The sequence below is a fragment of the Flavobacterium niveum genome, assembly GCF_055231775.1.
This window is the reverse complement of the sequence record NZ_JBUYSX010000006.1, coordinates 57,672-115,342: the sequence shown is the minus strand read 5'-3', so window position 1 is coordinate 115,342 and position 57,671 is coordinate 57,672. Positions and strand designations below refer to the sequence as shown.

38 protein-coding genes (2 of these 38 cut by a window edge) are annotated in these 57,671 nt (G+C 42.9%); 21 read left to right on the top strand and 17 right to left on the bottom strand.

The window, feature by feature from the left end:
• From ACZIX4_RS15325 to ACZIX4_RS15305, 5 genes are all read right to left on the bottom strand, one after another.
• On the bottom strand, positions 1-1,292 hold the 5' portion of the coding sequence (locus ACZIX4_RS15325) for a DNA primase family protein (protein ID WP_463336516.1). Its footprint begins 370 nt before the window's first position; the window shows 1,292 of its 1,662 coding nt (coding positions 1-1,292); its start codon is at positions 1,290-1,292; the stop codon falls past the left edge of the window.
• Complete coding sequence (locus ACZIX4_RS15320; RefSeq protein ID WP_463336515.1) at positions 1,289-1,672, bottom strand: helix-turn-helix domain-containing protein; 384 nt, start codon at positions 1,670-1,672, stop codon at positions 1,289-1,291. The genes ACZIX4_RS15325 and ACZIX4_RS15320 overlap by 4 nt, the downstream gene beginning before the upstream one ends.
• A 798-nt stretch (positions 1,673-2,470) precedes the next feature.
• Positions 2,471-3,208: a hypothetical protein gene (locus ACZIX4_RS15315; RefSeq protein WP_463336514.1), complete on the bottom strand. Its 738-nt coding sequence runs from the start codon at positions 3,206-3,208 to the stop codon at positions 2,471-2,473.
• Position 3,209: 1 nt separating this feature from the next.
• Positions 3,210-3,686 carry a T9SS type A sorting domain-containing protein gene (locus tag ACZIX4_RS15310; RefSeq protein WP_463336513.1) on the bottom strand — a complete coding sequence of 159 codons (477 nt, stop codon included), beginning with the start codon at positions 3,684-3,686 and terminating at the stop codon, positions 3,210-3,212.
• Between the two features lie 372 nt (positions 3,687-4,058).
• The gene (locus ACZIX4_RS15305; RefSeq protein WP_463336512.1) at positions 4,059-4,238 is read right to left on the bottom strand and encodes a hypothetical protein; all 180 of its coding nucleotides are present in this window, start codon (positions 4,236-4,238) and stop codon (positions 4,059-4,061) included.
• 278 nt (positions 4,239-4,516) lie between these two features.
• On the opposite strand from ACZIX4_RS15305, the gene ACZIX4_RS15300 reads away from it, so the two are divergent.
• From ACZIX4_RS15300 to ACZIX4_RS15280, 5 genes are read left to right on the top strand one after another with little or no spacing between them, the layout of a single operon-like run.
• Positions 4,517-5,338, top strand: coding sequence for a thymidylate synthase (locus ACZIX4_RS15300; protein WP_463336511.1), 822 nt, complete (start codon positions 4,517-4,519; stop codon positions 5,336-5,338).
• A complete protein-coding gene (locus tag ACZIX4_RS15295) occupies positions 5,335-6,387 on the top strand; it encodes a DNA cytosine methyltransferase (protein WP_463336510.1) in 1,053 nt (350 codons plus the stop codon). Before ACZIX4_RS15300 ends, ACZIX4_RS15295 begins: the two co-directional genes overlap by 4 nt.
• Positions 6,384-7,457, top strand: coding sequence for an HD domain-containing protein (locus tag ACZIX4_RS15290; protein WP_463336509.1), 1,074 nt, complete (start codon positions 6,384-6,386; stop codon positions 7,455-7,457). The genes ACZIX4_RS15295 and ACZIX4_RS15290 overlap by 4 nt, the downstream gene beginning before the upstream one ends.
• The gene (locus tag ACZIX4_RS15285) at positions 7,438-9,249 is read left to right on the top strand and encodes an ORC-CDC6 family AAA ATPase (protein ID WP_463336508.1); all 1,812 of its coding nucleotides are present in this window, start codon (positions 7,438-7,440) and stop codon (positions 9,247-9,249) included. Before ACZIX4_RS15290 ends, ACZIX4_RS15285 begins: the two co-directional genes overlap by 20 nt.
• Positions 9,236-10,177 carry a hypothetical protein gene (locus tag ACZIX4_RS15280; RefSeq protein WP_463336507.1) on the top strand — a complete coding sequence of 314 codons (942 nt, stop codon included), beginning with the start codon at positions 9,236-9,238 and terminating at the stop codon, positions 10,175-10,177. The genes ACZIX4_RS15285 and ACZIX4_RS15280 overlap by 14 nt, the downstream gene beginning before the upstream one ends.
• 181 nt (positions 10,178-10,358) lie before the next feature.
• On the opposite strand, the gene ACZIX4_RS15275 is transcribed toward ACZIX4_RS15280, so the two are convergent.
• From ACZIX4_RS15275 to ACZIX4_RS15245, 7 genes are all read right to left on the bottom strand, one after another.
• A complete protein-coding gene (locus tag ACZIX4_RS15275; RefSeq protein WP_463336506.1) occupies positions 10,359-11,579 on the bottom strand; it encodes a tyrosine-type recombinase/integrase in 1,221 nt (406 codons plus the stop codon).
• Between the two features lie 277 nt (positions 11,580-11,856).
• Positions 11,857-12,420 carry a 5-formyltetrahydrofolate cyclo-ligase gene (locus tag ACZIX4_RS15270; protein WP_463336505.1) on the bottom strand — a complete coding sequence of 188 codons (564 nt, stop codon included), beginning with the start codon at positions 12,418-12,420 and terminating at the stop codon, positions 11,857-11,859.
• An 82-nt stretch (positions 12,421-12,502) separates the two neighbouring features.
• Positions 12,503-13,981: an amino acid permease gene (locus tag ACZIX4_RS15265; protein ID WP_463336504.1), complete on the bottom strand. Its 1,479-nt coding sequence runs from the start codon at positions 13,979-13,981 to the stop codon at positions 12,503-12,505.
• A 167-nt stretch (positions 13,982-14,148) separates the two neighbouring features.
• Positions 14,149-14,568: a hypothetical protein gene (locus tag ACZIX4_RS15260; RefSeq protein ID WP_463336503.1), complete on the bottom strand. Its 420-nt coding sequence runs from the start codon at positions 14,566-14,568 to the stop codon at positions 14,149-14,151.
• A gap of 332 nt (positions 14,569-14,900) precedes the next feature.
• Complete coding sequence (locus tag ACZIX4_RS15255) at positions 14,901-15,824, bottom strand: alpha/beta hydrolase (protein ID WP_463336502.1); 924 nt, start codon at positions 15,822-15,824, stop codon at positions 14,901-14,903.
• Between the two features lie 73 nt (positions 15,825-15,897).
• A complete protein-coding gene (locus ACZIX4_RS15250) occupies positions 15,898-16,629 on the bottom strand; it encodes a hypothetical protein (RefSeq protein WP_463336501.1) in 732 nt (243 codons plus the stop codon).
• Positions 16,630-16,660: 31 nt separating this feature from the next.
• Positions 16,661-17,791 (bottom strand): sensor histidine kinase, encoded by a 1,131-nt coding sequence (locus tag ACZIX4_RS15245; protein WP_463336500.1) that lies wholly within the window; start codon positions 17,789-17,791, stop codon positions 16,661-16,663.
• A 135-nt stretch (positions 17,792-17,926) separates the two neighbouring features.
• On the opposite strand from ACZIX4_RS15245, the gene ACZIX4_RS15240 reads away from it, so the two are divergent.
• Both ACZIX4_RS15240 and ACZIX4_RS15235 read left to right on the top strand, forming a co-directional pair.
• Positions 17,927-18,550 carry a 2'-5' RNA ligase family protein gene (locus ACZIX4_RS15240; protein WP_463336499.1) on the top strand — a complete coding sequence of 208 codons (624 nt, stop codon included), beginning with the start codon at positions 17,927-17,929 and terminating at the stop codon, positions 18,548-18,550.
• Between the two features lie 126 nt (positions 18,551-18,676).
• Entirely contained in the window at positions 18,677-19,438 is a 762-nt protein-coding gene (locus ACZIX4_RS15235; RefSeq protein ID WP_463336498.1) for an SDR family NAD(P)-dependent oxidoreductase, read from the top strand.
• Between the two features lie 85 nt (positions 19,439-19,523).
• On the opposite strand, the gene ACZIX4_RS15230 is transcribed toward ACZIX4_RS15235, so the two are convergent.
• A complete protein-coding gene (locus ACZIX4_RS15230) occupies positions 19,524-20,087 on the bottom strand; it encodes a 2'-5' RNA ligase family protein (RefSeq protein WP_463336497.1) in 564 nt (187 codons plus the stop codon).
• Positions 20,060-21,913 carry a hypothetical protein gene (locus ACZIX4_RS15225; protein WP_463336496.1) on the bottom strand — a complete coding sequence of 618 codons (1,854 nt, stop codon included), beginning with the start codon at positions 21,911-21,913 and terminating at the stop codon, positions 20,060-20,062. The genes ACZIX4_RS15230 and ACZIX4_RS15225 overlap by 28 nt, the downstream gene beginning before the upstream one ends.
• A gap of 138 nt (positions 21,914-22,051) precedes the next feature.
• Here ACZIX4_RS15225 and ACZIX4_RS15220 point away from each other — a divergent pair, with 138 nt between their 5' ends.
• Both ACZIX4_RS15220 and ACZIX4_RS15215 read left to right on the top strand, forming a co-directional pair.
• Positions 22,052-22,870, top strand: a complete 819-nt coding sequence (locus tag ACZIX4_RS15220; RefSeq protein WP_463336495.1) for a carboxypeptidase-like regulatory domain-containing protein — start codon at positions 22,052-22,054, stop codon at positions 22,868-22,870.
• Between the two features lie 651 nt (positions 22,871-23,521).
• Entirely contained in the window at positions 23,522-25,969 is a 2,448-nt protein-coding gene (locus ACZIX4_RS15215) for an AsmA family protein (protein WP_463336494.1), read from the top strand.
• A gap of 80 nt (positions 25,970-26,049) precedes the next feature.
• On the opposite strand, the gene ACZIX4_RS15210 is transcribed toward ACZIX4_RS15215, so the two are convergent.
• Both ACZIX4_RS15210 and ACZIX4_RS15205 read right to left on the bottom strand, forming a co-directional pair.
• Entirely contained in the window at positions 26,050-26,817 is a 768-nt protein-coding gene (locus tag ACZIX4_RS15210; protein ID WP_463336493.1) for a TIGR03915 family putative DNA repair protein, read from the bottom strand.
• Positions 26,818-26,819: 2 nt separating this feature from the next.
• Positions 26,820-28,082 (bottom strand): putative DNA modification/repair radical SAM protein, encoded by a 1,263-nt coding sequence (locus ACZIX4_RS15205; RefSeq protein WP_463336492.1) that lies wholly within the window; start codon positions 28,080-28,082, stop codon positions 26,820-26,822.
• Between the two features lie 425 nt (positions 28,083-28,507).
• Between ACZIX4_RS15205 and ACZIX4_RS15200 the strand changes: the two genes are divergently transcribed.
• Positions 28,508-37,654, top strand: a complete 9,147-nt coding sequence (locus tag ACZIX4_RS15200; protein WP_463336491.1) for a choice-of-anchor L domain-containing protein — start codon at positions 28,508-28,510, stop codon at positions 37,652-37,654.
• Positions 37,655-37,964: 310 nt separating this feature from the next.
• Here the strand turns inward: ACZIX4_RS15200 and ACZIX4_RS15195 are convergent, their stop codons facing one another.
• Positions 37,965-38,555 carry a riboflavin synthase gene (locus ACZIX4_RS15195; protein ID WP_463336490.1) on the bottom strand — a complete coding sequence of 197 codons (591 nt, stop codon included), beginning with the start codon at positions 38,553-38,555 and terminating at the stop codon, positions 37,965-37,967.
• A gap of 51 nt (positions 38,556-38,606) precedes the next feature.
• Between ACZIX4_RS15195 and pdxA the strand changes: the two genes are divergently transcribed.
• The 11 genes from pdxA to ACZIX4_RS15140 all read left to right on the top strand — a co-directional run.
• Positions 38,607-39,671 (top strand): 4-hydroxythreonine-4-phosphate dehydrogenase PdxA, encoded by a 1,065-nt coding sequence (gene pdxA, locus ACZIX4_RS15190; RefSeq protein ID WP_463336489.1) that lies wholly within the window; start codon positions 38,607-38,609, stop codon positions 39,669-39,671.
• Between the two features lie 117 nt (positions 39,672-39,788).
• Entirely contained in the window at positions 39,789-40,331 is a 543-nt protein-coding gene (locus ACZIX4_RS15185; RefSeq protein WP_463336488.1) for a YceD family protein, read from the top strand.
• Between the two features lie 9 nt (positions 40,332-40,340).
• Entirely contained in the window at positions 40,341-40,535 is a 195-nt protein-coding gene (gene rpmF / locus ACZIX4_RS15180; protein ID WP_463336487.1) for a 50S ribosomal protein L32, read from the top strand.
• A 176-nt stretch (positions 40,536-40,711) separates the two neighbouring features.
• Positions 40,712-41,710, top strand: coding sequence for a beta-ketoacyl-ACP synthase III (locus ACZIX4_RS15175; protein ID WP_463336486.1), 999 nt, complete (start codon positions 40,712-40,714; stop codon positions 41,708-41,710).
• 36 nt (positions 41,711-41,746) lie between these two features.
• A complete protein-coding gene (accB, locus tag ACZIX4_RS15170; RefSeq protein WP_463336485.1) occupies positions 41,747-42,235 on the top strand; it encodes an acetyl-CoA carboxylase biotin carboxyl carrier protein in 489 nt (162 codons plus the stop codon).
• An 86-nt stretch (positions 42,236-42,321) separates the two neighbouring features.
• Positions 42,322-43,674, top strand: a complete 1,353-nt coding sequence (gene accC / locus ACZIX4_RS15165) for an acetyl-CoA carboxylase biotin carboxylase subunit (protein ID WP_463336484.1) — start codon at positions 42,322-42,324, stop codon at positions 43,672-43,674.
• A gap of 270 nt (positions 43,675-43,944) precedes the next feature.
• Entirely contained in the window at positions 43,945-44,313 is a 369-nt protein-coding gene (locus ACZIX4_RS15160; RefSeq protein WP_463336483.1) for a hypothetical protein, read from the top strand.
• 194 nt (positions 44,314-44,507) lie between these two features.
• Complete coding sequence (locus tag ACZIX4_RS15155; RefSeq protein ID WP_463336482.1) at positions 44,508-51,116, top strand: T9SS sorting signal type C domain-containing protein; 6,609 nt, start codon at positions 44,508-44,510, stop codon at positions 51,114-51,116.
• A gap of 436 nt (positions 51,117-51,552) precedes the next feature.
• Positions 51,553-55,719, top strand: a complete 4,167-nt coding sequence (locus ACZIX4_RS15150; protein ID WP_463336481.1) for a fibronectin type III domain-containing protein — start codon at positions 51,553-51,555, stop codon at positions 55,717-55,719.
• 389 nt (positions 55,720-56,108) lie between these two features.
• Positions 56,109-57,122: a sensor histidine kinase gene (locus tag ACZIX4_RS15145; RefSeq protein ID WP_463336480.1), complete on the top strand. Its 1,014-nt coding sequence runs from the start codon at positions 56,109-56,111 to the stop codon at positions 57,120-57,122.
• Positions 57,119-57,671, top strand: partial view of a LytR/AlgR family response regulator transcription factor gene (locus tag ACZIX4_RS15140; protein WP_463336479.1) — the 5' portion only. Its footprint extends 206 nt past the window's final position; 553 of the gene's 759 nt are visible here — the first part of the coding sequence; the start codon lies at positions 57,119-57,121; its stop codon lies off the right edge, out of view. The genes ACZIX4_RS15145 and ACZIX4_RS15140 overlap by 4 nt, the downstream gene beginning before the upstream one ends.

The following is a 57,671-nucleotide window of genomic DNA, read 5'->3' as shown; positions in this document are numbered from 1 at the left end:
TTTAATATACCCGGTAACTCAGTTGCAATAATTTTTTGAGGCAGTTCAACATCTTTCTCCTCTTCGGTAATTTTTGCTGTAAATGGTATTATCAAAAATCTTCTGTAGAATGCATCGCTGTTTTCAATGTTTTTCGGCAAGACATTGCAGTTTAAGCAAAATCTGCAATAGTCTTCAATTATCATCGAATCTTTAAATAAATGTCGAGCTTCAATAGCTTCATTACTTGCAAGTGTCTTAAAAATATCAGCTTCAAACTTCCCAAAATTTGCCTCGCTGGAATAGTTTAAAAGTTTACCGTTAATCAAAGGCCTTGTATGGCTTTTAGGATCGCAAAGTGACTCTATAGTAAAAGTTGTGACATTTTGTTTCCCTAATACTTCTTTTATAATCTCATAGACGACACTTTTGCCATTACCTCCAGGCCCCAAAAGGATAAGCACTTTTTCGAGTTTCAAGTGTTTTGCAAAAACATATCCAAAGAACTCAAAGAGAATATTCTGCAACCTTTTATCTGGTAAAATACGTTCAAGAGTTTTTTGAAACATTGGGGCTTTAGCGTCTGGATCATAGTCAAATTGAAGTTGATATTTTAAGAAGTGCCGCATACTAAAATCAACAAATTCGACCGTCCCATTTTTAATTAAAAGTGTTCCATTCTTAAAAGGAATCCTTATTTCTGATTTAAGATTATTAAATTGTGGGATTTCTGCATCGCAGAAAAATTGTTTAGTAATATTCTCCTTTTGCTTAAACTGTTGTGCTTCTATAGGCCTCAAACCAGCCTTTATAGAAAATTCAGCCAAGAAATTTGTAATAGTTTCTATTGGCACACTTTCCCAGTATTTTCCATTGTATAAATAACATGTCATATTTGACACACCTATACCATAACCCAATTCTTCTGCGATTTGAATAAGGATTCTGATGATTATTACATTTTTTTCAAGCAGTTGTGGCTCATGTTTCTTAATGTTATTTTCGATACTGGTTTTGGTTTTTGAATCACGAGCATCATCTAACATGCTTCTCAAATGCAGCAAATTTTCTCCTCCCGCTTCTAATGCAAAGTCAATCGGATTGATATGATTAAGCAATACATTAAACACATCAATAGATGTAATATGTTTAAGCATTAAACTCTCATGAACAGGGATTTTATTTTCATTGAGAATTAGCTTTTTTTCATTTTGCACATCTTTTATTTTTTCAAAATTATCATCTTCGAAAATTGTTTCAAGGGCGATTTTATTGAAATTCGTGCCTTCAGGAATAAACAATAATTTACTCATTTTTTGTTTGTTTTAGATTTAGACTTGTTTCTTGCTGACTCGGATAAAGAGGCAATAGAGGCATTACTCTTATCAACAGAATTAATTTTGTACTCGTTAATCCATTTAAGAAGTTCATCTCGTTCAAACATTAATTGATTACCAAGTTTAGAAAAAGGAATTTCATTCTTAGAAGTGAGTTTGTAAAGTCTGCTCTTACTCATTTTAATCCCTAATTCTTTAAAAAAGAAAACAGTGTTTTCGCTGTTGAAACAATAAACCTTTGTAGTTTCACTTTCAAATTCTTTTCTAAGAAGTCTTTTGATTTCAACTACTTCTTCAGTTAGTTTTAAAACTGCTTCCGGCAGTTTTTCAAAACTTAAATTTGTACTATGTACCATGATTTTATGATAATGAATAGCTTGATTCTCTATTCGGGTTATATACATCAGGGGGAAAAGTCAAAAATTCGATTTATGGGAGATCTTGATTTTATGAGAATTACAAAATTCAAAGCTTCTCACTATTAATTTCAAGTATAGTTTTTTGTAAAATTGAATTCATTTATTTAATCAATTTTTGATATGACATGAAAAACAAAAACTTAAAATATTTGGTGTTTAGAATTTATGAAAGCTAATGGTGTCGCCGATTCATGAGATAAATCATTCTCATAAGCAAAAAACACTACCTTTTGAAGTGTTTTTTCAAATACCCATAAGGGGGAAAATTAATAATTCGTCGAGTTTAGAATTTATGAGATAACTTATTTTCATAAAGTTTATGAGATAATATAATTCTCATAATAAAAACACGTTCAAATTAAATGTGTTTTCTAGTACATATAAGGAATGAAAATGAATATTTTTTGTGTTTAGAAATTATGAGATGACCTATTTTCATAAAGTTTATGAAAATTATATTATCTCATAAAAAACACTTTTAATTTGGATGTGTGTTTCGAGTATATGTAAGAAAGAGAAATGAATAATTTTTTAAGTTTAGATTCTATGAGAATTGTTTATCTCATAGGATTCATAACATGAGGCAATTCTAATAAATAACAAAAATCTTAGCCTGGAGTATTTTCAAGATATTATAATACGAAAAGTCATTGATCATTTTGATAACGGTAATCTCACTGAAGTATGGGCAAAAAAAAGGCGTGCACGAAGCACACCTTAATTAAGTAAATATTATTAGGGAACAGTGATTGTTTTTGTATTCCCGTAAATGTATGTGTTATCACTTTTCTTTGCCCAACCGCGAATATAATATGTTGTATTTAGCAACATTCCATTGTTTTCTGAAAATTGTTCGCTACCCTCATCGGCATAATATACATTGTTATTTACATCCACATTTGGAGTTAAGCCAATAACATAACCTTCTTGGATAAAATTCTCATCATCACCAGGCGTAATATGAATATTAATATCCAAATACTTATATTCCACAATCTCACCATTATCTTCGAAGCCATTCCCATTAAGGTCGTCCCACATGCTTCCTGTTTTTTGAATTATGTTTACAGAAAAACTGCTACCAGACCTTTCAGCATATAAAGCATATGGAACACTCAAAAGCTGGGTACTCCCTAACGATGTAAATCCTGCTTCTGTATTTACTTCAATTTCTAAATGATAATTTCCTAATGACCAATTTATCTGATTGAATGCTCCTGTTACAGGAGTTCCTTGTCCGAAAACCAACTTGATTGCCCCTAAATCATCTGTTGTAGTATTATGCTGTTCTGTATAAACAGATTGACCATCGGCGGCTCCTTGATGCACCGTAAATCTGATTCCGGCATTTTGATTGATTAAAAGGTTTCCGGCCGAGTTCCTTATTGTAGCCTGATAATTTATCCCTTGTGGAGATTGAGCAGATGAAATTCCGAATATAATTAGAGACAGAATACATATTATTTTTTTCATGTTACTTTTTAATTAGTTTGTAAGTATTAATATTTGATTGGTCCGTTGAGTTGAATCTCACAATGTAAACCCCAGTCGACAAGTTCTCTAAGTTGATTTTAGCTTCAATACTATCTACAGATTGACTTAATACAGTTTGCCCCGATTGGTTAAAGATTGTTACAAAAAGATTTTGCATGGATTCTTGTCGAATCATTAAGTATGCTTCGGCCGGATTTGGATAAAGCAGTATTGATGCCTTTAAGTCAGGCGAAGTAACAGATAATGCCTCCAGATTCATTTGGACGTGATAACCATTGCTTAATTGAGTTCCAGAGCTAGTCATGAGACCCGTTACAGGCTCTCCTAAAGTCCAGGATGCTTTTATTTGAGAATTAGTCTGTGAATCGCCAGATGAGCTTATAGCGGATGATGATACTGTCTGTGCACCCGCCAATGAACACGTAAATGCGCATAGAAAAGTAATTCCATGTTTCATGATAAGTAAAAATTAATAAGTTGATTGAATTAGAATAAAAGGCAGTTGGTTTTTATATCATAATTATCGCAATATCCCCAGCCCCGAAGAATAATTAGTTAGATATAAAGAAGCGTGGGTACTGCTGACGAATTTATCTAACGGGCTCTGGTAAGACCTGGGACTAAATAAGCAACAGCCCACGCTAAAAGATATAGCGCGGAACAGTTCACTTATTCTCGTCCTAAAATTTACCAGATTTCGTTAGAGAGAAATAAGTTAAACACTTCCTATGTTTAATATGTCAGTCCACACCTTGTGCAGACAATACAAATATAAAAAGTTTACTGTTTTATAGGGCTGTTGCCGTTAATTTAATGATGAAGATATAAATTAATCTATATCCAATACGTTTTTATAGTTATTTGAGAATTCAAAATAAGCTACCGTTTCCTCAAATGTCAGGTCTTGTATATCTTCAAATTCCTGCTGTAACTTCTTCTGCTTTTCCTTTCTAATTTGCTTCTCAACTTTTTTCATTGAGACAATGTAATGGGCTACTAATCCTTTCATAATTTGTTGAATTTCATTTTATGATATATCCTATGGATTCAATAATTATAAGTTGATAATTAAAATCTTATACGCACCAGTGATTGAAGTGAAGCATTATTTATATTTAAGTCTAAATAAAGATATTAGTCTTAGTTATATTACTTAATAATAGATATTTAGTTCACTTAGTTCATTGCAAAATATTTTTATATTTTATATTGAATCGAAATATATTAGCTTATATTAATTATTTAACTTTGCAAATTGAAACAACCGATAATACAAATATTTTTATTATGTCATCGCAAATCCAAACCAGTGAATTTAATCAATACGAAACATTACTTCGATTTGTAAAAGAGAATGGTTTAAAAAAAACAGATAGGACAGGAACAGGTACGCTGAGTGTTTTTGGATATCAGATGAGATTTGACCTTCAAAAGGGTTTCCCATTAATTACAACAAAGAAACTTCATTTAAAGTCTATAATTCATGAGCTGCTTTGGTTTTTACAAGGCTCTAGCAATATTAAATATCTTAAGGACAATAATGTTACTATTTGGGACGAATGGGCAGATGAGAATGGGGAATTAGGTCCTGTATATGGTGTGCAGTGGAGAAATTGGCCGTCTCCTGACGGAAATCAAATTGATCAGATAAAAAAAGCTATTGAAGCAATTAAGAATAATCCAGATTCAAGGAGAATAATTGTTACTGCATGGAATCCAGCAGATGTTGATAAAATGGCACTGCCTCCATGCCACCTTTTATTTCAATTTTATGTATCGGAAGGTAAGCTGTCATGTCAGATGTATCAAAGAAGTGCAGATATGTTTTTAGGCGTCCCATTCAATATTGCTTCATATGCACTTTTAACTATGATGTTTGCGCATGTTTGTGGTTTACAGCCTGGTGAATTTATTCATACTCTCGGCGACACTCATATTTACCTTAATCATCTTGACCAGGTTGATTTGCAACTTAGTAGAACGCCACAACAATATCCGACAATAATATTAAATCCGGAAGTGAAGGATATATTTTCTTTCAAGTTTGAAGATTTTGAAATTCAAAATTATAATCCACATCCAGCAATTAAAGCTCCTGTGGCAGTATGATTGGTATAGAATTATTTTCGGGAGCTGGCGGCATGTCTTTAGGTGCTTCAATGTCCTCTATAAACATTAAGATGGCAGTTGAAATTAATAGATTCGCGGCCGAAACTTTTCAATATAATCACCCAGATGCATTAGTGCTGAATGATGATATAAGAAACATTCACTCAGTACCGATAAAGGCAAAGAAAAACGAGCAAAAAATCCTATTTGGGGGGCCACCTTGTCAAGGCTTTTCACGTAGTAATCACAAAACTAGAAATAGAGACAACATAGGTAATTGGTTGTTTGAAGAATTCTCAAGAATTACAAATATCTGGCAGCCTGATTGGATTGTTTTAGAAAATGTTGAAGGACTTGTAGGGACTGATAATGGTTTTTTTTTAGATTCTATAATTAAGAAGTTTAAGGAACTAGGTTATACTATAAATTACAAAATTTTAAATGCTGTAAACTTTGGGGTACCTCAGAAAAGGACTAGGCTGTTTATTGTAGGATCTCTACACGGAATTGACTTTCAATTTCCTGAATCGGATATGTCTGACAGTGTTAATGTCGGTTCAGCAATAAATGATTTACCTTCACTACTTAATGGTAATAAAGAAAATGAACTTGAATATAAGTCTTTAGCCGTTCATAATTATTCAAAAACTCTTCGTGGTGATTTAGTTAAATGTAAAAATCACTGTGTAAGCACTAATACAGAAAAGGTTTTAGAACGATACAAATATATACCTCAAGGCGGAAATTGGAAAAATGTTCCCACTGAATATATGGATACATATAAAGATGTAAGTAGATGTCATACTGGTATATATCATCGTTTGCATTTAGATAAACCGTCAGTTGTTATTGGAAATTACAGAAAAAATATGTTAATTCACCCCACAGAGGACAGAGGCTTATCTGTTCGTGAAGCTGCTAGGCTACAATCTTTCCCAGACTGGTTTGAATTTAAAGGCTCATTGAATGAACAACAACAACAAGTAGGTAATGCCGTACCACCATATTTAGCAAAAGCGATATTTGATAAAATTTTATTAAACCAATGAATTTAGGTCCTCATAAAACTATTGAAGAGTACTTTTTGTCAATTGACGAAAAACAACCACATTTATTTCCCAGCAATGATGAATATGTAACTAGATATAAATATATGTCTGGCCAATTAAACAAATGGGTTCATCCTTACGTTGAGAAGGGAGGAATGGTAGTTGATGGAGGTTATTTAAATGACCATGGTCCTGAACATATTAAAAAAGTTATTTTTAGGGCTACACAGCTTATAAAAGACTCTGACATTGAATTGTCTGAATACGAACTCTACCTTCTACTTATGGGTATACACATTCATGATGTGGGAAATATTCTAGGTCGAGAAAATCACGAAATCAACGGATTAGCGGTGATTGAGAAATATGGAGTAAAAGCGGGTAATGATAGAATTGAATGGGATTCTATTTTTGATATCGCTGAAGCTCATGGTGGCAATCCTAAAGATAAGATATCTGATTTAAACAATGAACAGATACTTGATATGGAAGTTAGAAAACCTTTATTAGCTGCTATTTTAAAATTTGCTGATGAATTGGCTGATGATAGAACTAGGGCAAGTCGTTTACAACTCTTATCTGAAGAAATACCTGAGGAAGCTCAAATTTATCATAAATTTTCTTATTGTCTACATTCTATTAAAATTGATATCCCAGCTTCTCAAATAAATTTATCTTTTGATTTAGAAGAAGAAGACCTTTGCAGAAAATATAAAAAGAAAGTTAAGATTAATGGCAATCTTGAGGAAAGAGAGGTATATTTAATAAATGAAATTTACGACAGAACTTATAAAACACATCTTGAGAGAATGTATTGCATGAGGTTTACTAGACCTTACCTAATTATCGACAAAATAAGAGTAGATATAGCAATTACAAGTAAGAAGAAGGATGACAGGAATAGACCTATTAAGTATCATATTATATATGATATAGGAGAAATAGGTTATCCTAGTGCTTCAGCAGAAGGGATATTATCGTTATGTCCTGGTCTAAGTGATTACTCAGGTGAAAATATTTGTCAAATGTCAATTGATCAAAAACTAAAGGATGTTACAGTCACATACTAAAAACCCGTTTCAGTATTTAACACCCGATCAAATTGAGGCTAATGAGGCTTTGAATCTATTTGTCGATGTGTTTAAAGATTATTATCAGGTGCTAAATCATGGTAATACATTTATTCATGGCCCTCGTGGGTCTGGAAAAAGCATGATGTTCCGGATAATGAAACCAGACTGTCAAATGCTTAAGTTCAAAAAAAAGATAAATGAAATTGATTTTTATTCAGTACATGTACCTATAAAGGAAACTTCGCTCAATCTGACTGAACTTCAAATTCTTGAGAAAAGTCATGGAGGAAATCTTCTTAACGAACACTATCTAGTTATTTATTTTTCTATCGTGATTTTTGATAGTCTTTCGAAAGAGGATTTTTCAAAGTGCGATATTAATATAGAATCGATTCAAAATTTTGTAGCGTTTTTCAATAAGTTATTAAAAAAGGCTGGCGCAACTGAAGAGATCGTTTTAGATGGAGTTTATTCAATTACGGATGTATTTAAAAGTATTAATTTAATATGCTCGGATATTCAGTCGGATTTTATAATCTCTTATATTACAAAATTGATATGCGGTAATGACAAATTACCATATATGGGGCCGCTTTGCTTATACCAAAACTTCTTATTGCCAATCTTAAAAGAATTAAAAAGTTTTGATTTTCTTCCAAATGCGCCATTATACTTATTAGTTGATGATGCTGATGAACTTAATCTGACACAAACAAAAATTCTAAATTCTTGGGTATCATTCCGGAGTACTTCTTATGTTTGTTTTAAAATATCAACTCAACTTAAGTATCAAACATATTTTACAACTAAAGGTTCGAAAATCGACTCACCTCATGATTATTTCGAAATCACTTTAAATCAAGTCTACACATCTGAGCAAAAAGGCAGATATAATAGTAATGTTAAAGAGATTGTCGAAAAGAGGTTGAATAATATCTCTTGTATTGAAGTATCAGCCAATGATTTTTTCCCTGAAGACTCTAAACAAGTCAAAGCAATTAAAGATTTATTTGAGGAATTAGAGAGACAAAAGCTAATTGAAACTAATGATAAGCAAAAAGCTTATGATTATGCTTATCGAAATGCAAGACCAGATTATATGGTCAAATTAAAAAATCAATATACTTATAGCTATGCCGGATTTGATCAATTAGTGCATCTTTCTTCCGGCATTATTAGAAGCTTTTTAGATTTGGCTGCTAAAATGTATACTTCTACATTAAACGCTCAACAGACACAAGCACCTATAAGTTATATACCGGTTAATATACAGAACACGGAGATTAACCAATATTCTTATGGAATGTTATCTAATGAGTTTGAAAAATTGTTAGATGATAAGCATTTAGATGAGGATAAATTGAATAAACATAAAAAACTGAGGAATCTCATAGATTCTTTAGGAAAAGCATTTAGGATAATTTTAGAATCGAATAGTACTGAGAGAAGGAAATTTGCTTTTTATTTTGATCATGAACTTGATGAAGAACTGCGTGAGGTTTTAAAACTTGGCGTTGTTTATGGTTATTTTCATACTGCAACATTGGCATCAAAGAGCGGCTTAGGACGGTCAAAATTATATATCTTGAATAGGATGCTAGCCCCATATTTTAAACTAGACCCAATGAGTTTCTCTGGTTATCTCTATCTAACCTCAACAATGATGAGTTTGGCAATTGCTAATCAAAAAAGTTTCCTCAAGAAAATCGAAAATAAGGAATATGACGCCAATACACCAAAAGATAATCAATTAGAATTATTTGAAGATTATGTCAATGAAGCCATATAAATTAGAAAATATTAAATCAAGTTTGCCAAAAATAGATTTATTTATTGGTGCTATTTCTTTTGAGGATAGGTGTTTTTCTTTTTTAAATTCTATTGATGTAAATTCTATTGAAAATGTCTGGTTTGCGGTAAATGAAAATGAACAAGAGTTTTTTTTAAACAATCTTGCAATTTCAAAAACGATTCCACATAGTGAAATAATAGAATTCAGTACAGATGATCCTCTTATTACGGCTAGAAGTTTATTAAATAAGTTTCAGGAAATTGATTATGTTGAAAACGCAGTGATTGATATTTCGACATTTACACATGAAGGTTTGCTCATTTTAATAAGATTTTTAAATATATATAAAGAGAAAATTAAAAATCTACATCTTGTATATGTAGGAGCAAAGGAATACTCTATAAATGAAGGTGAGGATAATGATAAATGGTTGTCTAAAGGAATTAAAACAATCCGATCAGTTTTAGGTTATCCGGGAATTATCAATCCATCTCAAAAAAATCATTTAGTAATTCTTTTTGGTTTTGAGTCTGAAAGAACTTCAAAATTGATAGATAACTTGGAATTTGAGAAGGTTAGTATAGGGATTGGGCCTTCAGATGATTCTATTTATTCCAATCATTACACTATTAATAGGAAGAGGCATATTGATTTGCTTGAAGTATATCCTTTTGCTGAAACTTTTGAATTTTCTCTAACGGATCCATTTTACACTAAAGAACAAATAAAACTCCAAATCGACAAGTACAAAAATTATAATATAGTTATAGCACCATTAAATAACAAAGTTTCTACTGTAGGCATTGCATTAGCAGCAATTGAAAATCCAAAAGTTCAAATCTGTTATGTTAGAGCTCACGAATACAATTACAAAGGATATTCAACTCCATCTGATGAATGCTATTTGTTTAAAATCTTTGATTAGTCGTAATAAGAAGCTCAAATTTGAAAGTTAATTGGAGAATCATACTACCAAATTTGTTACATGACGAATTTTATGGAAGACGAGTTAGTTCCTAATAATTTTTTTAGTCAAAGAAGAATTATAAGATGGAATCTCATAGTATGAGATTCCATCTTATAATATCATTGAAACATCTCTGAACCTAAAACTTCGTTAATAACCCAGCATTCTTAACCCTTTCCTCTTTTTCAAAACTTGCCAGGTAGCTCTCAGTAGTTTTAAGATCGTTGTGGCCCAAACTTTCACTAATGAAGGCAATGTTAGTGCCGCTGCGTTTTAAGACCGTAGCGAAGCTGTGTCGGGCTGCATAAGTGGTAATGTCTCCAATGCCCAACTCTGCTCCAATCAATTTCATACGTTTGTTAATTCGCTTCGTTAAATCTTTAGTTATCCTCTTACGCTTTTCAGCATCCTCTCTACCATCGATATATGGAAAGATATAGTTATCTGGTTGAGGTTTATTGCCCCAACGTTTAATGATTGCCTGCATCTCCTCTGTCATTATAGCACGTATCTCTTTCCTCGTCTTTGTTGTCTTTTCAGTTTTCTGGCGAATGAAACAAATTTCATTATCCCTAATATTTTTATATTTCAGTTTTACCAGGTCAGCGACATTTATCCCATTACATAGATAGATAAAAAACCATAAGTCTCTATATCTTTCGGTAATTTCGCTACCATCAGTAAATCGAACTACTTGACCAATCTGCTGTAGAGTCAAAGCCTTTTTAGTTCCCTCTGCTGTTTGAATTTCATATTTGTCTTTACCAAAAGGATATTGTGTGTCTTTTATTACTCCAGCCTTTTTTGCCTCGTTCATTATCGTGCGTATCTCACGCATATGCATACCTACAGTTGAATGACTCTTATCGATTAAAAGATGTTTATCAAATTTCTTAAGCCAGTCAACAGATATTGTTTCAAATTGCAAAGATGTTCCTCCGAACTTTTCAATGTTTTTTAGTACGGTTACACACATATCCATTGATCCTATACGCTCCTCTCTTTTAAGATTGGCTATTTTAGCCCGGAAGGCGCTGTTAACTGTGTCTCCAGTTGCTTTACTCAATCTTAAATTAAGCGTGTCAAAAGAGAAGCCCCCTTTTTCAGCAAGTGCTTCTACATTCTTTTTGACCAAGCCAAAACTATTCTCTACGCTTTCACGAATTTCTTTTAGCAATTTTGATTTACTGGAAGGTAATGCTTCCCACTGTTCAAGTGTTAAACTTAAACCAGTGGAGTAATACTGTCTATTCCTTTTGTATGTTACACGAATTTTGACCGGATATGTTCCTTTTTGGTTTACTTTTCGTTTGTCGAACATTGAGGCAACAGTAATTCCGTCTTTGGAGTAGCTAAACATAGTAATGAGATTTTATAAAGTGTTGCACACACAATTTGCACACAAAAATAGCAGAAAAAGGAAAATTGAAGAAACGAAGTGAAAAATAATTTCTACCTTAGCCCTTTGTTTCTAAGCTTTTAGAAGCTAAATGAAAAAGCGAGAAAATTAAAGAAAATAGATAGGTTGCGACTCATAATCAGGTGGTCCCTGGTTCGAGCCCAGGTGGGACCACAGATTTTACAGAAGCCTTCACAGCAATGTGGAGGCTTTTTTGTTCTGTGCCTTTCAGTGATTTTTAAAAAGAAACAACCCTATTCGGGGTTATGCAAAAATCAAGTGGTATGTCTGTGTCGTTATGCGGTATTTCAGTTGGTTCCACACCAAAAAAACTCAGTCCAACCTTAACCGCATCGGGCCTGCATGCTGCCAGGAAACGGTCATAAAAACCCTTGCCGTAGCCCACACGGTGGCCTTTGCCGTCAAAAGCCAACAGGGGCACAAAAACCACGTCTATTTTGGCGGGAAGTACTTCTATACCGTCTGCGGGTTCAGGAATGCCGTAGGGGCTTATTATTAGGCGTGTGCTTTCGGTAAGCAGGTAGTGTTGCAGGGTGCAGCTTTCAAAATCCGATTTAGACACCACAATATCTTTATCACGGCCCCATAGTATGTGCTGTATAAGGTCGGTATGCACCTCCCTTTGGTTTTCCATGGTAAGGAACAGGTGGAAATACGTTTTATCCCAAATATCAAGCTGTAGTGAATTATTGGCTATAGCCAGGCTTTTTGCCGCTACGTCTTCTAACGACAAGGCAGCACGCAGGGCTTTGTATTTTTGGCGCAGTTCACGTTTTTCCATACACAAATATAGCAATTGGCATCTAATAAAAAATCCTGCCGCAAGGGCAGGATTTTGACTGAAAAAATATGTGTTTGTTTGTTTAAGCAGAGGCATCTTCCTTGCCCAGTTTACTATGCTTTTTACTGTAGCCAAAATAGAATATAAAGCCCAGTGCCATCCAGCCGATAAGCCTTAGCCAGTTAGCCCATCCAAGGCCGTAGATCATGGCAAGGCACACTACTACGCCTAGTATAGGCACTACAGGCACCCACGGCGTTTTAAATTCGCGCACCATGTTTGGTTCCCTTTTACGGAGTACGATAACTGAGATACATACAAGGATGAATGCGAACAGCGTACCGATACTCGTCATATCACCCACTACATCGCCGGGAACAAACGCAGCGAATAAGCCTACGATAACAAGGATTACAAGGTTGGCTTTATAAGGAGTCTGGAATTTAGGGTGCAGGTCGCCAAAGTATTTTGGCAGCAGGCCGTCTTTACCCATAGCGTAGAATACACGGCTTTGGCCCAGAAGCATCACCAGGATAACCGATGAGAATCCGAAAAGTATAGCCACGGTTACAAACTGGCCAAGCCACTCATAGCCTATCATGTATTTGTTTATTGCAAATGCTACTGAGGCTTCTTTACCTGTAGTACGGAAATCTTCGATAGTTGCAACTCCTGTAAGTACGTGAGCAAAAAGAATATAAAGCACAGTACACACAGCAAGCGAACCAAGGATACCTATAGGCATATCGCGCTTAGGGTTTTTGGTTTCCTGTGCAGCGGTAGAAACGGCATCGAAGCCAATAAAGGCAAAGAACACCGTGCCGGCAGCACCAAGTATACCCATAATACCACCGAAGTTGTGCGGCAGCCCTGCTTCATCCATATACGTAGTAGCAGCAGGAATATAATTTTCGTGGTTAACCGGGTTGATAAAATGCCAGCCAAGTATAATGATAAGCACAACGATTGTAACTTTTACCAATACGATAAGGCCATTTACAAACGCCGACTCTTGCGTACCTTTTATAAGCAACAGGCTTATGGCAGCAACAATACCCAAAGCAGGCAGGTTGATAATACCGTGCAAATCACCTGATGACTGGAATGGTGAGTGGCACCATTCGTATGGAATCGGATTAGTATGGAGGACGTTGACCAGGAGGTTATTGAGGTATTCACTCCAGGCAATACCCACGGTAGCAGCACCTACGGCATACTCCAGGATAAGGTCCCAACCGATGATCCACGCAAGGAACTCGCCCATAGTGGCATAGGTATAGGTGTATGCACTACCCGAAATAGGAATAGATGAAGAAAGTTCGGCATAACAAAGCCCTGCAAGGGCACAGCCAATAGCCGCTATAATAAACCCGAATGTTACCGATGGGCCGGCGTTTTGGGCGGCAGCCGTAGCTGTACGCACGAAGAGTCCGGCACCTATAATAGCACCTATACCCAGCGCTACGAGCGACCATGCGGTTAACGTTCTTTTTAATCCCTTCTCTGATTCAGAAGCTTCTGCCAGTAACTGGGCCAGTGGTTTCCTTCTCCAAATAGACATATATCTTTGTTTAGTGTTGTTTAAGAATTTCCAAATATAGAGGTTTTGTTATTATTATAATAATTTTAACTTATTTATGTTTGGTGTTAAAAAATTATCTCTAAAAACAAAACATCCTTCCGTAAAAACGAAAGGATGCCTGAAAAGTAGTGTATAGTAGTTTAGTGTTAAGCTTTTTTGGTACGCCTTGACTTAGCTGCGGCAACAGGGGCTTCAGCGGGAGCTTCAGTTTCTGTAGCTTCGGCTTCAGTGGTTTCGGCAGTTGCTTCAGTATCGGCTTCTAAAATTTCTTTAGCAGCTTCTTCGGCAAGGAAAAGCGCTTCCGCTTCTTCAATAGCCGCATCGGTAAGCGTATCAAGCTCTGCTTCGCTCAGGAAACGGATGTTTTTGTAGCCAATTTCAACCAGCAGGCCGGTTTCGGCATCTTCCACAAGGCCGGTAAATTTCTTGGTGCCTTTGCCTGTAGTAGCCCATACATGGAAAAAGCCCAGTTTCCTTACTTCTTTCTTAGATGGTTTTTTACCCTTTTTTGTTTTACCTTTTTCGGTAACTACAAATTCTACAACTCTTAGTTCTTCTCGGCTCATAACACTTGGTGTATTTTATTTTACAATTAAGTAACGCAAAATTAACATTGTTGAAATAAATATACGGATTTCCAATGTTAAGTCTTTCATTTTCAGCAAAAACTTAACATTGGGGAGTCTAAACGATTGAAAATTAATGTCTTTTTTGCACCTGCTTTCTCAGAATGAGCAAGGTGATGACAATAAAATCAGCAATCAAAAGTGTGGTAATATCTTTACAGCTAATGCTTTTATGGCCTGAATTTACCCAATAATCATCTGTAAAAAAGAAAAGGGCAATAATATTTACCAATGCAATTACGGCTACAATTGCAATAACGAATAGTTTAGATTTACTCGCAAAAACCATAAGTGTCGCGCTGGCAGGTTTTCCCGGTGCTTATAATGGTATGTGCCTGCATTTTTTCGCCTGCAAGTACCGCCGTCATAAACGCTACGGTCTTTTCGGGCTGCTTGCTGAACAGTTCGTCGCTATACTCATGCCCGCCGTTGCAAAACGTATACAGGTGTGCGCTGCCGTTTAGGGCAATTATACGGTTATATACCGAATATGACCCGAAAAACATTAGCCAGCCGCTGCTGTTAGTAGGGCACAGGTGGTGGGCGGCAGTGGCATACGGCACCACATTATCGCAGCTGCCGTGGAACAGCATCATGGGAACCATATTTTGTTTAGTGATAAGGTTAAGGTCCATAATAGCACCCGAACCCGATATTACACCTGCATATTTAAACTCGTTTGGCAACTTAGCCGTATACAGGTTCATAAGGCTGCGGTCCCAGTAGGCGGCATGAAGCACAGTTTCTCCACCGGCACTGCTGCCCGAAATAAATATCTTACTGATGTCTATATTATACTCGTTATTGTGCTTTACAAAATATAACGTGGCCTGCCAAAGCTGGTTGGCCGCAATCTGGAATGCCTTTACTTTTTCGGTCAGGATGCCGTCGCAACTGAATTTCTTATCCTTCATGTACAGGCTGTAGCTTATGGTTGCTGCTGCGTAGCCGTTTTTGGCCGCCTCACGGCAAATGGCATACCCATACTCCCGCGATCCTGACGAAAACCCGCCGCCGTGCACGTGTATAAGCAACGGTGTTTTTTCTTTGCCCTTGGCTTTATTCGCTTTAGGCAAAAACAGGTCGAGCTGCAGCTTGGTGGTGTCGTTTACAAAATAGGTCAGGGTTTTCTTTTCCTGGGCATTGCTACTAATAAAACACAACAGGACAAAAAGCAGTAAGGTAATTTTTTTCATGAAGGTTAATGTAAAACGTTATAGCGTGCCGCAAGATACTAAATATAGCTATTTTAAAAAACCTTTTAATCCGCTATTCTTCACCATCATCAGGTATTGGAAGGGTATCGCGCCTTACTTCAAGCCCGGCTTTATTATAGGTAATCACGCTTTTGCGAATCCAGGCCGTATCGGTTTGTATTACAGCTTCATCTTTGTACAGCCAAAGCCTGTTTCTGTCAATAACATACTCGGTAGCCCAAATATTACTACCGCAACGCACTATGCTGTCGTGTATTTCGGCATTGCGCAGGTCTGGTTCTTCGTTATAAATAAGATTCTTTGTCTTCGGGTCATAAAACAGTAAAAAGCAATCATCGCCATACGACCCACCCGATGACACCGCATACAGCACATCGGTATAGCCATCTTTATTATAGTCGGCAAACTTCATAGGATCTATCATAAAAGCAATGGAAGGCGCATCCTTGAAAATACGCTTGTATTGCTTTCCATTGAACTTATAAAATGCCGTACCGGTGGTGTCGGTTATCACAGCAAACCGTTGCCCGTTCAGCTTAAAGATGCCCATATGCACCATCATGCTCACCGTTTTGTTCAGCGTATCGGTATCAGTATAGAGTTCCAATGATTCCTCCCACGGCACATCGCTGTAGGCTTTAAGCGAATCTGTAGGCCCATCGGATTCAAAATCGTAGATGTAATAATAAAACACAGGCTTTTGTGCCAATGCAGGTTGTCTGTGGCAGCTTATGCAAAATATAAAACAGGCCATTACCGAAAGGTAAATACAGTACGGTTTCATGGGGTGGTTACGGTTTGTCTTTTCAGGTTAACTAAAAAGCAGGCAATAATATTGTAAAGGTAGTCCCCATATCTGGCTTGCTTGCTACTGCAATGGTACCGCGGTGGTTTTCCACAATCTTTTTGCACAGTGCCAGGCCTATCCCCGTGCCGGGCTTATCGGTAAGGCGCTTAAATATTTTAAATACCTGTTCGGCATAATGCTGGTCAAAACCCACACCGTTGTCAGTAACATTAACTTTAATATAGCCGGGGGCCTTTGCGCCAAGCGAAGCCGTTTCCTTATCGGTAAGCGCAGTACTGCTTATGCTTATCCTCGGTACCTGTCCCGAAAATTTTATGGCATTGCTTATCAGGTTGGTAAACAGCTGCTGCATTTGCGTAGAATTTCCTTTTATACACGGCAGCGACAGTACCTCTATGGCCACATTTTTTTCACGTAGCAGCAGGTCGAGGTCTTCCTGTACCTCCAGCAAGGTGCTGTTAAGGTTTACACAGTCTGAGTATTCACTGTCGGCGCTCAGCTGGCTGTACTGTAATATCCCCTTAATAAGGTTCGACATACGGTTAGCCGACTGCGCTATCTTGCCACTGTACACCACGGCACTCTCGGGGTTGTGTATATTGCTTTGCAGCAGGTCGGCAAACAGTTGCAGCTTGCGCAGCGGTTCCTGTAAATCGTGCGATGCTATATAGGCAAACTCCTCCAGCTGGCGGTTGCGGTATTCTATATCGCGGGCATAGTCCCTTATCTGGTCTTCGGCCAGTTTGCGTTCGGTAAGGTCGCGCGTTACCTTACTGAATCCGGTAACAGCGCCGTCCTTATTATGCAACGCCGTAATAACCACTGAGCCCCAAAACGTAGAACCATCCTTCCGCACACGCCAACCTTCGTGCATGGCGCGGCCGGTCCTCCGTGCTTCGTCTATAAGTCTTTCCGGAAGTAATGTCTTACGGTCGCTGTCACGGTAAAACAACCTGAAGTTGCGCCCTATAATCTCATCTTCGTTATAGCCTTTAATATGTTGTGCACCGAGGTTCCAGTTTTGGATGTTACCTTCGGTATCCATAAGGATTATGGCGTAATCCTGCACTTCGGCTATCATCTTCTGGTAGCGTTCTTCGCTAAGCTGTAGTTTGGTTTTTTGGGGGGAATTATCCATAGCCGGTTCTCATTTTAACATATGCGCATTGTAAATATACTACATCAAATTTAAAATCGGATGTTACATATTATAGTTTTAACAGGTATTGTATGTTATAAAGTTAAGTAAGAACTTATTATTTTTGCAGCACTTATGGCAAAACGAAGCGCAAATACCACCCAGCTTACCCTGTTCCCGGAAACGCTGTATGAATACCACATACTGCTTTCGCCCAGCGATGCCGTTAAGGACGATGTAGACAGCCTGAAGCAACAGCTGCACGAACAGATAGGCATAACCGGGCGCGACCGCACCAGCATAGCGCACATAACCCTGCTGAAAACCGAGGCTTTTGAATCGTCCAATATGAGGGATTTGGTAAAGAAAGCACTGGCAGGCGAAAGTAAGTTTACCATAAAGCTAAACGGCTATGGGCATTTTCACCATGGTGCCGAATATACCCTGTACCTGAAACCGGAAAACCCAGAGCCGATAGACCGCTTGGCCGTAGCCATAAAGAACCCAACAAAAAAACGCGCACCCAAGCCAAAATACCGCCAAACGAGTATTGTAGACAAGCCCGAACGCAAGCAAAAGCTGTCGATGGTGCCACACATTACCATAGCGCGAAACATAAGCGATACCGATTTTGAGCGTATCGATTTCACCGCGTTTGAATACGAAAACGAATGGGTATGCGACCGCGTTATCATCCGCCGCCGCCTGGCCGGTACCGATAAGCTTTTTAGCCCCGCCGGGGAGGTGAAGCTGGGGTAGCCGTTTCTTTCAACACCTGAAATTTTAAGCCTGAAACTACTAAGGCTAAATACTGAAGAGTCCACCATTTTTTAGCGCTATCTGCTGCCTAACTTTGTCTTGTTAAATAACAAAATATACAACATTATGGCACAATCTAAAATTGCACTAATAACCGGCGGAAGCCGTGGCCTTGGCAAAAACATGGCAATAGCCATTGCCAAAAAAGGCCTTGACGTACTCATAACGTATAACAGCCAGAAGGCAGAAGCCGATGCAGTAGTTGCAGCGGTAGAATCGCTTGGGCAAAAGGCGGCTGCACTACAGCTAAACGTAGCCGATGCTAATGGCTTTGATGCGTTTTTTACTAATGTAACCACTACGCTTAAAGATGTTTTTGGTGCGGAGAAATTCGACTTCCTGGTGAACAATGCCGGTATAGGTATACACGCTTCGTTTGCGGAGACCACTACAGAACAGTTTGATACCCTTGTAGACATACAGTTTAAGGCACCGTTTTTCCTTTCGCAAAAGGCACTACCCATACTTAACGATGGTGGCGGTATCATCAATATCTCTACAGGTTTGGCACGTTTCAGCACACCGGGTTATGCGGCTTATGCCAGCATGAAAGGCGGTATGGAAACCCTGACCAAATACCAGGCTAAGGAGCTTGGCGCAAGGGGCATCCGTGTAAACATTGTAGCGCCGGGAGCTATAGAAACCGACTTCGGTGGGGGAGTAGTGCGCGATAACGACCAGGTGAACAGCTTCATTGCATCGCAAACTGCCCTGGGCAGGGTAGGGCTTCCGGATGATATAGGCGGCGTGGTTGCCTTCCTGTGCACTGACGATGCCCGATGGATTACAGCCCAACGTATAGAAGCTTCAGGCGGTATGTTCCTGTAGTTTTTTAAAAGATACTATAATATGTGTAAGCCCTGCCAACTGGTGGGGTTTTCTTTTTAAGCAGCTTAGCTACTGAGCCGCTTAGTTACTTAGCTTTTAGGTTAAAAACAGTAACAACCTCCCAGCGCTCCTCATTATGCTTTAACAACGAAAAATCACTTGCAACAAAACCTGCTTTATACCCCCGGCCTTTAAAAACTGTCCATGCTTTTTCAAATTCAGGATACTCTAAGTCACGGTATGCAATAGTAATGTGCGGGTGGAACTCCTCTTCATGGAAATGCACAGGTATGCCTGAAAATTGCCCTTTAAAAGCGGCTATGACCTGTTTTTGCAATACCGCCATTTCTTCAGAAGCTTCGGGTTTTACAAAGAGGACGGGATTCTTTGCATTGTCAAATGCCCCGAAACCATCCAGTTTTACATCAAATGGTACGGCGTCGGTTTTTATATTGGTAAACCACTTCAGCACGGTTTCGTCTTCGTTGCTGTTAACCGTAAAAGGCGCTTTCAGGGTAATGTGCGGCATCACCCTGAGCGCCTTTTTTGAGTTGTATGTATCGGCCACTTCCTGCTTAAAGGAGATTATCTCAGCAGAGATATCCCCCGGCAGTATTATGGCTATAAAGTAGAGGCTTGTGTTTGGCATTTGCAGGCAGCACATTGTTTACTGCAAATATACGCATCGGCAGGTTGTGCCGGTGCTTCAGCAAGCAGGTTTTCAACGCGTTGCCTGTAGGTGCTTAGTGCTGTGTTTATGGCTTCCCTTTCAGGCGCAAACCAGCTCTTGTTTTCTGCAAAGAGATTCACATAATAACGTATACCTTCCAGCAGGTTTTGCTTAAAGGTTTTCAGCTTTTTCAGTTGTTGGGCATTGCCTTCGGTTAGCAGGCCAACTTCCTTTTCCAGATGGTTTACGTATAAATCCAACTCCTTAATAAATATATGCGGGCGGTGCTGTACGGTAATTACATTATCGTTGCCATAAATGTGGCGCACCATACGGCCCAGCGAAACTTCCTCGGTAAAGTAGGCCATGTTCGGGCCGGGGCATACCACTACACCCTGCTGTTCGCCTTTTACGGGGATGCCTTTTTCCATTAATGCAGGCGATGAAAGCCCCACGCACAGGCACGATTTTTCCATCATGGCCTGTATGTCATTTTCGGTAAGCAGTTCGTTTAATTTCAGCTCCTGAAATTTACGCGATGCTGTGCAAACCAACCCATCTTCGCCGGGTGTAAGGGCCAGGTATTTCTTGGGGCAGGCGCTGCCGTAGCGGTTTTTGGCGGCACGTTCCTGTTTCAGTTGCTCGTTAGTGGTGCCGCGTACGGTATTAAAAGGCACACCCAGTGGCGACATGTTGCTCAGGTATAGGTCGTCTTCACCGGCATCGGCTAATAGTTTTCGGGTAGCATCGTCTACGGCAGTGGCTTCTGGTACCAACAGGAAAGGCGAACCCCAGCCTACAGAAGCTACCTTATAATGTTCTAATAAAAAATCGTGCTCCTCGGCGGTACCTACGCCACCCTGGACTGTGATAAACATTTCGGGTATATTAGCGGGTATGGTAAGCCCTTTTTGTTCCAAAGCTTTTACTATAAGCGTATACGCCGATGTTGCCAGTTCATTTTTCTTTTGGGCAAATTCTTCTAATATCGGACCCAAAAGCAAACCGTCGGTAGCAAAGGCGTGGCCGCCGCAGTTCAGCCCTGACTCTATACGGTATTCTGATACCCAAAGGCCTTTTTTTGCCAAAAATGCCCCCTGTATGGATGCCGAACGGAAGTCGCTTACCTTGAGTACGATCTTCTTTTTAAAGTTGCCGTTTTCATCGGGGTAAAAATCTTCAAAGTTTTCAAAGTAGCTGTACAGCCTCGGGTTCATCCCTGCCGAAAGCACTACCGATGAGGTAAGTCCGCTTTCCGCAAAACCACGCAGTGATGCATGGGCATCGTTATATTCCACCGGTAACAGGTTGTTTTTTTCGTCGCGGTTTTCCTTGTCCACTTTGGTCATGATGTTCACATCAATATTGCCCGGCGAAAAGTGCTGTTCCAGGTAGGCTTTAATGTTCTCTGCCATCTGGCTGCCTTCGGCCATTATCTGTTCCAGGCCTTCCTTAAGCGAACTCTTGTTGGGCAGCATTTCCAGAAATCTGTCCAGCGTGGGCTTGCTTTCAGCCAGTTCTGCCTTAAAATCCTCAAACTTCTGCTTTACTATGGTGTCCAACATGTTAAGGTACTGCTTTATGCGTTGCGCCCTGTGGTCAATCGCTTTGGCAGAAATGGCCTGGTACGGCAGGCTGAACTTTTTAGAAAAGTAGGCGGCCATCTTTTCGCAAAGGTCGTCGTCGGTTATGGAAATGCACGACGATATACCGAAGTGTGCCAGCCTTATGGGCGTATCTATAGTATACGCCAGCCCCATAACGGGGATGTGGAAGGTGTGTGCGGAGTTGTTGTAGTGTGTCATAAAGCAAGGCTGCATTTTACAGCATAGTTTGGGTAAGATAAAAGGCAAAGAAACAGTGTAACCTTCGGGCAAATTATGATAAATGTCATGCCTTTAATTTTTTGTTAAAATCTTATATTTGTTAAAACCAAAATCATCATGAAAAAAATCATTACGCTATTGGTGCTTGCTGCAGGGCTTGTGGTACATGCACAGCAGGCAAAAGGCATCCTTAAAGACGCCGCGACTAACGAAGGCGTGCCGTTTGTAAATATAGGTGTCGCCGGCAAAGGCATCGGTACCGTTTCGGGCGAAGACGGTAGTTTTAGTATTGTAATACCGCAAGGGTATGATAACGATACGCTGCGCATTTCATCTATTGGCTATGCTACGCAAAATTTTTTGGTGAAGGATTTCCTGAAAAAGCTTTCGGCAGATAATACGATACAGCTTTCTACAGAATCCATAAACCTGGAGGAGGTGGTAGTTTCAAACAGGAAATCAAAGCTGAAAACACTGGGCAGCAATACTACTTCTAAAAGTATGGTATTGGGTTTTACGTCTAATGACCTTGGTAACGAACTCGGGGTATTGCTCCGTATGAACGGCAGCCAGGCAAAACTGCTGAAGTTTACCGCGCAGGTAACAAGCCAGGACAACCCGCCGGTGAAGATGAGGCTTAATTTTTACAGTGTGAAAAAAGGCTTGCCCGATAAGCCGCTTACATCGCAAAATATATTTGTAACCCTGCCGAAAGACCCCGGCCCTATGGTGGTGGACCTGGCAAAATACAACCTGATGGTGGAAGACGATTTTTTTGTAACACTGGAATGGCTCCAAAGCGACCCTGCAAAAATCCGTTTTTCGGCGGCGCTTTTAGGGCCATCTGTAGTGGCGCGTAATACCAGCCAGGGCGAGTGGGTAAAAGAAGGTGCTTTTACGGTAGGTTTTAGTATAGAGACAATGTATTGGAAATAACACCAATTTTATATTTTGTAGGTATTTTATTATATAATGATTAGTGTTGATATTCGTAAATGTTTTAAAAAGGAACAAGGTATTTTTATGTGTTAAGCCTGCATTTCTATGAAAAAAACATCCTGAAAATGGAACTTGTCTATATTTTGTCTATAACGTAAACGGCAATAAAGCGCTTCTATAGCGTTATTTTTGCAGCGTATCTAAACGAAATGGTTTCTGTCTTTTCGACACGATACAGTTGTTTTTACAATGCACTAATGTCGATTTTGGTGCGTTTATTTTCTGGGGGCAGTGCGGACGCGAGAGCGTCCGCACTCATTTTATATAGTTTTGTTAAACACTACGATATTTTTACCACAACGCCCACAAAGTTTTTCACTGAGTTCACAAAGTATATAAGTAAGGCTTATTCCAGGCTTGGAAGTTCACTAAGTTTTACGTTCCATCGTTGTGTCCGTCAATCCCGATTTCGGGATTGAAACCTTTGTGTAAAATTCATCCGTAGGTTGCCTTGTGAACTCCGTGAAAAACTTCGTGACCTTAGTGGTAGAAACTTTGCCAGCTACAGAGATTAACATTTTAACAAATACTAAAAACTTTTCAGTTTTTTCTTAATTAAATTTATGGGATTGATAATCAGTCACCACTATGCAAATCCCCAAACCCCCACGCCGCAGCGTATTAAAAATAGCCGGTAAAGTTTTTATGGTACTGCTTCTGCTCCTGGTTACGGCCTACCTTGGGCTGGCCCTGTATGTGTATACCCACAAGGCTGAGGTGCAGCAATCGGTAACCGAAAGCCTTAACCAGTCGGTGTCGGGCACGCTTACCATGAAGGAAATGGACGTAACCCTGGTGTCTGATTTCCCGCGGGTGGGTTTGCGCATTTCCGGGCTTACCCTTACCGACAGTTTATACCACATCCACAAGCATACGTTCCTGAAAGCCGGTACTGCCGAAGTTGCTGTAAATACCATGGCCTTGCTCCGTGGTACTATCCAGATTAAAAAGATACGCCTTGCCAATGCTGCCATAGACCTGTATACCGATGCCAATGGTTATACTAACAGCGATGTTTTCCGGAAGAAGAAAACCACTGTCGACGGCAAAAGCAGCGGGGGAGGGCTTCCCGAACTGAAACGCTTGCTGCTGGACGATGTGCAGTTTACTGCCGATAACCGCAAAACCAACAAGCTGTATAAATTTAAGGTAAATGCCCTGAAGGCAGCGGTTGATTATAATGGCGGGGGATTTCAGGCTGATGTAAGCCTGGATGCGCTTGCCGAAAGTATGGCGTTTAATACGATACGCGGCAGTTTTATAAAAAACAAAACCCTTGAAGGGACATTCGACCTTCTATATAAGGAGAAAGAAAAGGAACTTGTCATCAATAAAAAAAGGCTGGATATAGGCGGCGAACATTTTATGATAGGCGGGAAGCTTGGTTTGGGTGAAACGCCGATATTCCACTTTACGATAGAAAATAATGAAATATTGTGGAAGGACGCTGCTGCGTTACTATCGCCAAACATTACCAAAAAGCTGATGATGTTTGATATTAAGCAGCCCATAAAAGTGGCGTGTGACCTGGTAGGCGATTTTAATGCCGGCGGCGACCCGCTGATACAGGTGAATGCCCGTGTAGCAGACAACGAACTCGTTACCCCTGGTGGAGTAATTAAAGATTGTAACTTCTTCGGGGTGTTTACCAATAACCGGTTGGCCGGAAAAGCGTATGACGATGCCAACTCAGCCATTAAGCTGTTTGGGCTTATGGGTAAATATGAGGGGATCTCCTTTGCCATGCCGCGTGTGGAAATCCGGGACCTGGACCATCCGCTGGCGGTGGGTAGTGTTACCTCGGCCTTTAAAGTAGCCGATGCCGCTGGGCTTATTGATGCCAATCTGCTGAAGCTGGGCGAGGGTACTGTAGATGCATCGCTGCGTTTCCGGGCAGATGTGGAGAACTTTAAGCTTGTGAAGCCTATAGCCCAGGGTGAAATAAACATCAAAGATGCCGATATTACCTACGTGCCGCGTAAGCTGCGGTTTAATAATGTGTCGGTGGCGCTGCGGTTTAACCGGGACAACCTATATATAAGCAAGGTGGTCTTAAAAACGAAGCAGAGCGTTATTAATATGAACGGCAGCATTAGTAACTTCCTGAACCTGTATTACAGTGACCCCGAAAAGCTGGTGCTGAACTGGAATGTATACAGCCCGCAACTGCACCTGGGTGAGTTTATGGCGTTCCTGCAAACACGTAAAAAAACACAGTATACCATCCGTAAAAAGGCTTCGGGCGGGGGGCAGGGTATTACTACAGATCTTGATGAGCTGTTTGAAAAATGTACGGTAGACATGAAAATGAAGGTGGATAACCTCTATTATAAAAAATTCGCGGCCAAAAATGCCACAGCTAATGTACTGCTTACCGATAAGGGTAATATCGTAGTGAAGCATGCCGGGTTGTACCACGCGGGCGGCAGCCTGAAACTGAGTGGCACGGTGAGTCCCGGAAATATAACACGCTATGCGGTTTCGGCAGAGGTGAAGGATGTGAACCTGCCGAAGTTTATGTATGCCTTTGACAACTTCGGGCTGGAAAGCCTTACGCATAAAAACATTAGTGGCAAGTTCTCTGCAAAGGCAGATGTTACCGGTGGCATTACCCAGAGTGGGGCGGTGTTGCCACGTTCTGTAAACGGAGGGGTTGCCTTTAACCTGGCTGATGGTAAGCTGGTGAATTTTGATCCGGTGGTGAGTGTGGGTAAGTTTGCTTTTCCGTTCAGGGATGTGAAGCATATTGAGTTTAAGGACCTGAAAGGCCGCTTTGATATTCAGGGCGAAAAGGTGCAGGTGTCGCCCATGCAGATAAGCAGTTCGGTACTGAATATGGATATTGAGGGAGTGTATTCCTTTGGTAAAGGCACTCTTATATATATAAATGTTCCACTGCGTAACCCCGAAAAAGACAAAGATATTACCGATAAAAAAGAACTGGCCAAACGCCGTAACCGCGGTATAGTAGTGCACCTTGTAGCCGAAGACGATGAAAAAGGGAAGGTGAAAATAAGGCTGGGGAAGAAAAAATGAGGCAAAAGAGATAAGGCAAAAGGGATAAGTTTTACTACACTTATGCCTTTTGCCTTATCCCTTTTGTCTGAAAGCTAAAACTAAAATTTCTCCGTAAGGTATTTCCAGTAGCGTTTCGGTACGTGTTGCAGGTGCAGTTTCATGTTTTTGCGGGCAGGTATGTTGGTGCTTTTAAAATAGTCTTTCCACAGCAGTGTAGCCAGTTCTTCCTTTTCATCGGTAAGGGTGGTGGGCAGCGTTACGGAGCGGGTATCTATTTCGCTTACAAAATCATAAGTGATTTCTTCTACAGTATTAAGGTTATAGAATAGCCCGTAGCGGCGGCGCACATCATATATTATCCATTGCTGGTCGGCATAGCGGTCTTTAAAGAATTTGGCTATCAGCGGCAGTACGTTATAGTCGGGTTCTACCGGGCAGTAGTAAATACCGTCGGCAGTTTTCTGGAAACGGATAAACGCTTTCATCCGGTGGCGTTCACGGCTTACCTTGTGTGCCATTTGGTCTACGGCTATAACGTGTGGGTTGCCAAAGTTTTTTTCGGCACCGGGCGGGTTGTCAAAAATGTACTGGGCAAAATAAAACAGGTGTTGCAATGCCTGCGGGTCTTCGCTGAGGTAAGTAGTGTAAAAGTTGTTTACCCATTTGGTGTCCAGTTTCTTTTTGAGGCCCTTCCACACTCTTTGCGCTTTTTCTTCAGCATTAATGATAACCAGCTCTTCGCCCAGCATAGACGGTTGGTGGTGTATATCCCAAACCAGATCCACCTGCCTGTGTTTGCGCTCGTAACTTTCGAAAACGGAGGTAAGCAATCCCTCAAATGACCCGTCAAAAATATAGGTAACCATAATTAAAACAGGCTTAGCTGGTTTTGTGGTACCTTCAGGTATTTGCTGCTGCTTTCGGCCAGTATCAGGCCTTTCAGCCTTGGGGCATCAGGTTCCTGTATGGCATACGGCGTATCGGCACAGCGAATGAAAAACTTTGCCCTGCTGTAGGCAATACCCATTTTTTTAATTTGATATGTATACAGCCTGCCGAAGCGGCGCGCCTGCACTATCTTCTGTGCAGATTGTACGCCGATGCCCGGTACGCGGAGTATCATTTGGTAATCAGCAGTGTTCAGGTCTACGGGGAATTGTTCCAGGTTGCGCAGCGCCCATCCCAGCTTAGGGTCCATGTCGGTATCCAGGTTGGGGTTCTTGGGGTTCAGCAGTTCCTGTACTTCAAAACCGTAAAAGCGCATCAGCCAGTCGGTTTGGTACAGTCGGTTTTCACGCAGCAGGGGAGGTTGGGTGCCTATGCCCGGCATGCGGCTGTCGTTACTTATAGGTATATAACCCGAATAGTATACCCGCTTCAGCGAAAAGTCTTTATAGTACTTATCGGCGGTATACATTATTTCCATGTCATTTTCGGGGGTGGCACCCACTACCATCTGGGTGCTTTGCCCGGCAGGGACAAATTTGGGCACACTCTTTATAAGCCCGGTTTTCTTTTCGTCTTTAAGCTGGGTAATAGTGTTTTGGATAAACCCAAGCGGCTTTTTTACCTCTTCATGCGATTTTTCGGGAGCCAGAAGCTTCAGGCCGGTTTCGGTAGGCATTTCCAGGTTAATGCTCATGCGGTCGGCATACAGGCCGGCTTCGGTAAGCAGTTCCTGGCTGGCTCCGGGTATGGTTTTCAGGTGGATGTAACCGTTAAAGCGCTCTTCCAGGCGCAGTTTTTTCACAATACGCACCAGGCGTTCCATAGTGAAATCGGCATTTTTAAAAATACCCGAACTCAGGAACAGCCCTTCTATATAGTTGCGGCGGTAAAAACTCATGGTAAGCTCTACCACTTCCTCTACGGTAAAGGCGGCGCGCTTTACATCGTTACTGCGGCGCGATACGCAAAAGGCACAATCGTATATGCAGTGGTTTGTAAGCAGTATCTTAAGGAGTGATACGCAGCGGCCGTCTTCGGTATAGGTGTGGCATATGCCGCTGGCACTGCTGTCGCCTATGCCTTTATTGTTATTTTTTCGGTTTCCGCCGCTGGAAGAGCAGGATACGTCATATTTTGCGGCATCGGCCAGTATAGTTAGCTTTTCCCTTATTCTGTCGTACATAAATCTCCTGCTTTTTCACAAAAATACACATTACTATATTAAGAAATGGTTCAACAAAAGTTAATAAGGTAGGGTGTTCGTAGAGTAAATTGTTTATGTATCGATTAAAATTGCATGAATACTGGGATAAATAAAAATTTCGTGTATTTTTGCGTTCAGGAGAAAAAGGGCAGTCCTTACAGATATGCTGAAAAAATTGAAAGAAGTTTTAAATAATGATGACATTAATGTGTCTTTTTTGTTAAATAGGCTTCTTTTTTTCAAAGGTTAAAAAAATATAGGATTTATAGGAAATTTGTTGGAAAATAATTATTGACGAAAAACAAATATTCTATATTTGCCTGCCCGTTTTAAGCGTTTGTATCATAGCGCGTTAAAGCGGAACCCGAAAAATTATTGGATTGCTAGTATTAGTTGGAAGTTTTATGAGAAAAAATCTACTCGTTCTGATTACCCTGTTGTGCTGTTTAGCAGGGTATTCGCAAGGCGTTGTTGTAAGTACGACCGCTTACGGTAACGCAAACGCCACCCAGTTGGTGAACAACGTTTTGGTGAATAACAACTGTCTTGTACAGACGGCAAACATTACCAAAACAACCGGGCTTAGTGCCTATAACTATGCCCAGGGAAATAGTATCGGGTCCTTTACAAACAGCAATACTGCTTTCCCTATGAGTGCCGGTGTGGTACTTGTTTCGGGAGATGCAAACACTGCTTCAGGGCCAAACACCAGTATTTCAAGTGATAACAGTGTTGCTTCGCAGTCATGGCTGGGCGATGCCGACCTTGAGGCTGCTTTTGCAGGTATAGGCGGTATTAACTCTATGAATGCTACAGTGCTGGAGTTTGATTTTACTGCTGTAACTTCTACGCTTTCAATTCCGTATCTTTTTGCTTCAGAAGAATATGGCCAGTACCAGTGTAGTTCTAAAGACGGTATGGCTATACTTATAAAACCTGTAGGAGGTACTTATACCAATATAGCTACGCTGCCAAACGGCAGCCCGGTTTCGGTTTCTACCATCCGCAGTAATTCCTATAATACTAACTGTAGCAGCCAAAACGTTGCCTACTTCGGTACCTTTAACGGTGGTGGTAACTCTTCTACTGCCGCTACTAACTTTGAAGGCCAGACTGTGCAGCTTACTGCTACGTATACATTGGTGCCGGGTACTACCTATCACCTTAAAATAGTAGTAGCCGATGACGGTAATGCTAACCCGCTTAACCCGGCCCCGACAGACGGCCGTTATAACTCGGCAGTATTTTTACCGGCAGGAGGTATTAACCTGGGCCAGGCAGTTGTAGGTCAAAACATGGTGGCGGCTACAAACACTGCGCTTTGCCAGGGAGAGTCTTATACCATAAACACACAACTGAACCCTGCTGACTTTACATTTAACTGGGCTCTTGGTAGTTCTACTGTGGGTACAGGTGCGTCATACACTGCTACACAAAGCGGTACTTATACGTTAACTATAAATAATGCTACTACAGGTTGTAACACTTCAGAACAGGTAACCTTAGAGTTTGCGGCACCGCTTACGCCGGGTACCCCTGCAAACCTTTATTCGTGTCCGGGTGCAGGAGGTGTATATACATATAACCTAAGCAGTAATACTACTACACTTTTAAACGGTGCTACGGCTACAGTTACTTACCATGCTACCCAGGGCAATGCCGATACCGGCGCCAGCCCGCTTAACCCTGTTTACACAACAACCAGCGCTACTACTACAACAATATATGCGCGTATAAAAAGTACCAGCAGCAGCTGTTATTCTGTAGTGCCGTTTAACCTGATACCTGTAACGCCTCCTACGGCTAGTACTGCGCCTACGCTTCAGGCGTGTGAAACTTCGGCAGGTGCAGGTTCTGCTGTATTTAACCTTACGGCGCAAACTGCTACAATTTTAGGCTCTCAGGCTGCTGATCAGTATAGTGTAATTTATTATACTTCATCGGCTGATGCCAATGCCGGCACTAACCCTATAACAAGCCCTACAAGCTACCAAAGTGTTACTACAACATCTGTTCCTACTCAAACTATCTATGCAAGGGTGCAGAGTTCGTTTAATACTACTTGTTATGCTATAACATCGTTTACCATACAGGTAAATTCACTTCCTGCTGTTACAGAAGTAAGCGATATAGAAGTGTGTGGTAGCTATACGCTTCCGGCACTTCCTGCAGGTGGCGGCGCTTATTATGCTGTATCGGGTGGTGCAGGCAGCCCGCTGCCAACCCCTTATACTGTAACTACTACACAAACTATTTACATATACAATACTAATGCCGGTGGCTGTAGCAACCAGAGCGATTTCGTAGTTACCGTACTTACGGGTGCTGTAACCCCGTCTTCGGTAACTGTGTGTAACAGTTACACGCTACCATCGCTACCTGCAGGCCAGCAGTACTGGACAGGTCCGGGTGGTACAGGTACCCAGATATTTGGTGGTACCGTAGTAAGCAATACATATCCGTATACTGCTCTTACAGACCCTGACGGAAACAGCTCGCATGTAATTTATTTCTACATACCTACGGCAGATGCATGTACCAGTAACAGCTCGTTTACGGTAACGCTTATTTCGGTTCCTGACCAGGCTGATGTGGCACAATGTGACCCGCCGTATACCCTGCCTGCACTTACAGGAGGTGGTTCTTACTGGACAGCAGCGGGAGGCCCTTCAGGTGGCGGTACCCAGCTGAATGGTAACATTACTACTAACCAGACTATATACATATATAACGCACATCCTGACGGAAGCTGTTTTGCTGAAACCAGCTTTGATGTGTATTTCGCACCAAATGTTGTTCCAAGGTCAGACATAACCTCTTGTGGAGGTACTGTACTTGTGCAGCCACCGGTGGGTAATTTTTATACCGGGCAAGGAGGTACAGGAACTATGCTTACAACTCCTATAAACATCACTACCAGTCAAACGCTTTATGTGTATTATTTGGATCCTGTAACACAGTGTGTAAGTGAAGACGATTTCACAATTACAATTGTTCCTAACCCGCCGATGCCTTCATTCCAGAATATAACGGTGTGTAACAGCTATACGCTGCCAGCCCAGCCGTCTATTGCAGGTTTTGAAGGTTATTATACAGGTCCTAACGGTAGTGGTACTTTGTTAGCGCCTACTACAGTTATAACGGCTACTACTGTGCTTTATCCTGCAGCGATTAACGCGCAGGGATGTCGCAGCTGGAGGCAGTTTACAGTAACAGTATTGGGTAGCAGTGCCCAGACTCCGGGTAACCAGTCTGCATGTGGTAGCTTTACGCTTCCTACACTTGCAGTGGGTAACTACTATACTATGGCCGGTGGCCCGTCTACTGCGGGTAACGTACAGCGTTTTGCCGGTGACGTGCTTACAGCTACACAAACACTATATGTGTATGCTACACTAACCAGTGGAAGCACTACCTGTACTGCCGATACTCCTTTTACTATAACAATACTTCCTATACCATCTTTAGGTGCCACCTATAATGATGTTATAGCTTGTAACAGCTATACGCTGCCTAACATTACTACAGGCGGATTCTATTCAAGCCCTAACGGTGTAGGCCCTATAAGTGGTGCTATTACCTCTACACAGGTGGTATATGCTTATGTGGCTTCAAACACCACACCGGTATGTTTCAGTGAAGATCCGTTTACTGTAACTATCATAGACAGTACAGATGAGCCTGAAGATGTAACGGCTTGTGGCAGCTATACCCTGCCTGCACTTAGTGTAGGTTCTTACCGTGACCAGCCGAATGGTGGTGGTAACGCTATAGCGGCCGGTACAGTAATTACTACTACACAAACCATATACAGGTATGTGCCTGTAACAAGCGGTACAAACTGTACAAATGACGATGCCTTTACTGTAACCATTACCACTACTCCTACGGTAGATAACCTTCCGGATGTGGTGGCATGTAACGAATACATACTTCCTGCGCTTACCAGCGGTAGCTACTTTACCGGTCCTAACGGTACAGGAACTGCTTACAACCCAAGTGATGCTGTTACATCATCTATGCTGATGTACATCTACAATGCTAACCCGGGCTGTAGCGCACAAAGTGATTTCCAAATTACTATTAACCAGGTTACTGTAGATGATATTGCAGACCAAACGGTATGTGCTAACGTAGGATATACGCTGCCGGATCTGCCTTCGGCAACAAACATTTCGTATGCATATTATAATGCACCGGGTGGCCCTGCTGGCGGTGGTACGTCACTTGCCCCGGGTTCGGTTATCACTACAGATTCTACAATATATATATACGGCGCACTTACAAATATAACACCTACGTGTTATGCAGAAGAGTCGTTTACCGTAACTACAGTAGCCCCTCCGCTAATTGATGATCCGGGAGTAATAGCCGACTGTGGCTCTATACAGCTTCCTGCTCTTACAGGTGGTAACTACTTTACAGGCCCTGGTGGTACAGGTACCCCAATGTTTGAAGGGCAAACGATAACCAACTCTATGACGCTGTACATTTTTGCGCAATCGGGTGGTACTCCAAACTGTACTTCAGAAAACGAATTACAGGTACTTGTAAACCCTGAGCCTCCGCAAAATGTTTCGTCTTGTGATACGTATACACTTCCTGCGCTTCCTGCCGGTCAGCACTATTACACTGAACCTGGAGGATCTACCGGAGCCGGTATTGAAATACCTGCAGGAACTGAGGTTTCTAACCTGCCTGCTTATACCGGTACTTACGCTACCGATACTGACGGTGATCAAACGCATGTTATCTACTTCTTTGTAGATTCTGCTGCGGCTTGTACGCAGGATACTAATTTTGAAGTAACCATTAATGAAACACCGGTACTTGATGCTGTGGCAGATGTAGTACTGTGTGACCAGTATATACTTCCTGCAATTTCTGTAGGTAACTACTATACACTTGCCGGTGGCCCATCGGGTGGTGGACAAATGCTACAGGCCGGTGATGTACTTACAAGTACACAAGATGTGTTTGTATATGCCGAAACAACTACCTTCCCTAACTGTACTGCTGAGGCAAGCTTTAATGTAAATATTACGGCGACACCTACTATTATAGCACGTTCTGATGTGGAAGTTTGTGATACCTACGTATTACCTGCACTTCCTGCCGGTTATACGTACTATGCCGTGAGCGGTGGCCCTAACGCAGTAGGACAATCTGTTGTTACAGGTCCTATAGCGCCAAACGCGCCGGATGGTACTAACATATTCATCTATTCGGCTGCTGCTGCTAACCCTGACTGTTTCATGGAAACCAGCTTCAACGTAATTGTTTACTCTATTGAGGTAGACAGCGTATATGATGATATAATGCAAGATTATCCTTGGGGTTATGTAGAAGAATGTGATTCTTACGAACTGCCGGATATTAACGAAGGCGACGATACCTTTACGCAACACTACTACCAGCTGCCTGGTGGCCCTGATGTTGCCGGACAGGTAGAAGTGGCTGATACAACTACTATAACTACAAGTACTACGCTATACCTTTATGCAAGGCTACTTGGAAGGGTAAACTGTGAAGACGAAGCACAGATAGATATTGTTATTAACCAAACCCCTGTGGTAGACGACAGCCAGGCTGATTTCTCTGACTGTTTCACGCATACGCTTCCTGCACTTGCAGTAGGTAACTACTACAGTAGCCCGGGTGGTAACAACCCTATAACAGACCTTACAATTACCGCTACGCAACAGGTATATATCTACGCGGAAACCGGTACTAACAACATATGTAGCGATGAGCATACATTCTTGCTGACCATTAACACTATTGATGTTCCGGAGCAGGCCGATGTTGTGTCTTGTGACGAGTATACCCTGCCTGAAATAGTGCCTATGCGCTACTTTGAGCTGCCGGGCGGACCAAACGCAGGCGGACAGACAGAACATTTCGGTGGCGAAATACTGCCTCCGGGTGATTATGACTTCTACGTATGGCACCATACTAACACTACGCCAGACTGTACTGACGAAGAGCCGTTCCATGTTAAAGTGGTAGACAGGCCGGTGGGTATAGTTCCTACAGGTCTTACAACGTGTTCTACAGACGATGCCGGCATGATAGGTTTATTCGATCTTACTGCTGCAATTGCAGAGGCTATAGGTACACAGCCAAACGTTGCTGCTACAGTACACGAAACCCAGGCAGATGCTGACTTTGGTGTAAATGCGATAGGCGATGTTACAAACTACCAAAACGTAAATGCGTTTAACCAAACGATATACATAAGGCTGTACTCTACGCTTACAGGCTCTTGTTATACAGTGGTTCCGTTGAGCCTTGTTGTATACCCAAGGCCTATAGCTACAGACCCGCTTGCTGATTATGAAATATGTGATAACGGTGTAGATGATACTGATACTATAGGTGTATTCGATCTTACGTCTTACATTCCTACAGTGCTTGGTGGCCTGGATCCTACACTGCATACCGTAACGTTCTACCCTACATTGGCAGACCTTGAAAACGGTACTGCTATAATAGGTACGCCTGCTACATTTAACACAGTTACTACTACTGTATTCATCAAGGTAACTATTAATGCTACCGGATGTTATGATGTGGTGCCGTTAAACCTTATAGTGAATCCTAAGCCGGTGGTTGCAGACCCTACACCGCTTACGCTGTGTGACGTTAATGCTTCGGGTGATGAGATTGAAGAGTTTGACCTTACGTCTAAAATTAACGAAATAACAGGTGGTGAGTTTGGTCTTGATGTTACTTTCCACACTACGCTTGCTGATGCTGAAGCGAATACAGGTGCTATTACAAACCCTACCGAGTATGAAAATACTACTCCGGGTGTACAGCCAATATTTGTAAGGGTTACTAACGCTGTTACCGGCTGTTACCGCATAGTGCTGCTGGATATAAGGGTAGAGCCACTACCTATACTTACGCCGCCTACAGTAGACGAGCTTACAGTATGTAGCACTAACAATACCGGCTACGGTAACTTTGACCTGGATGAGATAGCTACCCAAATGATAGATGGTGGTGCTAACATGACGGTACAGTTCTACTATACGTATGTAGCTGCGGTGAACAACTTCAGCCCGATAACAAGTACGGCTAACTTCCAGAACAACGTACAGTTTAACCAAACGCTGTATGTGGTAGCTACCAATACGCTTACAGGTTGTAGGTCTAACGTATATGCTATTAACCTGGTAGTAGACCCTGCACCGGCAGTAGTAATACTTGACGACCTTGTGCAATGTGATGACATAGACAACAGCGGTAGTGACTTACATATGATATTTGACCTTACCGTTCAGGATGCTGAGATATTAGACCAGCTTGGCGGTGTGGCAGGTGATTATACCATACATTACTTCACCAGCCTTAATAATGCACAGAACGGTATGCCAAGGATAACTGTTCCTTCTGCGTACTTTGCTGCAGACAACCAGGAGATATGGGTGAGGATAGAAAACCCTGCTACTGAATGTTTCATCATAACAAGTTTCATACTGCGTATTAATGAGCCTCAGGCTATTGCACACCCGGCTAACATTATACTTTGTGATGATGAATTGCCAAATAACGGTGTTGCCATTTTCGACCTTACCATAAGGAATGATGAAATACTTACCCCAACCGGTATAGGTGAAGGTAATGAGGTGAGGTACTTTGTGCTGGAAGCCGACAGGGATGCTAATGTTAACTGGATTGCAGATCCTACACAGTATCCAAACGCTACTAACCCGCAAACACTGTACATACTTGTGCTTACACCGGAAGGTTGTAGGAGCGAGGAAACTATTACTATAGTAGTTACACCGCGTCCTACGCCGGATACTACTCCTGATGCCCTTGTACTATGTGATGCTGTAACTATTGGCGACGGTATAGAGGTGTTCGACCTTACAGATGCTGCTGCTGATATACTGGATGGCGATACACAATCGGTAGTACAGTACTATGCTACTGCTGCTGATGTGCTTGCAGGTACTCCTATAGCTAACCCTGCTGCATACTCTAACGTAACACCTTGGGATGATTCAGTAATAGTAGTAGTTACACGTACCGATACACAACCGGGTTCACCTGGATGTGCTGAGCAGGTAGTATTACCGCTTCACGTAGATCCGCTGCCACCGGTTTATGACCCGGCTGACCCTACGCATACGCCATACTATGCTATCTGTAACTCACCAAGTACAGGTGTAGAAACATTCTACCTGATGGATTTTGTAAGCAACCTGATTACTGAAGCCGGTGAAAACCCACTGGACTTTGATATAAGGTTCTATGCAAGTACAACTGATATTGCCAACGGTACCGCAATGCCGCATGTATATACAAATACATCGTCTCCGGGCCACCAGGCTATCTACGTAGTGGTTACAAACAATGCGACAGATTGTGTTATAACTGCGATAATGGATCTTTATGCTGAGCTTGCTGCTATAGCTAACCCTGTAACGGGCGCTAACAACCCGCTTACAATGTGTGACTATGACGGCACTAACGATGGCTTTACCATATTCGATCTTACACCTGCGGGTACTGAGGCGCTTGGTTCGCAAAGTGCTGCTACATACAGCGTACAGTACTATACAACTCAGGCTGCTGCTATAGATGGCGACACTACTGCTGCAGAGTATATAGGCGACCTTACTGCACCAACGGCGTTTACTAACACTTCTAACCCACAAACACTGTGGATACGTGTTACAAACGAAGGTACACTAAGCCGTTGCTTCGATGTAACAAGCTTTGATGTACAGGTAGAACTTCTTGCAGAGCCGGTAATAAGCACTGCAGATGGTAGCCATACAATATGTATTGACTTTGAAACAAACCTGCCTTCAAATGGCCCGCTTGTACTGAACAGTGGTGTGCCTGCTACAGGTTATACGTTTGACTGGTACCTTGATGGTGTACTGGTTACGGTAGACCCTGATGAAAACTTCTTCAACGCAGTGGCTCCGGGTATGTATACCGTAGTTGCTACCAGCGATACGGCACTTGCTTGTCAAAGCGACCCGTCTGCTCAGTTTGAAGTAATACAGTCAGGTCCTGCAAACCTAATCGGAAACGGTTATGCGGTAAGCAACGCGTTCTCTGACGACCAGACTGTGGTTGTGCTTGTAGAAGGTTACGGTGAGTACCAATATGCAATAGCCCCTGAGGGTGAAGATCCGGTAGGCCCATGGCAAAATTCAAACGTATTTGAAAACATGCCTACAGGCAGCTTCACAGTATGGGTGCGTGATACCAAAACGGATAACCCATGTGATATGGTGCCAATCCACGGTGTAAGCATCATAGACTACCCGAACTTCTTTACGCCTAACGGTGACGGTTTCAACGATTACTGGAACATTGTAGGCTTACAGGATACGGATACGCAAATCTTCATCTTCGACCGCTACGGTAAGCTTATCAAACAGCTAAGCCCTGATAGCGACGGATGGGATGGTACCTACAACGGTAACCCGCTTCCGGCAGACGACTACTGGTTCACTGTAGAATACCCGGATGCACTGGGTGTACGCAGGGAGTTCAAGTCTCACTTCGCAATGAAACGATAATTAATATCGAGTAATAAACAAAGGCTGCCTACGGGCAGCCTTTGTTGTTTTTGTTAGTGTACCTTGCATTTCGAACGCTGCGCTGCGGAGTTAAATTTCCATGGCTAAATCTCTTTTAAGATTACAAATGATTATGCTCAAAGGGGCTTGGTGGTTAAAATTTATCCCAATTTATAGTCGACTTCGACAAGCTCAGTCTGACTATAAATTGGGATGAATTTTTTGATGAGATTAGAGTCTGTAATAGTAAGGCTGAGCTTGTCGAAGTCGGCTATTACAGACTTTAATTTCTTTTAATGGGCTTTGAAAATTACTTCCTCAAACCATGCAGCCTTGCTACATATTTCCCCACCACGTCAAATTCCAGGTTTACGGTAGTGCCCACTTCAAAATGCTTGAAGTTGGTATGCTCGTACGTGTACGGTATTATCGCTACGCTGAATGAATGCTCTTTAGAATTCACTACAGTAAGGCTAACCCCGTTTACGGTTATAGAACCTTTTTCTATAGTAATGTTGCTCTTGGCCGGGTCGTACTCAAAGGTGAAGTACCAGCTGCCGTTTGCCTCCTCTACGCTTACGCAGGTGCCGGTCTGGTCTACGTGGCCCTGAACGATATGTCCGTCCAGGCGGTCACCCAGCTTCATAGCGCGCTCCAGGTTTACCTGTGTGCCGGTGTCCCAGCTGCGCAGGTTGGTTTTCTCCAGGGTCTCCCTTATGGCGGTTACGGTATAGCTGTCGGCATCAATAGCCACCACGGTAAGGCATACGCCGTCGTGTGCCAGGCTCTGGTCTATTTTCAGTTCGTGGGTAATCGGAGAGGTAAAAGTAAAGTGTATGTTGTCGTCTTCACGCACTATGTGCTTAATTGTGGCGGCGCTTTCAATTATTCCTGTAAACATGCTGATTTATTTTCTAAATTTGTAACACCAAAATTAAGCATTACTATTATCATGGCAAAAAAGGCTGAAAATGTTATTGTGGGTATTTCTATAGGCGACCTTAACGGGGTGGGGGCAGAGGTGCTCCTGAAGACTTTTGAAGATGCCCGTATGCTGGAGTTTTGTACGCCGGTTATTTTTGCCAACGTAAAGATACTTTCCTTCATAAAAAAAGCGTTAGGGTTGGAGTGTAACCTCCATGGGATTGATAAGCTCGACCAGATGGTTGTGGGCAAGATAAACGTGCTTAACGTATGGAAGGAAGGTGTGAACCTCGAATTCGGTAAAAACGATGATGCAGTGGGGTCGTATGCCATAAAATCGTTTACGGCTGCTGTAGATGCGCTGAAGCATAAGCAGGTTGACGTGCTGGTTACCGCGCCGATAAACAAATACAATATACAGAGCGAGGAATTTAAATTCCCGGGGCATACCGATTACCTGGATAAGGAACTCGATGGCGATGCGCTGATGCTTATGGTGAATGACGGCCTGCGCGTAGGCTTGCTTACAGACCATGTTCCGGTGAATGAGGTTTCGGCACACCTTAACGAGGCGCTTATCTTTAAGAAGCTGCATACGATTAATAAGACCCTTAAGCAGGATTTTAAACTTAATAAGCCTAAGATTGCTGTGCTTGGATTTAACCCGCACAGTGGCGATAACGGTGTTATAGGCCGTGAGGATGAAGATATAATAAAGCCTGCGCTTAAAAAACTGTTCGAGGAAGGTGTTATGGTATTCGGGCCGTTTAGTGCCGACAGTTTCTTCGGTACAGGGCAATACGAGAAATATGATGCTATAATAGCAGCCTACCACGACCAGGGGCTTATACCGTTTAAAACGCTGTCATTTGGCAATGGGGTTAACTATACTGCGGGGCTTTCGGGCATACGTACATCGCCCGATCACGGAACTGCTTATGAGATAGCGGGTAAGGGTGAAGCCGACCATAATTCGTTTAAAGAAGCGGTATACCTGGCACTGGATATTTACCATAACAGGGAGGAATATAGCGAAATAAGCAGAAACCCGCTGAAAGTGAGGGAAAAGCAAGAAGAAAAAAAATATTCATAACGGTTTTGGATTTGCAATAATTTTATATCTTTGCACGCTCAAAACTGTTATTACTAACAGGTTGCGGCACTGTTAAGCCGCAGTTACAGGAAGTATAACAGTAAAAACTGGCAAAAAATGAAACTGAACAAAGAGTTTTTAATTCCGTTTGTGGGGTTAAAGCAGGGAAAACACCAGTTTGAGTTTGATATTAATAAAACGTTCTTTGATCACTTTGAATTTGACGAATATAATAACGTCAATGTAAAAGTTAACCTTGTCCTTGAAAAGAAAAGCACCATGATGGAGCTTACCTTTAAGCACAAGGGCTTTGTAAACGTGCCTTGCGACATAACTAATGAGGATTTTGACCTGCCGATAAAAGGCAAGTTGTTTCTGGTAGTGAAGTTTGGCGATGAGTTTAATAATGATAACGATGAAATACTGATACTGCCGCATGGTGAATACCAGGTTGATGTGTCTCAGTATATTTACGAAATGATTGTGCTCTCGGTTCCTACAAAGCGTATACATCCGGGTGTAAAGGACGGAAGCGTGGGCGGTGGCGTGCTGGATAAGCTTGATGCGCTGGCCCCGAAAGAACAACAACAGGTAAAAGAAGAAAAAAATACCGACCCCAGGTGGGACGGCTTAAAGAAACTATTAACGGATAATAAATAATATTGCAAAATGGCACATCCTAAGAGAAAGACCTCGAAAACCAGAAGAGATAAGAGAAGGACGCACTACAAAGCTGCTGTACCTCAGATTGCTACATGCCCGGTAACCGGCGAAGCGCATCTGTACCACAGGGCTTACTGGCATGAAGGCAAAATGTACTACAGGGGCCAGGTAGTTATAGACAAGCAACTAGCAGAAGCATAATTGCTGAAAGTATAGGGTAAAACTCTCACTTAGTGGGAGTTTTTTTGTTAAACGGCCGTTTTTAACAGAGGCGGCTTTTTTTAGCCCCTGTTTGTAAAAAAATTTGTAATTTCCACCGCTTTTCGGTGGCAGCTTTGCTGCGGCTGAAAAGTATTGTATATACTTATTATAAGATTATGGGTAAAATAACAGCCGCCATTACCGCTGTGGGGTCTTATGTGCCTGAATACAGGCTTACAAATGAGATACTGGAAACTATGGTTGATACCAATGACGAATGGATAACCAGCCGCACAGGTATTAAGGAAAGGCGTATACTTAAGGATGCAGATAAGGGCACTTCTTATCTTGCTATTAAAGCTGCTGAAGATCTTATTAAAAAAGCGGGTATAAACCCCGAAGATATAGATGCTGTTATTGTGGCCACTGCCACACCAGACCAGCCGGTAGCGGCTACTGCTGTATATGTAGCTACTAATATAGGTGCTGTAAACGCTTTCGGGTACGATCTTCAGGCTGCTTGTTCAAGCTTCCTGTACGGTATGAGTACCTGTGCAGCGCTTATAGAAACCGGCCGCTATAAAAAAGTATTGCTTATAGGCGCCGATAAAATGTCGTCTATCATAGATTATAAAGACCGTGCTACCTGCATCATTTTTGGTGACGGTGCCGGTGCTGTACTTTTTGAACCGAACCATGAGGGCCTTGGCCTTCAGGATGAAATACTGAGGAGCGACGGTATAGGCCGTGAGTTCCTTCGTATAGAAGCCGGTGGTTCATTACTGCCTGCAAGCCACGAAACGGTAGAGCAGGGCAAGCACTTTGTGTACCAGGACGGTAAAACGGTATTTAAATATGCTGTGAGTAACATGGCCGATGTAAGTGCCAAAATTATGGAGAGGAACAACCTTACCCATGACGATGTTGCTTATCTTGTAGCCCACCAGGCGAATCGCCGTATTATAGATGCTACGGCGCACCGCATGGGTGTAGAAGACAGTAAAGTGCTGGTGAACATAGAAAGGTACGGTAATACCACAAGCGCCACGCTTCCGCTTGTACTGGCCGACTTTGAGCACCTGTTTAAAAAAGGTGATAATATTGTATTTGCTGCCTTTGGCGGTGGCTTCACATGGGGTTCTATCTACCTTAAGTGGGCTTACGATAAAAACTAAAACAAACTACTTATATTAAAATAAAAATCGGAACGTATGGATATCAGAGAAATTCAAAACCTAATCAAGTTTGTGGCAAAGTCCGGAGCCACGGAAGTTAAGCTGGAGATGGATGATTTTAAGATCACCATAAAAACTACTACCGAAGGTGCCGTTGAAGCAGCTACTGCTTACGTTCAGCACATTCCTGTAGCACAGCCTGCTGCTGCCCCTGTAGCTGCCCCGGCACCTGCCGCCGCTGCGCCTGCCGCACCAGCTGCTGCACCGGCTGACGATACCTCTAAGTATCTAACCATTAAGTCGCCGATTATCGGTACCCTGTACAGGAAACCATCACCAGATAAGCCTTCTTTTGTAGAAGTAGGCAGCACTGTAAGCAAAGGTGACGTGGTTTGTGTTATCGAGGCAATGAAACTATTCAACGAAATTGAAAGCGAAATATCGGGTAAAATAGTAAAAGTATTGGTAGACGACGCCTCTCCGGTAGAGTTTGACCAGCCACTATTCCTGGTAGACCCATCTTAATTATTTTAAATTTTGAATTTTGAATGATGAATTACGTCATTCAGAACATTTAAAATTTATAATTCATCATTTAAAATAAAAAAGAGATGTTTAAAAAGATACTAATAGCCAACAGGGGTGAAATTGCGCTGCGCGTAATACGTACCTGTAGGGAAATGGGCATAAAAACCGTAGCGGTATACTCTACTGCCGATGCGGAAAGCCTGCACGTAAAATTTGCCGACGAAGCCGTATGTATAGGCCCGCCGCCAAGTAACCTTTCTTACCTTAAGATATCTAATATTATAGCGGCTGCGGAAATTACCAATGCCGATGCTATACACCCTGGTTACGGTTTCCTTTCGGAAAACGCCCGTTTTTCTAAAATCTGTAAAGAACACGGCATCAAATTTATCGGCGCATCGCCAGAGATGATCGATAAAATGGGAGATAAGGCTACTGCCAAAGCTACCATGAAAGCTGCCGGTGTACCTTGCGTACCGGGTTCTGACGGTATTATAGAATCATATGAAATGGCCGAGAAACTTGCTGTAGAAGTAGGTTACCCTGTAATGCTTAAAGCCACTGCCGGTGGTGGTGGTAAGGGTATGCGTGCCGTATGGAAGCAGGAAGACCTTCGCAAGGCATGGGATAGTGCCAAGCAGGAAGCCGGTGCTTCTTTCGGTAACGACGGTATGTATATGGAGAAGCTTATCGAAGAGCCCCGCCACATTGAAATACAGGTTGTGGGTGATGCTTACGGTAAAGCATGTCACCTGAGTGAGCGCGACTGTTCTGTACAGCGCCGTCACCAGAAGCTTACTGAGGAAACCCCTTCACCGTTTATGACCGATGACCTGCGTGAGAAAATGGGTGCTGCTGCTATTAAGGCCGCAGAATTCATCAGCTACGAAGGTGCCGGCACGGTAGAGTTCCTTGTAGATAAGCACCGCAACTTTTACTTTATGGAAATGAACACGCGTATACAGGTAGAGCACCCTATTACCGAGCAGGTTATAGACTACGACCTTATCCGCGAGCAGATACTTGTTGCTGCCGGTGTGCCTATCTCAGGCAAAAACTACCTACCGCAGCTGCACTCTATAGAATGCCGTATTAATGCTGAAGACCCGTATAACGATTTCCGTCCGTCTCCGGGCAAAATCACTACCCTGCACATGCCGGGTGGCCACGGCGTTAGGCTTGATACCCACGTATACAGCGGCTACACAATTCCGCCAAACTACGACTCTATGATTGCAAAGCTTATTACCACTGCCCAAACAAGGGAAGAAGCGATAAGCAAAATGAAACGTGCTCTTGATGAGTTTATCATTGAGGGTATTAAAACTACAATACCATTCCACCGCCAGCTTATGGACGAACCGGCTTATGTAGCTGGTGACTACACCACTAAGTTCATGGAAGGTTTTAAAATGAACCCGAAAGAGGAAGAATAATACAGGAAGCCCTTGCGAAAGCAGGGGCTTTTTTTATGATGTTACGGAGCTTTACTCACGTGCTGTCATTGCGAGGAACGAAGCAATCTCATAATGTAGCATCTGATTTACCGAATAATGAGACTGCTTCGTTCCTCGCAGTGACGATGGGTGTAGCCCGCGCGTATGGTATGTATGATGTTTTGGTAAAATATGCTGGCCAATTGTGATGATGCTTTGTTTACCCGTGAAAAATTTGTATCTATGCCTACAGTAACCAATAGAATAATTATGAATACTAAATTGTTTAAGAAAGCCCTTTTTACAGGCATACTTACATTGTTGTTTGCAGTAACCGTTTCGGCCCAGGAAGCTGCTAAGCCGGAAGACGGTGCAAAGGCCCTTACATCGTATATGAAGGAGAAATTCACCCTGAATGACGGGCAGTATACCAAAGTGCTTAGTGTTAACCTGGCGTTCATGCAAAAGACCCTTGAAAATAATACTAAGACAAATAAAGTAGAGAAGCTTAAAAAGCAAAGGGCGATTGAAGAAGAAAGAGATACCAAGCTTAAGTCAGTGCTTAGCGATGACCAGTATAAGCTGTACGTAGCCACTAAGGCGCAGGACCGCAAGAAGATATCGGAATATTACCAATAAGTTGCCCAGCCCTGACCTATCAGGGCTTTTTTGTTAAGTTAAAGTAAATCAAAGTTTTCGTTTCCGTGTGTTTGTTCATAATTAGTTAAATAGTAATTAAGCCACATGTAATATAGCGGTCGTTCCTTCGCATGAAATTTTAAGATTTGTTTTCTTAGGATTGCCAAAGACCAAGGAACTTAACATCGCTCAATATGGAAAAAACGATTACTTTTTTTAGAAAGAAGCGGGGCATACAAACCAACACAGTTTTACGGGTGTTGTTTGCAGCCTTGTTTTTTATGTCTGCCGGGGCATTTGCCCAGGTTACGTATTCCAGTGCATCAAGTACTGCCTGGTTAACTGCGGGCAACTGGACGGGTGGTGCTGTGCCAACAGCTTCACAAATTGCCCAGTTTGGGTTAGCTCCGGATTCAAACGCAACTGTAGGGATTAATTTTAATGGTACTACAAATGCAGGTGTTCAGACAAATGGACAGAAAATTCAGGAAGTAGGGGCTGTGGAATTAACCAGTGCAAGGACGAAAGGCCTTACAGTCAGTAACTCATCAGGAACCGTAGGTGCATCAGGTACTTTTCGTCCCCTGGGTATTACGGTTAATGGCATAGCTAACACCATCTTTACAAATAACAGTACTTCAACCTTTACAATTGCTTCGGGTGCTCAGGGTATGGTCCTGGAACTGGGTAACGCTACAACTAACGTAGTTAATATAGGCAGTACGGGTAATATAGTTATTTCGGGTAATATTATAGGTACGGGCAAGCAAATGACTGTTAATTTAGGCAGTTCGGGAGATTTGCGTTTGTCAGGTACAAATACTTTTACGGGAGGTATTTTTGTAAACTCTACAGGTACGGGAAGGCTTAGGATAGATGCCACAACGGCTCTTCCTACCACAGGTACTGTAAGGATTAATACTGCCGGTGTAATGCGTTTTAACGTGTCGGGTACCTATGGAGGTACTTCACAGGCGCTTGAATTTAACCCTGGCCAGGTTGCGACACCTGCACTTGATTTAGGCGGGTCGGGCATTGCAATATGGCAGGGTACTGTAAATTTACTTGCAGATACACGTATAGAGCCTTCAGGAAGCGGCAACCAGATTACTTTTTCAGGTAACGCTACAGGTTCAGGAAACCTGATTAAAGCGGCTGCCGGTACACTGTTACTGTCTGGTACAGGAAATAATCTAACAGGTGCAACTACAATAGGTAACGGTATCTTTACCGTAGCAAATGGTTCATCTATGGGTACAGGCGCACTTAGCCTGGCGCAGACTTCTACAAATGCTACTACAGTAAACCTGAACAATACTGCACAAACTATAAGTGCGCTATCTAGTTCATGGACTGCAACAACCGGTACTATAGCACAAACACTCAACCTGGCTACAGGCCATATACTTACTGTAAACCAGTCAATAAATACAACATTTGGCGCCGGTGCAGTGAGTACTCTTGCTGCAAGGATTGCAGGAAACGGTGGTATTGTTAAAAACGGTACAGGTACACTAACGTTTACAAGTGCTAACACATATACAGGTACTACTACAGTATCGGGTGGTACACTAAGCCTTGGTGTTGCCAATGCTCTTTCAGCTTCTACTAATATTGTGCTAAACGGCGGAACATTAGGTACTGCTACAGGTTTTACACAATCTGTAGGTACACTTACACTAAGTGCTAATTCAACTGTTGCACTTGGCGCTGCATCACACACTCTTACCTTTGCAGCAAGCAATGGCACAACATGGGATGGTACAACACTTACTGTAACAGGTTGGACAGGTACTGCGGGTGCGACTGGTACTGCGGGTAAAATATTTGTAGGTAGTTCTGAAAGCGGATTAACTGCTGCCCAACTGGGAAAAATATCATTCACAGGTTATCCGGGTCACGCGGCTATACTAAGCACAGGTGAAATTGTTCCTGAAGTTGTTCCGGTTATTTCATATACAGGTACACTTGCTGCCCTTACTACAACCCAGGGTGTGGCTTCTACAACAACTACCTTTGCTGTTTCAGGTGAAAACCTTACAGCAGGTATCAGCATCAACCCTCCTGCAGGGTTTGAGGTTTCTACTACAGCTGATTTCTCTTCAAACGTAGGCACTAATGGTTCACCTATTACTGTAGGTGCTGCCGGTACACTGGCTTCTACTACTATATATGTTCGCCTTTCGGCTTCTGCCCCAGTAGGTACATATTCAGGCAACATCGTTGCATCAAGTACAGGTGCAAGCAATGTAAACATTGCTACTGCTTCAAGTACGGTTGCGCCATTCCAGTTTACAGTGGGTAACATTGTTGTACTAAAGGTTGGTACAGGAAGTGCAACGCTTAGTAATGCTGCAACACCGGTATACTTATCTGAGTATACTACAAGTGGTGCAGCAGTATATACACTACCGGTGCCTTCTGCTACAGCGGGTAACCGTTTAGTAATGAGTGGTACTGCTACATCTGAAGGGCAACTTAACCTTTCAGGTAATGGCCAGTACCTAACCATTGGTGGTTATGATGCTGAAGCAGGTATTACCGGTGTTGTAAATACAACAGCCGCAGCTACAAACCGCGTTGTGGCACGTGTTGCTGCAAACGGACAAATTGCATTCACTTCACTTGGTGGTTCAGCGTATTCAGGAAACAACATACGTTCGGTAACCACACAAGACGGTTCACGCTACTGGACTGCCGGTGCAAACGGTGGTATTTTTACTGTTGAAAACGGTAGTAGTACTGCGGCAACATTGGTTTCCTCTACAACAACAAATAACCGTATGGTATCAATTTTTGATAACCAACTGTATTACAGTACAGGTTCTGGCGGTAGCCGTGGTATATATAAGGTAGGTACAGGTTTGCCTACTGCAGCTTCTACGGTTTCTACAAATACACTATCAACGTCTGGAAGCAGCAGCCCTTATGCTTACGTGCTTATAAATCGTGGCGGTAATAACAGGAACATGTATATTATAGACTCAGGGGCAGGTCTTAGTAAATACTCATCTACCGACAGTGGAGCCACATGGAGTGCCCAGGGTACTGTAGCTATTGCAGATGGTACCGGCCTTGCTGCACGTCTTGTAGGCACTGAGGTAGAAATATATGTTTCAGCTCCCTCAGCAATTAGTAAATTAATAGACGGTACTGCTTTTGACAGTACTATTACAGCTTCATTTACGGCAATTGCCACTGCAGCTACAAACACTGTATTCCGTGGTATCGCTTTCGCTCCTACATTAGTTGCCCCGGTGGTTACCAATACCAACCTGGAAATTGCAGGTGCACTTAACCAGCCTATAGCTGATTATGCTATTATAGCAATTAACGCCCCTGCAAGCTATAATGCTACAGGCCTTCCTGACGGTGTTACCGTAAACACCCAAACCGGTGTTATAAGCGGTACCCCTCAGCATGCAGGTACCTATACAATTAACATTTCGGCTACTAACACAGCCGGTACAGATACTAAGGTACTTACACTTACCGTAGCCAAAGGCGACCAGCTAATAACATTTGATGCGCTTCCTGCTAAGGACGTTGACGATGCTGATTTCGAACTTACAGCTACTTCGGCTACTTCGGCCATAAACCCTATTACGTACACCAGCTCTAACGAGGCCGTGGCTACCGTAACAGGTAGTACAGTACACATTGTAGGCGTTGGTTCTACAGTAATTACTGCTTCGCAGGCTGCTAACAGCGACTACAATGCTGCACCTTCGGTACAGCAAACACTTGTGGTTACTTCTTCGAGCCTTACAAGCCAAACCATTACTTTTGATGCCCTTACAGACCAGGTATATGGTAACCCAACATTTGAACTTACTGCTACGGCCAGCTCTGGCCTTGACGTAACCTATACAAGTGCTGACCCTACTATCGCTTCTGTAACAGGAAACGTAGTAACCATACTAAACGTAGGTACGGTAAACATCACAGCTTCTCAGGGTGGTGACAGTACTTATAACGCTGCTATAGATGTGGTACAGCCGCTTACTATCCTTGCCAAACCGCTTACCGTAACCGGTGCCGCCGTTACCACAAGGGCATACAGCAGTGGCGTTGTTACAGCCACCATAACAGGCGGTACCCTTGAAGGTGTTATATCACCGGATGCAGTAACCCTTGTAAACAACGGTGGTACTTTTGCCGATGCAAATGCCGGTACAGATAAGCCAGTTACTTCAAACTTTACACTTACCGGTCCACAGTCTGACCGTTACACCGTAGTACAGCCTGCACTAACAGGTACAATTACTAAGGCGAACCAAACCATAACGTTTGCTACGTTCCCGCTGAAATCTACGATAGAGCCGGTTATGACGCTTACTGCGTTCTCTACAACTTCAGCTGTTAACCCGGTTACCTACACCAGCAGCAACCCGCTTGTTGCTACAGTAAGCGGAACTTCACTTACTATTGTAAGCCCTGGTTTTGTTACCATTACGGCTTCTCAGGCTGAAAGTGCAAACTACAATGCTACCAGCATTGCCCAGACATTGACTATACAAGAGGGTATATACCTTAACCAGTTTACAGGTGCTTCTGCCTGTCCTACAAACGGTAACATAGCTGTTACTGCCGATAATACTACAGGTTCAGATGTGTCTCGTACTACAATTACGTGCCAGTCTACAGGTAACGTGTTTAACTCTACAACACTAAACAACACAGCAGCTGTAAACGAAACTTCGTATATAGAATTCAGCGTTGTGGCCGATGCCGGTTATAAACTTAACCTTACATCGCTGTACATGATGCGCCAGGGAAGTAACTCTGCGCCAAACCAACTGGAAATACGTTACAGTACTGATGATTTTGCTACGTACAGCAGCTTTACAGCTTCTCCGTCAATAACTTCATCTAATGCTCCTACTGCGCCTGCAGCATACACACTTTGGGATTTTGCCGACTTCAGCACTGAGCTGGGCGGTACAGTAACCTTCAGGTTATACCCATACGGTACACAAAGGGTAGATGGTACAGGTAGTTCTGCAACTTCAGGTACCTTCCGTATAGACGATGTTACAGTATTTGGTACTGCTACAAAATGCTACGACTGGACCGGTGCTGTTAGTACAGACTGGCACGATACGGCTAACTGGTGTGGTAGCGAAGTGCCTACAGCTACTTCTGATGTAAACATACCGGTTACAGCTAACAATCCTGTAATTGGTACTGGTACCGGTTATGCACATAATCTTGTGATAGAGCCAGGCGCTACAGTAACCGTAAACACAGGTGCTACACTTAATGTAGATAACGTACTTGATGTAGATGCAGCTGCTACCCTAACCGTGCAGAATAATGCAGCCCTTGTACAGGGTGCTGCTACAGTAACCGATGCTAACAGTGGTATCATTACCCTATATAAGACCAATAACCCGCTTTACAGGTTAGACTATACACTATGGTCGTCTCCGGTAACCGGCTGGTCACTGTACAACTTCTCTCCGGCTACTTCAAGCACCCGTTTCTACGAGTACAAGTTTGAAAACGACTTCCAGGGCTACTGGCCGGTAGATTCATCTACACAGTTTGCCAAAGCAAAAGGTTACCTGATCCGTATGCCAAACGTAATTGGCGCTGACCTGCCGGGTACTACCAATGACCTTGTTACCACCCCTGCCGAATACATAGCAGGTACTGATAATATTTCTTTCAGCAGTGGTTTTACAGGTGCTCCTAACAACGGTACCATAACCTATCCGCTAAGCACACAGGGAGGCCTGTTTACCGCAGTGGGTAACCCTTATCCATCGCCAATAAATATAGAGGCGTTCTTTAACGGCGATATAGATGCTGCTACAGCAGGTATACAAAGCAACAACACGGTGCTGGACCTTACTACAGGTATCTACCTTTGGAGGAAACGCAACAGCAGCGCTAACTCATCTTACGCTACACTTAGCCTTGCAGGTTTTGTGTCTAACCCTGCCACAGGCGGTGGTTCAGACCAGGCAAGCTTCTTTACAGGTGAAAGTAGCAACTGGACACTATCTCAGGCACAGGGCTTCTTCGTGAAGACACTTCCGGGGCTTACAAATCCGGTTGTAACCTTTACAAACAGCATGCGTCGTGGAGCACAGGGTGCATCGCAAAGCTTCTTTAAGTCGGCGGGTAACAGCGCTTCACGCCTGTGGCTAAACCTTGCAGCCGAAAACGGTACTGTAAGCCAAACCATGGTTGCGTATACCAATGCAGGTACCCTTGGCCTTGACTACGGTTATGATGCTGCTAAATTTACCGATGGTAACAGCGTTGCCTTCTATTCGGTTGCTGAAGCTACACCGCTTGCCATACAGGCAAGGCCGGGCTTTGAAGCTGCCGACGTAGTGCCAATGGGCTTCACTGTGCCAAATGCAGGTGCTTTTACTGTGAGCCTTGACCACGTAGACGGTATATTTGCCGATGGGCAGAAGATATACCTGAGGGATAACCAGGAAGGTATCATCCACAACATGGAGAACAGCTACAGCTTCAGTGCTGAAGCAGGTACTTTTGAAGGCCGTTTTGATGTGATATACACTACAGAGGCGCTTGGTACAGACAACCCTGCACTTGAGGGCAACAACGTAATGGTATATACCGAAGATAAAGTAATAGGCATCAACAGCGGTAACGCCATGATGAACAACGTTACCATCTACGACATCCGAGGCCGCAAGCTTTACAGCCAAGCGGGCATCAACAATACACAGGTTAAAATAAGCAACCTTAGCGCAGAGCAGCAGGTGCTTATTGTGGAAGTTGACACCGTAAACGGCAAAGTAAGCAAGCGTATTGTATTCTAATACAGTTTTGCGTAAAGCAAAATAAAGTATAAATCCATAAGTAAGCCCCACGCGATGCGTGGGGCTTCTTTTTTACCCTGAATGGGCCGTTTGTCACATACTGTCACAAAAAATACTCAACCGATTTCGTAAAGCATTGAAAATGAATGCATTTTGTGTTTTCGCGTTTTGGCGATATACTTCCTTAGATTTTTGCATTCTTCATTCTTAAAAATCGAAAAAATAACTGTTAAAAACATAGGCTGTTGAGAGGCGTAAAAAGTATTGGTTTTTTAGTGTTAATTATCAGTAAATCAAAATATTGTAAAAACAACGTCACATGAATTAGTGTAGCTGTCGCTTTATTTAAAACCCCGGTTTTTAATGCTTCTTTTGTATTTTATTTAACATTGTTGTCGAATAAAAAACATTCTTTCTGTTAAATAAAACCATAATAATGAAAAAATTTACTACTGCTTTGTTTTTGCTGCTTGTTTTTTGCACAAGTATGCGGGCGCAGGACTGTTCCCCCGGTTCTCCGCCTTATTATTTAGATTTTGAATCGGCTTCGCTGCCCGCACTACCGGAGTGTACCACAGGCGATGCCGCATGGACCACTACTGCCGCACCCGGCTACGGCTTTGACAACAATACCCTGCAATATACCGGTACAGAGGAAACTGCCGATGCCTGGTTTTTTACCAAAGGCGTTCAGCTAACACAGGGACAGGCATATAAAGTTTCGTTTAAGTACGGTAATGATACCGCTTCGGCTACGGGCCAGCTTCGGGTAGCCTTCGGGCAGGATACCAATGCCGGTGCCATGACAAATACTGTTATTACCCTTAACAATATCACAGGAGCAAGCGCTGCAAATTCATCAAACGGGCCCATATACATAGGCGCAACGGGTACCTACTATTTTGGTTTCCATGCGCAGTCGGAAGGAGGGCAGGGCAACCTGCTTGTAGACGATATTGTTATAGAACCGTGGACCTGTAATACCGTAACGGGTGTTACCATGACAGATATTACCAATACCACCGCAAGCATCAGTTGGGATGCCGTAACCGATGGCAACACGGTACAGTTTTACCAGTACTGTTTTGTGGCTGGTACGGGTGCAGCGGTGCCGGGCCCTACTACGGGCGGCACTACCGGCAGCAGCTACATGCCGCTTACGCCGGGTACTACCTATACTGCCTATGTACGCACATTTTGCAGCGGTACCTGGGGAGACTGGGTAGGCACTACCTTTACCACTACAGGCTGTGCACCGGTAGCTAACCTTAGCGTATCTGATATTACATATACAAGTGTTACCATAAGTTGGGATGCCGTAACCGGTGGCACCATGGTATATTTCTACCAGTATTATTTCACCGAGGAAGGTAACGGGCCAAATGCCGGGCCGGTAACCACTACCACCAGCGCTTCGAGCACCAGCTTTATGCCGCTGAATCCGGGTACTAACTATACCGCCTACGTGCGTACATTTTGTAGCGGCGGTGTATGGGGCGATTGGATACCTGTAAATTTCACAACCCTTTCGTGTGATACGGTTTCGGGGCTCCAGGCAAATTCGACATCAGCCGATGCCATAACCCTTTCATGGGATGCAGTTTCGGGTACTGTGGAATCATACACTTACGCCTATTCTGAAACCGATGATGTAGATACGGCAATAACCGATACCACTACCGGTACGTCGGCAAGCTTTAGCGGGCTTACGCCGGGTGCTACCTACTATTTTTGGGTGAAAACCAATTGCAGCGAAGAGTACAGCAGCGGCTGGGCTTCGGTAAGCAAAATACTGGGTTACTGCACGCCTGCGCCTACCAGCCAGGACAATATGGGTATCATCAACTTTACATTGGGTACTATAAATAACAGTACCGGCACCGAAAGTGGTTACTATGGTGACTATACTTCGCTTTCTGCGGAAATAAACCAGGGTACTGCTAAAAACTTTAGCATTACGTACGGAACCGGTTTCAGCTACGGTACCAAAGTGTGGGTAGACTGGAATAACGACTACGATTTTGACGACGATGGAGAGCAGTTATATTATGCCCTTTCGGCAGCGCCAAACCCTTCATCGCTATACGGAACCATAACCGTGCCTATAGATGCCACACTGGGTGCGCACCGTTTAAGGATAGGCGGTACTGACGAAGACTCAGGTCCGGACAGCCCGTGCTATTCGGGTTCGTGGGGTTCGTTTGAAGACTATACCCTTGTGGTTACCGAAGCCCCTGCGTGCTTTACCCCATCGGCACTTGTGGGTATAGGCTATGTCGATGGCACTGCGCAACTGAGCTGGACTGCCCCGCAATATGGCAATACCCCTGCAGGCTACGAGTATGTGGTAAGCACATCTTCGGCCATGCCTACCGGCAGCGGTACCTTTACAGCAGATCCTTTTGCTGTCTATACCGGTATTACAGGTGGTACTAACTACTATCTTTTTGTAAGGACAGACTGCGGCACCGGTGGCTATAGCGACTGGGTGGCTTCACAGTCATTTTCATATATCCTGGGCGATGTTTGCCAGTCGGCCATAAGCCTTGACGGATTAACAAGCCCTTACAGCAATGTTACAACAGGCCTTAACAACAACAGTACGCCTGCATGTGCATACATGTCATCGGCCCCTGATATGTACCTTTCAGTGACCGTGCCGGCGGGCTATGGCATTACCCTGCAACAGAGCAACAATTTCGACTCGGCTGTAACGGTATACTACGGCAGCTGCAATGCACTGAACCTGATAACCTGTTTTGACGACCCGGATGAAACCACAGTAAACTGGATAAATACAACAGGTGTAGACCAAACCCTGTACTGGATAGAGGATGGGTACTTCAGCTTTTCAGGTATGTTTACCCTTAACTGGAGCTTTACTGCGCCTACCTGCTTCGACTGGACGGGTACTGTAAGCAGCGACTGGAATACCCCGGGCAACTGGTGTGGTGGTGCTATACCTACAGGTGCTGTAGATATTACAGTTTCTGAAACCGATAACAACCCTGTTATTTCATCGGGTACGGCTTATGCACACAACCTTACAGTGGGTGCGGGTGCTACGCTTACTGTAAATACGGGCGCTACCCTTAGTGTAGACAACATACTGTCTGTAAACCCTGCAGGTGCTTTAACCGTACAGGATAATGCTGCACTATTACAGGGTGAAGGTACGGTAACCGATGCCAACAGCGGTGCCATTACCTTCCATAAAAAGAGCAACCCGCTGTACAGGTTAGATTATACCATGTGGTCGTCCCCGGTAGGTGGATGGTCGCTTTATGATTTTTCTCCTGCTACGGCAAGCAACCGTTTCTATGAATACAAGTACGAGGATGGTATGGATGCCTACTGGCCTATAGCTTCGTCAACAGTGTTTGATGCTGCTAAGGGTTACCTTATCCGTATGCCAAACGTACTTGGTGCAGATGTAACCGGTAGCACTAACGATGGCGCTACAACACCTGCCGAATACATAGAGGGTACAGACGACTATTATTTTGACGGTACTTTTAACGGCGCCCCGCACAACGGTACTATAACCTACCCGCTAAATACCGAAAGCAAACGCTATACAGCGGTAGGTAACCCATATCCGTCACCTGTAAGTATTGAAGAATTTTTTGCGGCAAACAATACGGTTATAGACATAACCTCGGGCATTTACCTGTGGAGGAAGCGCAACAACAGTGCAAGCTCGTCTTATGCTACGATTAACCTTTCGGGCTTTGTGGCAAACCCTGCAACAGGCGGAGGCGCTAACCAGGCAAATTTCTTTACCGGAGACAGTGCAGACTGGACACTGGCACCGGGGCAGGGCTTTTTAGTAAGGACACAAGCCGGCCTGTCATCGGCTACGCTTACCTTTACTAACAGCATGCGTACAGGTGCTACGGGTACTACCCAGGGCTTCTTTAAGTCGGGTGGAAATACGGCATCGCGCCTGTGGCTGAACCTTACTGCCGATAACGGTACTGCCAGCCAAACTATGGTGGGCTATTTTACACAAGGTACCCTTGGCCTTGACTACGGCTACGATGCCATAAAACTGACGGACAACAGTATACTGGCGTTCTATTCATTAGCTGAAGAAGCATCCCTTACCATACAGGCAAGGCCGGGCTTTGAAACGGCAGATGTGGTGCCAATGGGTTTCACTGTGCCGGAAGCGGGTACATTTACGGTAGCCCTTGACCATGTAGACGGTGTATTTGCCGACGGGCAAAAAATATACCTGAGGGATAACCAGGAGGGCATTATCCATAACATGGCCAATAGCTATACATTCAGTAGTGAGGCCGGTACGTTTGAAGGGCGTTTTGATGTGATATACACTACCCAGGCCCTTGGTGCAGAAAACCCTGTACTCGATGCTAATAAAGTAATGGTATTTACTGAAGGTAATGTGATAGGCATTAACAGCGGCAATGCCATGATGAACAATGTAACGATTTACGACATACGAGGGCGCAGGCTTTATGCCCAGAACGGTATCAACAATACACAGGTTAAGATAAGTAACCTTACTGCTGAGCAGCAGGTGCTTATTGTGGAAGTTGACACGGTGAATGGCAAAGTAAGCAAACGCATAGTATTTTAATACGGCTGTTTTTTAAGTTTAGCTAAATCCCAAGAAGATGAGCCCCGCCCACCGGCGGGGCTTTTTTGTGCCTGCTCATTTCGCATATTGGCAGTTTCATGTAAAAAGTTGCGCAGGCTGAATTACATAATAGCTATTTTTACAAAGGCTACATACAATTGTTGTTTAAATTTTACCACTAAGCGCACAAAGTTTACTCACAAGGAAACACAAAGTAAGGGGCTGTTCTGCCGTAGGCGGGAGCACACAAAGCTTTGTGTACTTCAATCACAATAATTGGGATTGTAGTTTTTGTGAAAGCTTTAAGTATTAGCTTCGTGGTCTTCGTGAAAAGCCTTTGTGGACTTAGTGGTGAAAAAACATTATAAAAAAGTATCGTAATAAGGGATATGGAAAAATACAGGTTAGGCACCGGGGCTGTTATCTCGCTTTTTATGGGTTTGCTGGCTTTTTTGCCGGTTGTGGCACAGGAGCGTGATATCAGCACCATAATCATAGTGGTAAACGTGATTACCATATTCCTGTACTCGTTTTGCTGCTGGGTGTTTAACATGTTCCTTATAGCATCGGGCAAATTGCCGAAAGAACTCAACAATACCGTTCTTAAGCTGCTTATCAGCTTTGCTGTGGCATTCATGGCATCTTACCTGCTGCTGTATGTAGTGCGCGACCACTTCGGGCCTGATACGCTTTTTTCGCTCCGGCAAAACTTCCGCCCGCGCCGCCTTATTAGTGCCACCATGTTCAGGGGCAGTTTTGTAAATGCGTTCCTGTACTTTTTGGGTTATATCCTGCACCTCAATACCCAAAACCAGCTGGCCCTCATTGAAAATGAAAAACTAAAACACGAAAACCTGGAAGCACGCCTTTTTGTACTCAGGCAGCAGCTCAGCCCACATTTTCTGTTCAACTCACTTGGCATCCTTAACACCCTTACTGCCGATGCCGCCGTGCAGAAATACATCATACAGCTGTCGCACATATACCGTTATCTTTTGGCAGGGCACGAAAACCATCTGGCGCTGCTGCAAAAGGAAATGGAGTTTATCAATGCCTACCTGTACATTGTGCAGGAACGTTTTGAAACCGGCCTGCAAGTTAATTTGGATGTAAATCCCACATTGCTCGATAAAAAACTGCCCCCGGCTGCTTTGCAATTGCTGATAGAAAATGCTATAAAGCACAATGTGGTTTCAGAAGCCGAGCCACTGGCCATACACATTTACACCGAAAAAGGTTATATTGTGGTAACCAATACGCTAAACCCCAAGCTGAACGAGTCGCCTGAAGAAGGCGGTACGGGGCTGTACAACATAGCCGAACGTTACAGGCTGCTTTCGGGCGGGAAGATTATTATAGAGCAAACCAATACACATTTTACCGTAAAACTGCCGCTGCTATGACAAGCGTACTCATTATTGAAGACGAGGTAAAAACCGCACGCCACCTGGCCCGGCTTATAGAAGCCGACGGCGATTTTACCGTGGCTGCCATAGTGCCGTCGGTAAAAGGGGCAGGGGAGTGGCTGCAACAGCATACGCCCGGGCTTATATTTAGCGATATACAGCTTGCCGACGGGCTTAGTTTTGAGATATTCCGGAGGGTGCCGGTACAGGCCCCGGTAATTTTCTGTACGGCCTATGACCAGTATGCTATTAATGCTTTTGAAACCAACGGTATCGACTACCTGCTGAAACCCATTGAAATAGAAAAGCTGCAAAAGTCACTGCAAAAGTTCAGGGATATGAAAGCACTTTTTGTACCAAAGGACAACTATGCCGAAAGGCTGGGCGACACCCTGGCAAAAATGGGAGGCAGCTATAAAACCAGCCTGCTGATTCACCACCGCGAACGCATCATCCCGCTAAAGCTGGAAGATGTAAACTTTGTGCATGCCGAAGCCGGGATTGTTACCCTGTACGTGAAGGGCGGTATGCGCTACCATGTAAACC

Coding starts and splice junctions, on each gene's coding strand:
- ACZIX4_RS15320 (WP_463336515.1), bottom strand. CDS start 1,672: ATGGTACATAGTACAAATTTAAGTTTTGAAAAACTGCCGGAAGCAGTT.
- ACZIX4_RS15315 (WP_463336514.1), bottom strand. CDS start 3,208: ATGAAAAAAATAATATGTATTCTGTCTCTAATTATATTCGGAATTTCA.
- ACZIX4_RS15310 (WP_463336513.1), bottom strand. CDS start 3,686: ATGAAACATGGAATTACTTTTCTATGCGCATTTACGTGTTCATTGGCG.
- ACZIX4_RS15305 (WP_463336512.1), bottom strand. CDS start 4,238: ATGAAAGGATTAGTAGCCCATTACATTGTCTCAATGAAAAAAGTTGAG.
- ACZIX4_RS15300 (WP_463336511.1), top strand. CDS start 4,517: ATGTCATCGCAAATCCAAACCAGTGAATTTAATCAATACGAAACATTA.
- ACZIX4_RS15295 (WP_463336510.1), top strand. CDS start 5,335: ATGATTGGTATAGAATTATTTTCGGGAGCTGGCGGCATGTCTTTAGGT.
- ACZIX4_RS15290 (WP_463336509.1), top strand. CDS start 6,384: ATGAATTTAGGTCCTCATAAAACTATTGAAGAGTACTTTTTGTCAATT.
- ACZIX4_RS15285 (WP_463336508.1), top strand. CDS start 7,438: ATGTTACAGTCACATACTAAAAACCCGTTTCAGTATTTAACACCCGAT.
- ACZIX4_RS15280 (WP_463336507.1), top strand. CDS start 9,236: ATGAAGCCATATAAATTAGAAAATATTAAATCAAGTTTGCCAAAAATA.
- ACZIX4_RS15275 (WP_463336506.1), bottom strand. CDS start 11,579: ATGTTTAGCTACTCCAAAGACGGAATTACTGTTGCCTCAATGTTCGAC.
- ACZIX4_RS15270 (WP_463336505.1), bottom strand. CDS start 12,420: ATGGAAAAACGTGAACTGCGCCAAAAATACAAAGCCCTGCGTGCTGCC.
- ACZIX4_RS15265 (WP_463336504.1), bottom strand. CDS start 13,981: ATGTCTATTTGGAGAAGGAAACCACTGGCCCAGTTACTGGCAGAAGCT.
- ACZIX4_RS15260 (WP_463336503.1), bottom strand. CDS start 14,568: ATGAGCCGAGAAGAACTAAGAGTTGTAGAATTTGTAGTTACCGAAAAA.
- ACZIX4_RS15255 (WP_463336502.1), bottom strand. CDS start 15,824: ATGAAAAAAATTACCTTACTGCTTTTTGTCCTGTTGTGTTTTATTAGT.
- ACZIX4_RS15250 (WP_463336501.1), bottom strand. CDS start 16,629: ATGAAACCGTACTGTATTTACCTTTCGGTAATGGCCTGTTTTATATTT.
- ACZIX4_RS15245 (WP_463336500.1), bottom strand. CDS start 17,791: ATGGATAATTCCCCCCAAAAAACCAAACTACAGCTTAGCGAAGAACGC.
- ACZIX4_RS15240 (WP_463336499.1), top strand. CDS start 17,927: ATGGCAAAACGAAGCGCAAATACCACCCAGCTTACCCTGTTCCCGGAA.
- ACZIX4_RS15235 (WP_463336498.1), top strand. CDS start 18,677: ATGGCACAATCTAAAATTGCACTAATAACCGGCGGAAGCCGTGGCCTT.
- ACZIX4_RS15230 (WP_463336497.1), bottom strand. CDS start 20,087: ATGCCAAACACAAGCCTCTACTTTATAGCCATAATACTGCCGGGGGAT.
- ACZIX4_RS15225 (WP_463336496.1), bottom strand. CDS start 21,913: ATGACACACTACAACAACTCCGCACACACCTTCCACATCCCCGTTATG.
- ACZIX4_RS15220 (WP_463336495.1), top strand. CDS start 22,052: ATGAAAAAAATCATTACGCTATTGGTGCTTGCTGCAGGGCTTGTGGTA.
- ACZIX4_RS15215 (WP_463336494.1), top strand. CDS start 23,522: ATGCAAATCCCCAAACCCCCACGCCGCAGCGTATTAAAAATAGCCGGT.
- ACZIX4_RS15210 (WP_463336493.1), bottom strand. CDS start 26,817: ATGGTTACCTATATTTTTGACGGGTCATTTGAGGGATTGCTTACCTCC.
- ACZIX4_RS15205 (WP_463336492.1), bottom strand. CDS start 28,082: ATGTACGACAGAATAAGGGAAAAGCTAACTATACTGGCCGATGCCGCA.
- ACZIX4_RS15200 (WP_463336491.1), top strand. CDS start 28,508: ATGAGAAAAAATCTACTCGTTCTGATTACCCTGTTGTGCTGTTTAGCA.
- ACZIX4_RS15195 (WP_463336490.1), bottom strand. CDS start 38,555: ATGTTTACAGGAATAATTGAAAGCGCCGCCACAATTAAGCACATAGTG.
- pdxA (WP_463336489.1), top strand. CDS start 38,607: ATGGCAAAAAAGGCTGAAAATGTTATTGTGGGTATTTCTATAGGCGAC.
- ACZIX4_RS15185 (WP_463336488.1), top strand. CDS start 39,789: ATGAAACTGAACAAAGAGTTTTTAATTCCGTTTGTGGGGTTAAAGCAG.
- rpmF (WP_463336487.1), top strand. CDS start 40,341: ATGGCACATCCTAAGAGAAAGACCTCGAAAACCAGAAGAGATAAGAGA.
- ACZIX4_RS15175 (WP_463336486.1), top strand. CDS start 40,712: ATGGGTAAAATAACAGCCGCCATTACCGCTGTGGGGTCTTATGTGCCT.
- accB (WP_463336485.1), top strand. CDS start 41,747: ATGGATATCAGAGAAATTCAAAACCTAATCAAGTTTGTGGCAAAGTCC.
- accC (WP_463336484.1), top strand. CDS start 42,322: ATGTTTAAAAAGATACTAATAGCCAACAGGGGTGAAATTGCGCTGCGC.
- ACZIX4_RS15160 (WP_463336483.1), top strand. CDS start 43,945: ATGAATACTAAATTGTTTAAGAAAGCCCTTTTTACAGGCATACTTACA.
- ACZIX4_RS15155 (WP_463336482.1), top strand. CDS start 44,508: ATGGAAAAAACGATTACTTTTTTTAGAAAGAAGCGGGGCATACAAACC.
- ACZIX4_RS15150 (WP_463336481.1), top strand. CDS start 51,553: ATGAAAAAATTTACTACTGCTTTGTTTTTGCTGCTTGTTTTTTGCACA.
- ACZIX4_RS15145 (WP_463336480.1), top strand. CDS start 56,109: ATGGAAAAATACAGGTTAGGCACCGGGGCTGTTATCTCGCTTTTTATG.